This window comes from Ehrlichia ruminantium str. Welgevonden, assembly GCF_000026005.1.
GTDB classification, from domain to species: domain Bacteria; phylum Pseudomonadota; class Alphaproteobacteria; order Rickettsiales; family Anaplasmataceae; genus Ehrlichia; species Ehrlichia ruminantium.
In genome coordinates, this window is the sequence record NC_005295.2 from 634,386 (window position 1) to 692,056 (window position 57,671).

Consider the following 57,671-nt stretch of genomic DNA (forward strand, 5'->3'; position numbering starts at 1 on the left):
TTCCCATAAATAACTGTACTTTTTTCGTATTATCTAAACTTATATCTATATCTGAATTTTTACTTGAAAATAATGTTGTATTATTTTGTTTAATATTTAATATATAGCTGTCTTTGTAACTTGCTTTTTTATACAAAAGGTCAATAATGTTATATCCAGTATCTATTTTGTGTATTTCTTCAGAAGGTATTGGTAAAAATACAACAACTTGTTCGCTTGGTTCTCTCAATGTTATAATATTGTCTTTGCCTATACTTTTCATAGAAATGCCATCGTAATGTATTATAGCACATTTTATTGCACTAAATACAACAGCAGCGCTTGTTATTAAAAGTAAAGCACCAAAAATAATACAGAATGTTGTACTGTTAAATTGTTTTTGTAATGTAAAAAAAAGTGTTAAACTGCAAGCTAATATTATTAGTAATAAAATTAACAATATTTTAGCTTTTAACTTACTCATAAAAGTCCTTAAAAAATTTTAACTAATTTTACCATTATGATATAATTAATACAATTTTTAAATATATTATACTGTATAAAATGGATAATTTTTTACTTAATATTATAATAACTAAATAAAAATATTACTTAATTAACTATAAAATTGTGTTTTTAGTATTACTTTTAGTTAAAAGTAATAACTTTTTTGTAAGATAAAAAAAGATTAATTAGCTGTATTAAGTCATCTTTTTATTAGAAGTAGTAATTAGAAGAATCATATATTTCTTTATTAGTGTAACAGTTCAGTAGAAAAAAATACTGATTATAATGTGTTTATTATACAATTAACTTTATTAAAATAAGAATTTAATATTAGCTTGATAAATAACTTATGTGTCTATGTAGGCAATGTTCTTATTAACACTTAAGAATTTTTGTTACATTTATTTCATAATTAAAGTTTTATTTTACTAGTAATGTGGTATTGTATATTTTCTATATTATTACTAACTTGTGCTGTAGGTTTTAATCGTACCTAAAAAAGATTATGTATAAAAATATTACATACTAGTATGTAATATTGCAATATATAGTTTATCTTATTTGATAATAAAACATATGTAACATTCAAGCTGTTATTGAGTTTATTCATTTATTTTTTTATACTTAATTATTCAAATTTTGATGTATGTTATAAGTAATAATATACAGTTGATTAGTACATTGATGAGTAAATTATTGATTTTATATAATTTATAAAAAGATTTCTTAACTTATTACTATAAATAAAAGTATAAATCTTAAATAGTCTACTTAAAACATATTGTATTAATGAAAAGAATGAATTTGATACATTTTATTGTGATCAAGAGATTAATTTTATTTATAAATTATATTTAAATATTAATTAATAGTTTATTTATGATATTCTGTGAAATATTACTAATAACTATGATAATATATTGTGTTATTAATGATGTGTTATGCAAATTGTTAAAAAATATAATAATGTAGATATTTTTATGTAATTTCTAGGTAAGTAATAAGCAAAGATAGTCCTTGATAATGCTACACTATTATGAATCTATGGAAATTGTAATATGTATGCCTTTTTATGATGGTAGTTAGCAGTTATAATATAACTGTTGTAGTGAATGATTATTTTGGTATCATTACAAATACACTCATCGTTGCTGATATTAGTAGTATGTCAGGAAAATAGTATTTTTAGTATACAATGTGTTTTTGATAATGTTGGATAATGAATATGTTATTTAAAGCTGGTCCTAAAAGTATAGGCTCTGCTGTTGAATCATTAATCTTAAAAAAATGTGAAAATGGGCATATTAGTAGAATTGAGATACGTCTTTTCTTAAATTGGGTTAATATTGTTGGGAGAGAGATATCTCAGGTTGCAGTACCAAGAAAATTGTTGTTTTTAGATAATGATATGAATACAGCGCTATTATATATTACTGTGAAAGGTGGTGGTGCTGCCATTGATATACAGTATAGTATTCCAGTGATTATAGAAAAAATTTCTATGTTTTTTGGTTTTAAAGTAATACATGGAATAAAAATAAAACAAATGTTATAATTATTAATAATTAATGACATATTGTGTATGTTTATAAAGATAATATTTGTCGTTTTTCCATAGTTTTTTTTAACAAATACTAGTTATAAGTACATGTAATATGATTCAATACTAATACAAAGAATAATAGTGTAATATGCAGTTTTTATATGCTATAGTTTTTTCTTGATAGCTATTTTGTGGTTTATCTAAAGTATATATGTAACTTGTAATGCTATATAGTAGTTAGTTTGTTAATTTAGCATTATGTATTTTTGTTAATAAAAAGTGTTGTTTGTTAGGGCTTTATTACTGAAAAATATTCTTTTAGTACAGGATTACTTATAGTCTTTTCTATTTTAGATAAGTATTTTATGTATTTAGTTAGATAAATATTGTTCTATATATGTGAGTATATAATTGGCATTATCAGTATGTTATTGGTTTTGTTTTTACTTAATACTGCTTATTTTTTCTAGGTTGCGATGTATTAAAAATTATATTTTTATAATATATAGCTAATATCTCTATTACTGATAAATACTTCTGATATATGATTGGTATTTTAACGTTATATACATATAATATTTTTTATTAATATATGATTGATATAGTACTTTTTATTAATACATATAATACCATTTTTATTTTTTGGAAAGTAAGTTAACTTTAAACTATTTTAAAATGTAGTTTAGTATTATAAAAAAATCTGTAACTAAGATTTTAATACATTTTTTGTAATAGTTCAGATATAAATTTATAAGATATCGGTTCTTAAGAAAAATCTTGAAAAAATTTAATTAATATTTCTCTTGTATATAAAACATTTTGTGTACAGTGATATTTCAAAATTTTTCAAATCTAAGCTTTGATTTTTTTATGATGGTACAAATTGAATATTTATCTTAGTAGCGAGAGCTAGTTTATAAAATACAATGTTCAACTAGTGTTTTATAGTTAATGGTAGATTTAATTATGATCCATTTAATAGTTAAAATCTGTAGTTTATTGTTATTTTTTATGAATACTATGTTGTATAATAATTATTTAATTAGATATCTTTTCTAGATGATAGTTACTAATACTTTTAATTTTATAATTGTGTAGTGGCTAGTTATGTAATCTAGTGTTTTTGTAATATGTTATGACGTTAGTTATAGAGATGATAGAAGATATAGTATAAGTTATTGGTAAATAATTTTTATTATTTGTGTTTAATATATTGTAAAAAAATTTTGTGTGAATTGAACTTTTAAATACTATTGTTAATTACAACTTTGATTACGTATCATTGTAGTGTCTTACTATATAGTTTAGTATTTCCTTAATCTATGATAGAAATTGTGTAAGATATTATATTAATTTATGTTTCAATTAATGTAACCTATTATATGTTATATATATAAGGTTTATAGTTTTTTATTATTGTTACTAAAAGGCGTATTGCGAAGAAAGCAGCTATAACATTGAACTTTCTGAATGCTAGTTACTTATATATTGATCTTTTATGTATGCTAAAAATATGTAGCAAAATTTTGTATTTATATATTATTTCTATATTTACAAAAACATAATATTTATAATTTCTATTGTTTTTTTACAGTGTTATATATTCTAAGGAAATTATTGGTATATAAAGTTTATTAGTGTCATTTGTTTGCCAATTTTTATTTTATATTTATATTGTGTAATAACCAGATTAGTATTTAATGTGTTGTTGCATTTTGTGTTACCAACAATATAACCTAATAATTTTTTTCTTGCTTTGTAAATAATAAAATCATTTTATTAATGTTGCTGGTAGTTATGTAATTTTTTTTGTTAATGTTGCTATAATAAACGCATCTAAGTCTCCATCTAGTACTGAGTTGACATTACCAGTTTCATATCCTGTACGTATATCTTTTACCATTTGATATGGGTGCATGACATATGACCTAATTTGGTTTCCCCATCCTATATCACATCTTTGGCTATGTTCTTGTGCCATTTTTTTTTCTTTCTCTTGTAATTTTAATTGATACAATCTGCTTCTTAACAAGTTGTATGCTTCACCCAAATTTTGATGTTGAGATCTATTATTTTGACATTGAACTACGATTCCTGATGGAATGTGTGTAATACGAACAGCACTTTCTGTTTTGTTGACGTGTTGTCCACCTGCTCCAGATGCTCTATATGTATCTATACGTAGATCTTTATCGTGAATTTGAATATCAAAATTCTCATTTGTAACTGGAGATACTAATACACTTGCAAATGTAGTATGACGCTTTGCATTTGAATTAAATGGTGATATACGTACTAATCTGTGAATACCACTTTCGGTTTTTGACCATCCATATGCATTGTATCCTATAACTTTAATAATGGCAGATTTTACACCAGTTTCTTCACCGTCTAACTTATACACAACTTGTGTTTTAAAATTATGATATATTTCTGCCCACCTTATGTACATTCGTAAGAGCATATTAGACCAATCATTACTTTCTGTACCACCAGCACCAGATTGAATTTCTATAAAACAATCGTTTTGATCTGCTTCATCAGAAAACAAACATTCAACTTCTTTTTTTTTGACTTTTTCTTTTAATGCTTCTAAGCCTTTAGATAAATCATCAAGTAGGCTATCGCTATCATTACTTATGACAGAAAGTAGTTCATTGTAATACTGATATTCTTCTTCTAATTCTGTAAATAAACCTACGATCTTAGATATTCTAGCACGTTCAGATAAAACATGATGTGCTGTTAAATTATCATTCCATAAAGACGTATCAGCACACTTTGTATTAAGATCAACTAATAAGCTTGTCAGATTATCAATGTCAAAGGTAACCTCGAATTAGTTGTAAAGCTTTATTTAAGTTTACTAATTCTTCGTCAATATAAGATTTAGTTACCATAATGTTAGGAAAAAAGTTAACTACTAGATTTTACTCGATTTATTAAAATGTACAATAAAAATAAACATAATAATAACTTTAACATAAATGCCATAATTAATAACTAATTATAGGATACAAGACCTATGCTAGGAAAGCAAGTTATAAATCATTAATAAAATGTTATCTTTAATATTATAATTTTTATTAAATGGTAAAATTTGTAAAGTAAGAATAATCACGTTAATTATATTGAGTAGCCTATAGCTCTATAAGAAAGTATAATACTTTTACTTAAAAATAAAATATCACTAGGATTTTTGTGTTTGTTGTAAATATGTATTAAAATATATAAGTTGGTTGTAAGATTGATAATTTGCAAATTACAAGTGATAATTCTTTTACGATAATGTAAAAAAAGTAAAGTTTTGTGTATATCATATATTATAAATATTTTGTAATATTTAAACTAAAATTAATATAAAGAGTGTTTTCTAAGTTTGTAGACATTAAGAGGTAGAAAATAAAGAATTTAGAAATTACAAGATTATTTTATAATTTATATAATAGAAGGAACTAATTTATATTATTATAGTATTTATAACATTGAAAAATAAAGTTAATAAAATGTTGTATTAAGGCAACCATAAAAACATATGTCACATTACTATAGAGTATATTAAAGTTATGTTGTTTTGATTAATAAATAGATGATAACTTTATTAATACTACTTATAAAGTATAGTAACTTAGATGTTATAGTAATAATTTTTTGACTGTAATAAAAAAGCAAAGTTGGATTACTAATAAATGATATTGTTATATTTTAGTATTAAAAATAAAATTACTATCTACATGTTGTACATCATCATTATTTTCCAATACATCCATTAAATTTAAAATCCTTTTTTGTAATTCTTCATCATCTATTGTTGTGATATTAATTGGTTTCCAAAATAGTCTAGAGAATTCTGCATCAGAGAATTTTTTAAACAACTGATCTCTTACATTACCAAAATCTTGAATATTACAAGTTACATAATACATTTTTTCTTCATCATAATCATTTTCTTCAACATCTAGTGCTTGTAATTCTATAGCTGTATTAAATAGAGTATCAAAACTATTAATAGATGATGCTTTATATGCTATTAAACCTACATGATTAAAAAGAAAGCTAACACTTCCTGACTCTCCTAATTTACCATTATATTTTGACAAAGCATGTCGTAGCTCAGCTGCAGTTCTATTACGGTTATTAGTAAGAGTTTGAATTATCAAGGCTATATTTCCTGGACCGTATCCTTCATATACTACTTCTTCAAAATTATCGTGCTGATTATTTCCAGATGCAGTTTTTATAGCAGCATCAATCCTATCTTTAGGTAGGTTTTCTTTTTTTGCTGTAATAATTGCAGACCTTAATCTAGAATTAAATTCTGGATCTGGAAGCCCTTGTTTTGTAGCTACAATAATTTCTCGAATTAATTTGGTAAATTTTTGAGCTCTTTTTGCATCTTGAGCTCCCTTACGATGTTTTATATTTGCAAATTGTGAATGACCAGCCATGTTTATATAACCTTTATTTTAAAATATTTCCTGTGTGTTTTTCTATGACACTTGCTATATTTAAAATACCTCCTTCATCATAATAGTTACCTATTATCTGTAAAGAAAGAGGTAACTTGTTTTTTGATAATCCTATTGGTATAGAAATAGCTGGCAATCCAGCTAGACTTGCTGGAACAGTAAATACGTCATTTAAATACATAGTTAATGTATCTAATTGTTCATCCATTGCGAATGCTTCTTTAGGAGCAGTAGGGGTAAGAATGTAATCAACACTCTTAAAGGATTCGACAAAGTCATTTGTTACTAAACGTCTAATACATTGCGCTTTGTTATAATATGCATCGTAATATCCAGATGACAATGCGTATGCTCCTATTAATATTCTTCTTTTTACTTCTGTTCCAAGATTATTTCCTCGTGTTAACTCATACATTTCATTTATGTTATCAGAGTTTACACGTGTTCCGTATTTTATCCCATCATATCTTGCAAGATTAGATGATGCTTCTGCAGAGCAAATAATGTAATATACAGGGAGTGCATAACTTGTGTGTGGCAAACTAATATTTACAATTTCAGCCCCTTCATTTTCTAGGTACTTAATTCCCTTTAACCACATCTCTGAAACTTCTTCGTATTCTTTATACTTATCTGATAACTCATATTCTTTAGGAATTCCAATTCGTTTACCTTTTATGATGTTTGTAATACTATCTAGGAATCTGGGTGTGGTTATGTTAGCAGAAGTGGAATCTTGAGTATCATATCCACAAATTGGTTGTAGCATTAGAGCTGCATCTTTTACTGTGCGTGTTAGTACTCCTGCTTGATCAAGAGAACTTGCAAATGCTATCATTCCTAATCTAGAACACCTTCCATATGTTGGTTTCAATCCTACTATTCCACAGAATGCTGCAGGTTGACGTACTGATCCACCTGTATCACTTCCTAAAGCGCCAGCACATAGAAAACCTGCTACAGCAGCACTTGATCCACCTGATGATCCTCCAGGTACTACTTTTACTCCATCTGCTCTTGTCCAGGGATTTTCTACCGGACCAAAGCAGCTATTAGAATTTGATGAACCCATAGCAAATTCATCCATATTTAGCTTTCCTAGCATTACAGCACCATCATCAATAAGTCGCTTTACTACAGTTGAGTCATATTGTGGAGTAAAATTCCTTAGTATATTAGAACATGCTGTTGTTTTAATATTTTTTGTACAGAATAAGTCTTTTATTCCAACTGGAATTCCAGTTAATGGGGTGATTTTATCTTGTTCATGTATTAAAATGTGATCTGCTTTTCTTGCAGCATCTAATGCAACTTCTGGTGTTTTTGTAATAAAAGCATTTAACTGTTCATTATTTATAGCATCAATATGAGTTTGGGTGAGTTCTACAGCCGAGAACTCTTTTTTTATTAGATTTTCATGCATTTCTGCAATGGATAATTTTAAAATATCTTTCATGTTTGAGTAAAATAGATCAGAGTGGCAGTAAGTTACCATATTATCTATTATAAAACAATTAAATTTTTTGGTAATACTTATAGTGTTAGTTGTATATATCAGAATAATTATCTATGTTGCTACAATATAAAAAGCTCTTTTTGATTGTAACAAATATTTGTTCTGTATTACCGAACGTGCTTGGTTATCAATTGTAACACTTTTCTTGCTATATTTAATCTTAGTATTAATGTTTGACGTATACTCATATTTTCCACTAAAAACAGATTTTTCATTTGTTAAATATACAGATTGTTATTATGTCTTGTTTGAATGATCCCACTTTTACTACATTATCTAAATTATGTACATATGCCTATTCTATAGTGTCAATAATAGGATGAAATAGGATAAGTATTGATATTATATGCATTAGTAATTATTTGATATAATAGGCAGATTAACAATTAATATGATTGTGATTTTCAGTGATTTCTATAAAACATGGGAAATTTTAATATATAATAGTAATATACATACTATACTAGTTGTTCTCATAAGTAATTGAATTAACATTGTTGTTTATGTTCTTAATGATAAGTTTTCTTTATATTAAGTATATAATAACCATCACAAGTCATTTTATTTAAAATATAATCCATTTAGTTGATGAAATTTTCTAGGTATGCATATGGAATGAGTATATATTAATCTAGGGATAAGCTAGGAAAGGTACTCTTGTAAAAAATTTTTAATATGTAATATATAAAGGTCAAGACACTGTTTATAGTAAATTTTATTAGATAAGATTTTGAGATGTAAGGAGAAATTATATGGTATATATGCCTCACTGGCCCAAACCTTTAGGTTTTAGGCCATCTGATATGGTACTTGATAGAATTGTAAAATTACTAAATAACTTAGGGGATCCTCAGAAAAAATTACCTCCGGTGATACATGTTGCTGGAACTAATGGTAAAGGTTCTACTATGGCTTTTTTACGTTATATTTTAAATGCTGCTGGTTTAAAGACACATGTTTATACTTCGCCACACTTGGTCGAATTTAATGAGAGAGTAATAGTTGCTGATAAGAAAATATCTGATAATTATTTATATGAAGCTTTAGAGATTTGTAGAGAAGCGAGTGTAGGTATTCCTGTTACTTTCTTTGAAGGTACAACTGCTGCTGTTTTTCTTGTGTTTTCTCAAGTTGATGCAGATATTGTATTAATAGAAACTGGACTAGGAGGACGTCTTGATGCTACTAATGTATTAGATCCTATCTTAACTATTATTACTTCAATATCACTTGAACATATTGAAGTATTAGGTGATACTGTTGAACTAATAGCAGCAGAAAAAGCTGGGATAATGAAGAAAGATGTAACTTGTGTTATTGCTCCTCAATCACAAGATTCAATAATGAAAGTTTTTGAATATTATGCAATGGAGAATAATGTTCCATTATATCGTGGTGGAATTGATTGGTTTTGTGAAAAACAAGACTCTAATATATTATTTAAAAATAGTGTTGATACCCTATCTTTTCCTTTGCCTTCATTACCTGGAAAACATCAGGTGATAAATGTGGGAAATGCAATTGCTGCTTGTAGTATACTTGCTGGCAAGTTTCATTATGATATAGATTATGATAATATTGCACATGGAATAACACAAGCATATTGGCCTGCTAGGTTAGAAAAAATTACTACTGGTTTTTTGCATAATATGATACCTCAGTGTTGGGAATTATTCTTAGATGGAGCTCATAATCCTGGTGGAGCTAGTGTATTAGCTGACTGGATCAAAGATAGCATCGTAGGTGATTTATATGTTATTGTTGGAATGACTCGAGATAAGGATAGTGTTGAATTTTTAAGTTACTTGAAACCTTATATAAAATTTTTATCTACTGTTTGTGTAAAATCTGAACCAAGGGCACAAACTGCAAATGAATTGTTACAAGTGGCATTATCATTGGGTATGAATGCAATAGCATCTGATACTTTAACAGATGCTATTTCTGGGATATTAGAAGTGGGTGATCATACTAAAAAATCTACAATATTAATTTGTGGATCATTGTTTTTGGCAGGTGATGTTTTATTAGAAAACAATGTATATTAACAGTAAAATACTTATTTGTTGTACTTTTTATATTTGTGTGTAAAGTATGGTATCAGTCTTTATTTTAATGATTTTATTGATTTGTATCTCATAGGTATAGCTTAAAAGACTTATTATTGAGTTTATCTATTGATCCCATAACCTTTATCTGGCAACTAATTTTGTACTTTATAAGTTTAAAGTTTTACATTAGATATTCTTAGTATGCTATTATATGACTTAATATAATGCAATATATAATTGCTTAAATTATATGATTTTATAAATTTTGTGTTGGTTTTTTATTATTGAAATTATTATAGTATGATTACTATATATATTTTTTTAATTTTGTACGTGAATTGCCTATAAACATTACAATATTTGCTATAATTTTCTTATCTACTACTTTAACAATATATTACAGTTTATTTTTTATATTATTGTCTTAGTTATTGTTAATCCAAAGGTTTGCTTGTTTAGGTGTTTAAATCTATTTGTGTGAATTTTACTATTAAATACGATATTTATAAGTTAATTTATAATTTGTATTGTATATTAGAAATTTTATATTGAGTTAAAAATGAATATTAGTTAACTATATTAATGTTGTGAATCTGTAGGTAATATGTCCATTATTTAAATAATCTATAAAGTGTCATAAGTTATTTAACTAGATGTAGCAGTGCTTATTATAAGTTTTTAATATTATACTTTAAATGATACATTATTATTTTGTTTCATGCTTTATATACTTAAGTTATATAGATGTCTATTTCTGAACTTTGCTACGGTAAATAATATAAAATAAAAGTGAAATATTTGTATTATAAACTGAACTGTCACTACTGATTATGGAGATTGCTTACAATAAATAGGCAGGAAGTGACAATGTGACTTTATTGATTTTATGAATTTAATAGATATACAGTATGTTATTAATAGTTCTTGATATTAAATTATATTTGATATTATTGTAATATCTTCAGCATATAAATTGTTTTATTAAGTAATCTCATCTACTTAAAAATAGAATCAGGAAAAATGGATATATTGTCTTATTTTGCTATATAATACTTTTGTATTTTATTTTTGTATCTAACTATTATAGATCTTAGATACAATTTTTTATTAGTTTTTACTTTTCTTATGAAAAATTTTTAAAATGAATAGTATGAATGTATATGTTGGAACACGAGGAAGTATTTTAGCTATTGCACAAGCAATGGAAGTTAAGAAGTTATTGTATAATTATTTTCCTGATATTAATGTTCAGATTGTTCATATTGTAACTTCTGGAGATATTAATGATAAAATTTCTCTGAGTGAGATAGGTGGAAAGGGATTATTTTTAAAAGAGTTAGAAGAAGCATTATTAACTGGTACTATAGATTTAGCTGTGCATTCAATGAAAGATGTACCAGCTTTTTATTGTGATAGTTTAGTTATCCCGTGTATACTGAAACGTAGTAGTCCTTATGATGTATTTATTTCCTCTAAATATCAAAGTTTAAGGTCATTACCTGATAATGCAGTTATAGGTACATCGTCTATTAGAAGAAAAGTACAATTAATGAGATTGCTTTCCAGTGTACAAGTTGTTCCTATTAGAGGTAATGTAGATACTAGGATATTGAAATTGGAAGCAGGGCAATATGATGGAATAATATTGGCTAAAGCTGGTTTAATGCGAATAAATAAAACTCATGTGATAAAAGAAGTATTGGATCCTCAAGTGATGCTAAGTGCAGTAGGACAAGGAGCTATTGGTATTCAATGTCGAGCTAATGATTACAAGATGATAGATATGATAAAAATTTTAAATTGTAAAAAATCCTATATTAGTGTTGCAGCTGAAAGAAGTTTTATGAAGACTGTTAATGGTTCATGTGATACACCATTAGCTGCACTTGCTAAATATGTTAATTCTGATACTTTGTACATGTCATGTATGCTTTCAAATGAAGAAAAGACAGTATTTTCAGATTGTTACTTTAATGAATGTGATGCGGAAATATCAGGTATTAATATGGGAAATGACTTAATGGATCAGTTAAATAACTAATGCATTGTTTTTATAAAAAATTACATGAAGAATTTCATCTAACCATCGAGTTTATCGTGTTTTTTATGAAATGAATCTTAGATTAAGTTAAATAATGTGTTGTAATAGTAAGATAACTCATCTTTAGATATTGCATAATTTACATTATTTACAGTATACATAATTTTTTATAAGAAATTATATGAAGAGTTTTGTATAATTAATGGAATTTATTGTATTTTTTATAAAATGAATCTTAGATTAAGTTAAATTAATGTATTGTAATAGTCCGATAATTCATCTTGAGATATTACATAATTTACATGATTTACAGTATACATGTAAGTACTAATTTGATATTAGTAGAAGTGTTATTTTTTATATTAAAGTATTGTCAAGTTGTTGAATTAGCTTTTCACATAATCTTGATAAATATTTTATGCTTACCTGAAGATGATTTTGTTATTGAAAATTCCAGTTCGTAAATGTGTAGAAAAAAATTATTTACTAATTATAGTAGATACAATACAAGAGCTGTTTTCATATCTATAAATATATTTTTGAATTAAGGTAAGTTGTATTTGTATAATTAAGGGGGGTTTTATAAGATATATTTTGATATAAGTATTTTTATGTTGAACAGTTTTAGTATATATTTATTCAACGTGTAAGACATTTGTTATACTTAGGGTAACTTTTTTAGTTAGCTATTAAAATATCAATAATTATGAAAATCAGTATTTGTTGATTAATTGTTATGTATGTTATAAATTAGTATTAAATTTTATCAAGTTTAGAGATATTATGTCGTCAGAAGGTGATTATCAGTCAATATGTAATTTAGCTATTATTGCCCATGTTGATCATGGAAAAACAACTCTGTTGGATGCTATGTTAAAACAAAGTGGTACTTTTAGAGAGAATCAAGATGTAGCTGAAAGGGTTATGGACAATAATGACTTAGAACGTGAGCGTGGTATTACTATTTTAGCTAAGTGTACATCTATTACCTGGCAAGGTAAGAAGATTAATATAATTGATACTCCAGGACATGCTGATTTTGGTGGAGAAGTAGAACGTGTATTATCAATGGCAGATGGTGTGTTGTTATTAGTTGATGCTTCAGAAGGACCTATGCCTCAAACTAAATTTGTACTGTCAAAGGCGTTAAAAGCTGGATTATTACCTATCGTAATTATAAATAAAGTTGATAGACCAGATAGTAGAATAGATGAAGTACTTGATGAAGTATATGAGTTATTTATGAATCTAGATGCTACTGATGAACAATTGGATTTTCCAATCTTATATGCATCAGGAAGAAGTGGATGGTGTGTTAAAAGTTTATCTGATAATAGAGAAAATTTAGTGCCATTATTTGATGCAGTTATTCAACATGTTAAGCCTATATCTTATGATATTAATGCACCTTTTAGTATGTTATTAACATTATTAGAATCAGATAAATTTTTAGGCAGAGTATTAACGGGAAAAATATATACTGGTACAGCTAAGATTAATGATAGTGTAAAAGTTTTAAATCTTGCTGGTGAAGTTGTTGAATATGGTAAATTAACTAAGTTATTATCTTTTTCAGGACTTAAACGTGTACCAGTTAAAGATGCCAGAGCTGGAGATATTATTGCAGTTGCTGGCCTTGAGAAAGCTTCAGTATCTGACAGTATTGTTGATAGTTCTATTACTCATCCTATTGCATCAACACCAGTTGACCCACCAACTATGGCAGTTACTATTAGTGTAAATGATTCACCTTTTGCTGGGACAGAAGGGGTTAAGCTAACATCAACGGTAATTAAGGCACGCTTGATAGCAGAAGCTGAGACAAATGTGGCAATTACAGTAAAAGAAACAGAGCAGGGTGATGCTTATGAAGTTGGAGGAAGAGGAGAATTACAGCTTGGTGTATTAATAGAGACTATGAGAAGAGAAGGATTTGAGCTTTCAGTATCTCGCCCTCGTGTTTTGCTTAAAAAAGATGATAATGGGCAAGTTTTAGAGCCTATAGAAGAAGTAGTTATTGATGTAGATGAAGTGTATAGTGGCATTATAATGGAAAAACTAAATCTACGTAAAGGTGATATGCAAGACTTGCGTCCATCAGGAAAGAATAGAGTTAGGATGGTATTTTTAGTTCCTTCACGTGGTCTTATAGGTTATCAAGGAGAATTTTTGACTGATTCTCATGGTACAGGTATTATAAATAGGTTGTTCTATAGTTATGCTCCACATAAAGGTAATATTCCTACTAGGAATAATGGTGTACTTATTTCTAACGATAAAGGTGAAGCTGTAGCTTATGCGTTATTTAATTTGCAAGATCGAGGTATGATGTTTATTAAACCTCAAGATAAGGTATATTGTGGGATGATTGTTGGACTTCATAGTCGTGAAAATGATATTGATGTCAATGTTTTAAAAGGTAAGCAGTTGACTAATATAAGAGCTGCTGGTTCAGATGAAGCAGTAAGGTTAGTACCACCAAAATTAATGACTTTGGAAGAAATGATAGCATTTATTAATGATGATGAGTTAGTTGAATGTACTCCTAAATCTATTCGTTTAAGAAAGAAATATTTAGATCCTAATGAGCGTAAGCGTGCTTTTAGAGCTAATAAAATATAATTTAGTAGTTGTTCATAGATGATTTATTCATAGTTTATTATAAATGAATATCTTATCTATCGAAATAGGCATGATGCATTTGATTTACTTTTGATTGGTATTGTTATAGGTTAGTATCTTTTTTTTTTTTTAATACTAATTGTGAGATATTATATAATTGGGAAATTATTCAGTATTCTTTCATACTGATACAGCTTAAATATTTGGTACAATACCAATAGATGTAAACAAAATGAATATAGATTTGCTTAGTATATCAAGAGATAAATATATATCCCAATTGGAATAGGAAGCATTATATGTACATAAGCATCAACCAATAATATGATATATTTATAATATTTGATAATGTAATCAGTATTTTTGCTATTTTTTATTAAAGTTATTGTTTGTAATAATAGATTCTTTATTGAAAAAACATATCTATTTTTATAATTAGTATATTGCTGTGTGCATAAGTTCTTTACATAATAAGTGAGAGATTTTTCTATTTTTACTATACGTTATTTATCATTTAAATTGTTATAGTTTGTTGACCATAAATTATTATGATTGCTTTTGATTTACCTTAAATTTTGTTTATTTGATCAAGTTTTATAGTTGATATAATAAAAATTTTTTTTCTGCTTTAGTTACATATATTCTTATATTAGTTATCTGAAAGGTTTACCTTGAGTTTTTTTATACGATAAAGAATATTGCATTTATATAATAAACATTCTCTTTTATTACCAATATACTAATTATAAAAATACAAATGTGTATTTTTATAATTAACATATTTTTTTTGATTATTTAATCTGCTTATGTTTATGTACCAATAATTCCAATTACTAAGATATATATGCTTATCTTAAATTTTTATTTGAATAGGTGAATTTTGTATTATTGGTATGTTTAATTTTTTCTGTCCTATGTGTTATTATTAACCTATTAGCTAATGGCTAATAGTATATAAATGTATTTTTACAATGTATTTAAATATTACCAATACTACTATAAGTGCGTTTTAATATGTATATTTAGTTTATACAGTATTTTTATTTTATATTGGTACATGTACTTATTAGTTTATAAGTCAATTTTAAATAGTTGATTGACGTATTATTATTGGTGGTGAATATAAATTAATTTATTCTTAATTATAGTTGTAGTTTTTATGTTGATGGAATAAAGAAAGTAGAGATTTTATAAGTAATATTTATAAGATCTGTAGTGTAAATTTCTCTATGGATGAAATAAGTGTTGATATTGAATGAAATTATTGAAATCAAATTGCAAATGATTAATATTTTTAATATACAAATAAAGTATTTACAAAAGTTAGATTTTATAACAGTAAGAGACCTTCAATATATAGAAAAAGAGTTGGCTATTGTGTTAGATTACAGATGTAAACAAATTCAATGTGATATAACTATTATTTCATGTTGTAATAATCAGGATATAGTTGAATTGTTGAAAAGTGTATGTTTGAAATATGAAAAGGCTTTAAAAATGAGAAATAAGTTATTCATTATATATAATTTTAATAATAAAAAACAGAAGTTTAATATCATCTGATCATGATATACATGATATGTAAATGAATTTACGAGTAATTATAAGTATATCTTTTATATACTCAAAATATAGTTGAATCGTTAAAAAATGTGTATTATAAAAATATAATGAAATTTTTCTGTATTATTTAGTAGTAAGAAGTAAAAGCGTACAATTACTAAAGATTAATCAAATAAGTGAACCTACTGTATGCTATTATAGGTTTTAAAAATACCAAGTCTCATATCTAATATATGGTATCAAAGCTACCTATTTTTTAAAAATTGTCAAGTGTGTTTACATAAGCTTTTTTATTGTGTAAATATAATAGCATTTATGATATTTTTTTCTATTATAGAGATATTGAAATATTAACTTTCTGTTGTGTATTTATATATAATAATGAGATGCAATTAATGTGAGATTGTAACTTATGTATTAATTATTATATATATCAGAAAGATAATGTTGATATAATAAAATATTAAAATCGAAAATAAAAAAAGCCTGAATTGTTTTTATATTAATATGAGCTGTGTTATGAAGAAATAACTAACATGTTAGGTTTTATAATATATGAAACTATTAGTATTTATGTATGGTTGATGCTAAAGTTTATTGTGATATACAAAGAAATATATGATGCTATAGTTGGTAAACCTGTATTTAAAGTTTAGTAAGATAAAAAAAACATCTGATAACTTTGATTACCAAAATGACATACATAATTTTGAATATAACAATTTGATAAGAATACAGTAGAAGTAATGAATTATAAGTTAATAAAACTTACTATTTTTCTTGATTCTTAAATCAATAGCTTCTTCCCATATTTGTCCATTATGTAATAGCTTACTTTTATTATACATAAGCTCTTCCCTTGTTTCTGTAGCATACTCAAAATTTGGTCCTTCTACAATAGCATCTACAGGACATGCTTCTTGACAAAATCCGCAGTATATACATTTTGTCATATCTATATCATACCTAACTGTACGTCTACTATTATCAGTATCACGTTCTTGTGCTTCAATTGTAATTGCCTGTGCTGGACATATAGCTTCACATAATTTGCATGCTATACAACGTTCTTCACCATTTTTATATGTTCGTAACGCATGTTCACCTCTAAACCTTGTACTTAATGGGTTCTTTTCTAGTGGATAATTTAACGTAACCTTTGGTTTGAACATATAACGTAATGTTATATACATACCTTTAAAGGTAATGAATAAGCTATACGGTAAATTTATAAAACTTGCCAGTAATGATCTTTTATTAATCATAATATATCTTAATTAATTGCATGCCATACTCTATCTGATCTTAATTTAAATGGCAAAAAACTGCCATCTTTAGATTTTGTGAATGATAATGCTATTACATGAGCTTTTCCTATTATATTTTTAAGAGGAATATACCCAACATCTGTAATAAATCGACTATCCCTTGAATTATCTCGATTATCACCTAGTACAAAAACATGATCTTCTGGTACAGTATATACTGGTGTGTTATCAAGTGGACTATCTTGAATATCATCTAATACCTCATGTGTATTACCATTAGGTAATGTTTCTAAGTAACGACAGATTGCTTTTCCATCATCTTCATCTATAAAATCACTAACCTTTTTATACTGCATTTTATTTCCATTTATATAAAGAAAACCATTAATAATTTGTACTTTATCACCTGGTATACCAATTACTCTTTTTATATAATGAAGTCCTGGATCTTTAGGTGGACGAAATACAACAACATCACCAGGTTTTGGTGTTTTTGGGAAAATGCGACCTTTTATTATTGGAAGATAGAATGGAAAAGAATACCTACTGTAACCATAACTATATTTACTAACAAATATATAATCTCCCACTAATAATGTACTTTTCATTGAACCGGAGGGTATGTGAAATGGCTCAAATAAAAAAACCCTTATTGCTAAAACAGTTAGCGTGGCAAGAATAAATGTTGAGATAAACTCACGAACAGGGAAACTTTTTTTCAAGGTTATACCATGAACTATATAGAAAAACTATTACCGCATCCGCACTTAGATTTTGCACTTGGATTATTGATGACAAATCGAGATCCATTTATATCTTCTATGTAATCTATTACAGAATGTTTTAAGAGATTATTGGATGCACGATCTACTAATAATAAAGGTTTACCTGTTTCTTCGTCGAAAACACTAAACTTTGCTTCACTATCTTCTTCTAGCTCATCATCATCAAGAAAATCATAATCTTCTTCTTCATCAAGAAAATCATCATCATCTTCTTCTTCATCATCTTCTTCACTATCAGCAAGTAAAGTATTAATATTGCCCATATTGAAGTTGTACTTAAATCCTGAACAACCACCACCTGAAACTGACAAACATAATAAAGAATCTGTATCTTTTTCTTGATCTATTAAACATTTAATTTTATTAACAGCATTTTCTGTAAGTGTTAAATCTGCATTTTTTAAGTTTGACATGTGTGCAATACCTAATTAAAAATTAACCCATGAATATATCATAATTTTTATCTGTGTCAAATTATAAACTTATGTTGGATTTAGTAAAATATGCTTGTGACCCTTTAGAAACAAGAGGGAGGGTATTTCCTGAAAGTGAAGATCCATATCGCAGTTGTTACCAAAGAGATCGTGATCGTATAATATATTCTGGTGCATTTCGTAAGTTACAGTATAAAACTCAAGTATTTATTAATTATGAAAATGATTATTATAGAACACGATTAACTCATAGTTTAGAAGTTGCTCAAATTGCTAGGTCATTGAGCAGAAGGTTATGTGTGAATGAGGATCTGACTGAAGCTATATCTTTAGCTCATGATCTGGGTCATCCTCCGTTTGGGCACGCTGGGGAGGAAGCGTTAAATGAAATGACTCAGCATTACTTAGGGTTTGATCATAATGTTCAAGCTTTGAGAATATTAACATTCTTGGAGAAAAGATATCTTAAGTTTGATGGTATTAATCTTACTTGGGAGTCCTTAGAGGGAATTGCTAAACATAATGGACCCATTACTGGAAAGCATTGTGTAAACCCAATTAAAAGAGTTCATAAGTTTATATTAGACTATGATAGGGATTATAAATTGGATCTTGATAATTTTTCTAGTGCTGAAGCTCAAATTGCAGCTATTTCTGATGATATTGCTTATAACATGCATGATATTGATGATGGCATAAGAGCAAAGATTTTAGTAGTAGATGAATTATTAGAGTTACCTTTAATAGGAAGGATTTTAAAAAAGATTATAGATGAAAATACTAATTATGATATATCTGATAATAAGGTTATCCATGAATTTTTAAGAAAGACTGTAGATACTATGATAGAAGATGTAGTATATCAAGTTAAAAGTAATGTAAGAGAGTATAATATATATTCACAAAGTGATATTAGAAACCTGGGAAAGGTATTTGTAACGTTTTCTGCAGAAATGATGCAATATCATGCAAGTATAAAAAATTTTTTGAGATCTAAGCTATATAATTATTATAAAGTAAAAAGGGTGAAAAATAAAGTAAAGCGTATAATTAAGGAATTATTTAAAGCATTTTATGAGGATCCCCAGATATTACCTCCTGATTGGAGTATAAAAGCTATGAATACAGATTTACTTGGTAAATCAATTGTAGTATGTGATTTCATTTCTGGTATGACAGACCGTTTTGCTATTCAAGAGCATAGAAGGATATTTGATACAAAGTATGAGATGCAATTATTCTAGAAACATATGTGGTTAGTTACTGTGGTATATACCATAATTTTAATATATTAATCTAACCTTCAATCTTTTTTTAATTAGATAGTGTTATTCTTATTTATAACTGTAGTTTAGCTAATTTTTGTATGACTTTAGTGGGTTATAGTTATTTATTAACTGTGTTAATAAATTAATATTAGATTTTATATTCTTAATAACTTAATTATCAAAATATTAATAATTTATATTTAAATTTATTGATTAAAATATAACAGGAAACTTTTATGGCAGATCCAAAAAATACTACTCAAGAAGGAGAGAATAAAAATCCTAGTGCTGCAGTAAACCCTATACCTACTGTTTCACAAGAAGTAGAACATGAATTAGAAAATGTAAATGAAGAGTTAGCTCAAGCTCCTGCTGTTGATCCTCAAGCTCAAGCTCCTGTTGTTGGTCCTCAAGCTCAAGCTCCTGCTGTTGATCCTCAAGCTCAAGCTCCTGTTCTTGATCCTCAAGCTCAAGCTCCTGTTGTTGATCCTCAAGCTCAAGCTCCTGCTGTTGGTCCTCAAGTTCAAGCTCCTGCTGTTGATCCTCAAGCTCAAGCTCCTGCTGTTGATCCTCAAGCTCAAGCCCCTACTCCTGATGTAGAGCATATGGAAGCACCTGGTGGAGCTATTTATGCAGTAAGTGAAGGTTATCATCCACACTCTAAAGAAGAAATTGAAGCAGCAATTACAGCAGCAGATGCTGCTCCTGAGATTCCATTAAAGGACGAGTCAATTAGACAAGAGGTAAGAAAATCACAAAGTGCTCCTAATCTTTCATCAATGGAAAAGCCAGTTACAGAAGGAATGAGAAGAGTAAATACTATTCCTAAAGTTTCATCAATGCAAGAAACAATAGATGATGCTCCAGATTATGCTGAAATCGATGAGTCTGATCTAGAGAGCGATCCAGGTCTGGTTTTCAAAATTGATGATCTTTTACCTCGTGATGGGGTGGGTGAAGAAGGTATAGCTCCTCCGTTGCCTAATAGGAGACCTCCTGTTTCTCCAGAAGGGGGTCATTTATATGAATATGTTGATGGATCGCAGCTCAAAGTTGATACTGAAGGTACGCCTCCTCCATTGCCTAATAGGAGACCTCCTGTTTCTCCAGAAGTTGGTCATTTATATGAAGATCCTAATGAGTTTGATGTAAGTCGTGAGAGTTTATATACTCTTGCACAGGCAGAAGGTCAGGTACCTGGTGATGAAGGTACGCCTCCTCCGTTGCCTAGTAGGAGACCTCCTGTTTCTCCAGGGGCTGGTCATTTATATGAAGATCCTGATGGGTTTGATGTGGGTCGTGAGGGTGAATATACTCTTGCACAAGCAGAAGGTCAGATATCTGATGTTGAAGGTACACCTCCTCCGTTGCCTAGTAGGAGACCTCCTGTTTCTCCAGGGGCTGGTCATTTATATGAAGATCCTGATGAGTTTGGTGTAGGTGGTGAGGATGTATATACTCTTGCACAAGCAGAAGGTCAGGTACCTGATGCTGAAGATACACCTCCTCCGTTGCCTGGTAGGAGACCTCCTGTTGCTCCAGGAGAGGATAATTTATATGAAGATCCTGATGAGTTTGATGTAGGTACTGAGGATGTATATACTTTTGCACAAGCAGCAGATCAAGAACTTGGTAGAGTTGATAGTGTAAGTTGGTCATCACTGAGAGATGACTACCTTAACAATAATGAGTTAAATGAAGAGCTATTACTACGTGAAGGACCTGTTCGTGAGATATGTGATATGATAGTTCAATCTCATGGAAATTTATCTCAACGTAGTGTTAACAAAATTGTGGGTATGTTACAAAATGGTGGAGAAGCTATCTCAGAACAAATTAATGAACCATTAAAAGTTACACATCCTGATGGTAATAGAGATTGGCCAGAGCGTGTTATGCCTTTATTGCATGCTGCGTGTTTATATAATGTTAACCCGGAAGTAGTGAAAGCTATAGCAAATGCAGGGGGAAATTTTGGTTTAGGAGATGCTAGTAATAAGCTACCATTACATCATGCTGCAAGATATGGTTCTCCTAGTTTAATAGATCTCTGTTTAAAAAACACAAATCCTAGTCAGATGAATGTTAAAGATATATATGGTGATGCTCCTATAATATGTCTCTCTCATAATCCTAAGTGTTCTAAAGAAAATATAGATGAAGCTATGAGATCTGGTGCAGATTTAGGTACATGTGATGCTGATGGAAGATTGCCTTTTCATCATATAGCACATACTAATACACCTTCTATTATTAATCACGCATTGCGGCGTATGGAAGGTAGTCCTATGCTTCGCAATAGAATTTCTGATCAAGATCTTTCAGGGAATAATGTGGCCCATTTTGCAGCTAGTAACGGCAATATCTCTGAAAAGTTTATTAAGGTATTGAAGAATTTAGGAATTGATATTCATGGTCAAAATATTTCAGGTAGAACTCCACTATCTTATGCTGTATGTACTGGAAGTCAGAAAGTAGTATCAGAACTTCTTTCATCATCTGGCTCTAAGGTAAATACACCTGATGTTGATGGTTGTACTCCTTTACATCATGCTGTAAAGACTAACAGGCTAAAATCTGTAAAACAAATTATGGAACATCCTTCTGTTAATCCTGCAGCTGTTGATAATCGTGGATGTACTGCGGTTCATCATGCTGTTATTCGTGGTTTAGAGTCTGTATTAAAAGAGTTGTCCTCTGATCGTGGAAAATCTAGAGATGTTAGAGAAGGGATTAGAACATCATTGCTATCAAAAGATGCGCTAGGTAATACACCACTCCATATTGCTTGTGCTCCAGAATGTGTTGCTACAATACCTAGATTATTGAAAGCTATTGAAAAGTATTACGGTAAAGATGGTGTTATGCATGCTCTTCAAGAGTCAAATAATGGTAAAGATAGGTTAGATCTAGAAGGTTTAAAATCAGATAGTGTATTGACTAGGCCGCTTGCTAAAATATTATCTACTATTACAAATAGAGATATACCTTTATCTCCATTACATAAGGCTATACAAGAATCTAATATAACTGCTGTTGAGAAAATTATTGCTGCTACGTCACCTGATATATTAAAGCAAAAAACTCCTCAAGGATTAAACAGTGTTCAGCTTGCTGCTATGTATGCTAATCCAGCAATGGTTAAATACATTGCTAAAAGATCATCAGCAGCAGATATTAATGACCCAGGTAATGCAGTTCCTCCATTAAATTTAGCACTTTTATATGGTTCTCCAGAACATGCTAAGGCACTACTTGCTAATAAGTCTGTAGATTGTACTCAACCTATGGGGGATGATCAGAATACTATATTACATGCTGCTGCTTTTCGTGGTGATGTATCTCTTTTGAAAGAAGTACTAAAACATCCAGGTGTTGATGTTAATGCTGTAAATGCTCAAGGTAAAACTGCTTTACATATTGCAGTAGAACGTGGGGATTTAACAGCAGTTGATAAACTATGTAGGGTAAAAAAGTGTAATGTCAATGTTCAAGATGAAAATGGTCATACTCCACTATCTATGGCAATAAGTAGAGATGTTAGTGAAAAACTTGGCATGGCAATAATAAAATTATTGCTGAAGACAGGTGCTGATGTAACTTTAGATGCAGATTATGCGATAGGGGAGGCGGTAGGTACTAGATCTCATGATATTTTAAGTATGTTAATTGATTCTGGAGCAAAGGTATCTTCTACTAATCAAGCACCACTTGAATGTGCTGTAACACGTGGAGACAGAAGTTCTATTGATAAAGTAGTAAGAGGTGGTGGTAATGTTAATCATATAGTAAATAATCCAAATGATGAAGATCATGGCTTAAATTTATTAATGCTTGCTATAAAAAATGAAAAATTAGAATCGGTAAAGTCATTAATCAAAAATAAATGTGATGTTAGCAAATATAATGGTGATAATACCTTTACAGCATTGCATATGCTTCCTTTTGTAGAAAATCAGGAATTTGCTGTTAGTGTAGCTAAGGAAATTTTAACCTCAGGAAGTAAGAAGAACCAAGATATTTTGTCAAAACAAGATGTTAATGGTAATACACCTTTACATTTAATGATTAGCTCAGGTAGATCAGATCTATGTAATACAGTAATGAAGAGGGTAAGTAACCAAGATCTTACTAAAGTATCTGGTATACAAAATAGTGAAGGAAATAATTTATTACATGTTGCTGTTGAGCAAGGTAATGCTGATATATTAAGTGATATATTACAACTTACTAATAAATCAAGTCGTTCCAATGTGGTAAATGCTAAAAATGGAGAAGGAAATACTCCATTGCATGTTGCTGCAAAGGAAAACAAGTATGATATCCTAAAAGTTATGCTTAAGTCTTTACCTAATAAATCATCGGTAAGTAATGCATTTAATGTACAAGATTCCCAAGGACAGAATTTGCTACACATTGCTGCGGAACGTGGTGATAGTAGGCTTTTTGCACGTGGATTACGTAGTATGGATTCGGGAAGTTTAACAAAAGCATTAAATGCTCGTGATAGTAATGGTAATACACCAGTACATCTTGCGTTAGCTGCAGGTATTAAAGAAGTAAAAAGTGTAATAGGTTTATGCAATCAAGAGACGTTGTTAGTTCCTAATAATGAAGGTAAACTTCCATCACAGTGTATAGAGGAAGGTAGCATATTTGCAAGTACTAGGGGATTTGTAACATCAAGAGTTTCAATACAGCAAAAACTAATGAAAGCTGAACAAAAAGCATTCATACGAGGACCAGAGTCTAGTACTCCTTTAGTAAGTGAATCTTCTTCAATATCTTCATCTAGTAGTAGTATTGACTTTCCACAAGAAATGGGGATATCTCAGGAAGTACGTGGAAGGAGATTTAGATTTATTAGTGATTCATCAGATAAAAGTACTACAGAAGTACCTGAACCACCATTAAGGACGCAACCGCAAGAATATAGTATAAATGTATTTGATGACTCTGTGCAAAGAACAAGACAATTCGATACTGATCCAGGGACATTATCTTCTAGTAGTTCAGTAAGGCCTAAATCTCTTTGTTCATCATTTCGTCCAGAATCTTCAGATTTAGAATCTCAGTCAACAAGTTCTTTAGAATTTGATAGAATGTTAAGTGGTGATCCAAATTTACAAGGGGAAATAGCACAAATTGCTGAAGGAATGTCTGATGTTGTACAGTCTCAATCTGATGTGGAAAATGAGAGAGTATCTCCTGCTTCAAGTCAAGGTACTTTACAGAAAAAAAGTTCTTGCATGGAGAAGTAATTTAATATATAAGTTATCTGCGACTTAAATATTTTATATGCGGGGTAGAGCAGTCTGGTAGCTCGTCAGGCTCATAACCTGAAGGTCGCTTGGTTCAAATCCAGTCCCCGCAACTTTCTTTGCTGTATTTTTACTATAGTTTTTTTGTCTATATTGTTAGTAACCTGCATATAATTGCTGTCCTTATGTTAGTATTGATCTTTAATTAAAGTTTATATAAGGCTCTTATTTTTGTTAATGTGTTGTATTACAATATCGCAAAGTACTTTTCTTTTTGTTTATATAATAATTTTTATTTTGTACACACATGGACGAGAAAAAATATCATTTATCACAATCTTTCCAGTGATTAATTTTAGAGAACAATTTTTCTTGTCATTACATATATCACTAAATAACATCTTGTGTGATGTTTCATTTATAACTTTACCTATATAAGTGTACAAAAGTATTTTGTTAATTTTCTTGTAATTTTTGGATAAAATAGTTCATATCCTGTTGTTATTTTATTATTTGTATTTTTACTATTTATGGTAAATACTTTATTTATTACTTGATTGTTCATTGATGATCTAATACATACTAAAAAGTATAGCAATACTTTCTTCATTACTTAAGATGTATATATTTGTTGTTTTATATAAGTTTACGAAAGTATTAGTTTATTTTGTTTTTTTGTATTTATATTAGAGAACATGTTGTGTATGCATGTAATGTTTATATTAGAAGTTTTACAACTATATTAAAAATATAGGTTAGTCTTTTTCTGATTTATGTAATTATTAAAAAAGTATTTGCACAATCTTATAATGACTTACGTTTTCTTTCTATATAAAGCCACTGTTTTTACTAATATATTGAATTTTTTACATTATAGTACTTTTATCACATCTGATTAACCTAGGTTATATCTACATAATTTTTGCAAATTCCATGCATTTGTTCTTAATCAATAATCATACCACTGGTTTACTTAAAGACACTTTCAAGAGTTAAATAATGAATCATTTTCCAGTATACAGATAATAGAATAATAATGTGAAGTAATAACATTAAAATGTTAACTTAAGGGTTTTAGTTATTTATAGTTGTTTACTGATTGAAAAAACCATTTTATATAAGTATTATTTAGATTGTATACTTATAACTTATCAAACTAGAAGTATAATCTAAAAATGTATATAAATACATGAATGAATTATTAGTTCATGCTCTTTCAACTAGAAAAATACTTGTGGTTTTGTATAGATGATAAGTGTGTGATTTTTTTAATCCTATCCAGTACTTTATAATGTTAGTTAAATAATTTTAATGTTTAAAAATGGTATGTTTTATATAAAAATCATAAAGTTTATTACTTGTAAGATTTTGTATATTTCTTATATTTCCTTAAGTGTTATTATTTGATGATGGAGCTTGTTATGGTAAGGCCAAATTTTGTTAATCCTGCTAATAAACGTACTGCTAAGAAGGCAAGTAAGTTGTTTGATAAAAATATGATACATACTGGGCAGACTACTTACTTATTAATGTCAATTTTTTATTTGATATTATTAACTGCTGCTTTTATTCTGATGTTATATGGCGAAAAAAATATTTCTAATATACTCCTTGTAATAATATCATGTATATCTTTTCTTGCACAATTTATTAATATTACGTGTAATGCTCTAAATATAGAGAATATAAGACGTGAGAAACTACAAAGTGGAGGTGTTAAGTACTCAAAAGATGCTAAGGATGGATTAATAATTTCTGCTGGATTTATTGGTGAATCTCTATCATTTTTAGGTATAGCAACTGCGTTATTAATATTAGGGCTTCAGCTATCACATGGTCATGGTGTGTTTCTTGGTCTTCGTATTTCTAGTCTTGTTGCTTCTCTTTTTTCTATTACGTATGGATCTGTTATGTTCAAAAGACATACTGAGCACTACTCTGTACTTAATAACAATACAAAAAAAAATGATGTTTCTTCTTTTAAAAGAACTAAAGAGCATTTTTATGCTGAATGGGCAATATTGAATAGTGCTTTATTTATATCGCTTGGTATCTATAATTTTTTATATGAAACAGTATTATTTGAAGTATTGGATTTTAGTCATGATCATCATACTGCTATCTTTCTAAAAACTTTTGTTTTTGTTGGATATGCATGTGTTTTATCTATGATTTTTCTATCTCAAATTTGTGGAAAATCGCATGCTTCTCATGGTAAGGAGTCTTCATCATCTAGTGAAGAATGTGCACCGCTTATTAATGATGCTTTAGTTGAAGGAGTTGAACAAGACAGGATAAGTATAAGGTCTTCTTCCTCTGCCAGTTTAGATTAAATTATTGATAATTATACATAAGTGGTTTTTTCTTATTCTCATATCTATGTTGTAGGTTAATTTCTAAAAAAAATCATTATTAACAATAAAAATATATTCACTGTATCAAATGTAGAGCTTTTATTACAAGTAATGTGTTGTATTTCTTTTGTTTTATCTTTATTTAGTATATATAGTAGTTATGTATTAGATATTTGAATTTTTAAATTATGTATTTATTGGGTTTTCATATCCATAAATATGTATAATTTTAGTAGTTTATAGCATATTTAAGTATGTTATGCTTTTCTTAAGCTTTAGTTATTTAAGTGTTACGTTTTGCTACTTAATATAATGTTTTTTGTGTATTTAGATGTGTAGTAAAGGATGTAAAAATAGTAGAAATAAATTAAGATTTTTTTAACCTTAAAGAATTAACTTTTATAAATCCTTCTGCGTCTTTGTGATCGTAACCCTGAGATTCACTATCAAAGCTTGCTAAATTATATGAATATAAGCTATTATTAGATTTACGACCTACAACTATAACTGATCCCTTATATAGCTTTATGCGTACAGTTCCATTAACTTTTTCTTGTGATTTATCTATTAATGATTGTAGCATTTTCCTTTCAGTAGTCCACCAATAACCATTATATATTAACTTTGCATATTTTGGCATAATCTCATCTTTAAGATGAGCAGATTCTCTATCTAATGTTATGCTTTCTATAGCACGATGTGCATGTAGAAGAATTGTTCCTCCAGGAGTTTCATATATTCCCCTTGATTTTATTCCTATGTAACGATTTTCTACTATGTCAACAATTCCTATACCATGTTTTCCACCAATCTTATTTAATTGATGTAATAAATTAGCTGGTGAAAGTGATATGTCATTGATTGCTATTGGATCTCCTTGTTCAAAGGTAATTTCTATGTATTCCGGAATACTACTTGCTAGCTCTGGTGTCAATGATCTGGAAAGCATAGTATAATCTGGTTCAACATATGGATCTTCAAGAGACTTTCCTTCGTATGAGATATGTAATAAATTTGCATCTATTGAATATGGTGGTTCATTTACTTTATCTAAAGGAACATTTATGTTATTTTTTCTTGCATATTCTATAAGACTGTGTCTTGATGTTAATTCCCACTGACGCCAAGGAGCAATTACTTTTATGTTTGGATCACAACAATAATATCCAAACTCAAATCTTACTTGGTCGTTTCCTTTTCCAGTTGCACCATGTGCTACAGCATCTGCTCCTGTAAGATGAGCTATTTCAATTTGTCTTTTGGCTATTAATGGTCTTGCTATAGATGTTCCAAGTAGGTAATATCCCTCATATATAGTGTTTGCTCTAAACATAGGGAATACGAAATCTCTAACAAATTCTTCCTTTAAATCTTCTATAAAAATTTCCTTTACATTTAACGCAGCTGCTTTTTTTTGAATAACAGACATGTCGTCTTCTTGTCCTATATCTGCGGTAAATACTACTACTTCACAATTATAATTTTCTTGTAACCATTTTAATATAACAGAAGTATCTAACCCACCAGAATAAGCTAGAACTATTTTTTTCATAAATAAATAAAATAAAAATACACACGTAACATATATTGTATTTTTATTATTATGACAACTTAATTTTATTATTAGCCTGTATCTAACAATTTATTAGGTTTTATATTGTTTTTTTTACTATATTAAGTATAGTGATATACTATATCATACAATGTAGCTAGCTGTACAATGAGAGTTATTTTATACTTACAGATTACGTTTTTATTATTATTTTGTAGTTATTCTGCGTTTGCTAAGAATGTTGAAAAAAGTTCTATAGGTAATTTTTATATTGGAGGTGCCTATGGATATGATAGTAAAATGTTGGAGTTTAAAACTGGACAGGGATATTTTGATTTTGATTTTAATATAAATAATATACGTGGTTATAATTTAGGATTATCGTTAGGGTATATATTTTCAAGTGCGTCTTTAAATAATTTTAGGACAGAGTTAGAGTTTATATACATTACTAAGAAAGAAATTGTTAGTAGTAATTTATTAAATGATAAAAAATCATATTTGGATAGTAATAATTATAAAGTTTTATTTAACTTATATTATGATATTGGCAATTTTTTTAGTATAAAAAATCTTTCAGTATATTTAGGATCTGGTGTTAATGTACAAAATATTGTTGGTCACTTATTGAAAAATACTAGTGAATCTTTAGATAATAATATTTTAATGCAAGCTATGGTTGGCATTAAATATAAGTTACTTTCTAATGTTGCTATGTATACTGGGTATAGATATATTGTGAATTATATTGTATCTAATAAAGAAGATAATCCTGGTTTAGTAGGTTTTCGTATTTTAGGTTCTTCAGTATTAATGTTTGGGTTAGAATTTGTTTTTTAATTCAGTAATATTGAATTATATAATACTTGTAATTTTAATATGACATATAATATTCTGATATAAATACTAAATATGGTACTGTAGTTTTAATATCACATAAATATGATTGGTTTTTTACTATATGCAGTATTAGAAAGTATATAGTGTGTTTACTTAAAGATATTTGTAGTTATAGATTTTACATGTCTGTAATTCAATATATTGATTTAATTATTATGAGTAATATACTGAATTTCTATTTATAGATCTATAGTATTTTGTTATTATTTAAAATCTATTAGATTTTTTTTCGGTATTTAATGAATTTTTATATGTAGTATTATTTATATAATGTAATATATTGAATTTCTAGTATATAATTATTTAATTAAAAATATATCCATTATATTTTTAATCTTACATACATATACTGTATAACTTTTATTGATAAAACATAACAAGAGTATATTAGTACGTTCCTAATGTAGGTGTATTTTATCAATTTTGTTATTAATTAAGTAGTGTTGTTACTGTATTATTTTCAATATTTCATTTTTATATTGACTTGCTGATATGAGTTAATAGTATTTTAATATAAAATTAATATGTTAAATATTTTTATGAAAAAATCAATATATTTTGTTATTAGTATAACATTTATGTTATTCAGTTTTGATGCATCATCTAATTCTGTCTATATAAAAGGAAATTATAATTTAGGTATTAATTATTCTGATAGTTTTAAATCAGAATATGTGAATTATGAAAGATTAAGTCCAGATTTTGCTGTTGCAATTGGATATAAATTACAAAATGGTTTGTTTTGTGATCTTGAAATGAGGTATGCTAATATAAGACCTATGATAAATAAATTATCAAATTTTGAACATATCGATTTACTTAATATTTTGCAGAGGATTACTAATCATAATGTATCTTTATCTAAAGCAGAAAATATACTTACAATTAATGCTATAACAACTCTTATTAATGTTGGATATAGCTATGTTTTTAATGATAAGTTTAGGGGATATTTCACTTATGGAGTTGGTATTGGAGGTTTACTAAATTATCAGGGATTTAAAAGTAGTTTATCAACTTATTATGGTATAAGTATGCAAAGTGAAATAGGAGTGTGTTATATTTATAATAGTAAGATAGATGTATGTATTGGGTATAATTATTTAAAGAATTATTGGAAATATGAAACAGATAGGATTCCTGATGAAGATGGGAATACTGTTATGTATAACTTTCAAGATTTTCAATTGAATTCTCATACGATATTTCTTGGTTTAAATGTGTTATTCTAGTATTTTTTTTATATACATGCTGATAATAGTAATAGTTAACAAAATAACAGAACTTGCTTAAAATATATTTGCTAAACTTTAGAGAGTTATTAATATATAATGATTTATTATAAGTTTTTTCTTTATTTCCAATAAGTTAAACTTATTCTAGTTAGAGTAAGTGTTTTTATATACAGATATTATATAGTTATTGTAAAGTCTTTTTAAAGAGCAGTATAATCTACTTGTACATATAATATCTGTTAATATATGCACATGTTATTAGTTTATTTGAATGACTGTAATGAAATGTCATGACATGGTAACATACAGATAAATTTCTTCTACCTTGTTATAAGTATGTTATCATTAATTTTATAGTGTTTACTAAATAAATAATTAGTATATTAGAAGAGACTCAATTTTTTTACTATTTAGTATATAACAGATATGAAATTTCTTTGAATCCATTATTAAAACTCTATTTGTTACATTAAGTATTACTGTGTTAACAACATTCACTATAATTGATATAAGTTGAGTATTCGTGATATCAATAAATTTTTAATCATCTTATATTTTAGTGAGTAAGTTATTGTAATAATATGTTGTTAAGATCGTATCATTTTTATAATTTTTTTCTGTATAAGAAAATAATGTAAAACTTTATATATCTTGTTTTATATCTTGTAAATAACCATTATATTGTTTAAATAGCTTTGATGGTGCATATTTAATAACTCTTTTTAACTCTGTAAGTTTTTAGATAAAATGTTATAAAATTAGAAATAAAGATACTGATAATAGATATTCATTCTATGAATTATGGGCTTAACTTTATTCATTAAATTAAAGTTATATAAAGTACAGCTTTAAGAGGTATATAATATTGATTATTATGTATTGAATATTAGTTGAAAGTATTATCTTCCTAGAAGATTTATGGTATTATTCCTAAATTTTATAGATAAGATGGAACACATATAGCAATTATAGCTCAATAATTTATCATCTTTATTAACTAAATTAAATCTTTATTTAATTACTCTATTATTCAAAAAGTTTACTAATACTATGGTTAATGTTGTATAAGGATTAGAATATATTATTAGTAAGATTATTATTATGGATTACTAAAAGTGAGATATTATTTTAAATGAGTCAAGTTAAGTAAGTGTGTACTAATTATGTATATTAAATAGTTATTATGTACACATTGTTAGAGTTTTAAATTTTATGAAATATGTAATACTAAAGCGTATAAGGTTGGGCTAAATTATGTTATAGGAAAATTTCTGTTAATGGTGTGTAATAGATATTTGGATAATTCTTTAATATTTTATACTTTTATGGTAAGTTACTTTGTTGTTTTTTTTATTAGTGATCTATTAACTTACTTGTATATAATTAAACTAACTTAATGTCATGTTTTTAGGTATTTTATATAATGCTAGTTTTCAGTATTTATATTATAGATATTATGCATTAATATAACTTTGATTTTAAATTTGTATCTTTGAGAGTAGTAAATTACGGTTGTGTATGGTAATAAAAAGGATATAGCTGCCTGACATAAAAAACGTGATTTTTATAAAAAAAGTTGTATATAAATTTTATTTTTATCTGTGTTATTTTGTTAAATAACTTTCTTGTATTATACGAAATACTTCGTATAACTTAAGAAAATAAGATTCTTTACTATGGTAAGATATGTCTAAAAATTCTTCATATACTTCAAGTGGTTTTTCTATATCTCCTCTTGCTCCTACTAAATTTCCTGTTATGCCTAAAATTAATGGTGTTAATTTATATTCATTTTCTTCTGGTGTTAAATCTTCTGGTAAACTTGATCTTTTGGTTGTCGAAATGCAGGATCAAAGCAGTGTAGCAGGTGTTTTTACAAACTCTTATACAGCTAGTAGTAATGTTGAGCATTGTAGAAATATTATTTCTTATGGTAAAGCAAAAGTTTTGATTGTTAATTCTGGTAATGCTAATGTTGCGGTAGGTGCTAATGGGTATAAGGTAGTGGAAGAAATAACAACATTATGTGCAGAGAAATTTTCTTGCTCTACTAATGAGGTATATTTTTGTTCTACAGGAATTATAGGGGTTCCTTTACCTATTGATAAAATTAAGTCTGTTCTTATTAATGGTATATGGTCTGTTAGTGAGAATTCTTGGCGTGATGCTGCGTTAAGTATTATTACGACTGATACATTTCCAAAAATGGTTACAAAAGAAGTATTTATTGGTGGAGAAAAAGTAACTATCAATGGGATATGTAAAGGTTCTGGGATGATTGCTCCAAATATGGCAACTATGTTAGCATATGTATTTACTGATGCTAATATTACATCAGATGTTTTGCAAAGACTATTAAAAAAATATGTTGATATATCATTTAACAGTATTACTGTTGATGGTGATATGTCAACTAGCGATTCTGTATTGATTTTTGCAACTAATCTAGCTAATCATAAGCAAATATGTTCTGTTGATGATCAATTGATTGATGATTTTAAAATAGCATTAAAAGATGTTTTAGTAGAGATGGCTCATTTGATTGTCAAAGATGGAGAAGGAGCAACTAAATTTGTGACAATTAATGTCAATAAGGTTGTTTCCTTAGAATCTGCAAGAAAATTAGCATTTTCAATAGCGAATTCTCCTCTTGTAAAAACAGCTATAGCAGGTGAAGATGCTAATTGGGGAAGGATAGTAATGGCTATAGGAAAAGCAGGTGAACCTTTAGATAAGAATAGAATATCTATAAAAATAGGAGATAATGTTATAGTAATGAATGGTGAAATTAGTAGTGTATATGATAAAAGTTATGTTGATAGTTATATGAAGGGTAATAACATTCTTATTGATGTTTGTATTAATACTGGTAATTTTAATACAACTGTATGGACATGTGATTTAACCCGTAGATTTATTGATATTAATGCTCACTATTTTACTTAGTTTTTTATTATGTTAAGGATAGCAACATGGAATGTAAATTCTATCAGAAAAAGAATAGATCATTTATGTACTTGGTTAACAGATTATAATATTGATATAGCACTGTTGCAGGAAATAAAATGTACGAATGATCAGTTTCCAGCTCTAGAAATAAAGTCATTGGGATATAATTATTATGTACATGGACAAAAAGCTAGAAATGGAGTAGCTATAATAACAAAATATCCTATAGTTGAAGAAGTTGTGACTAATATTTTTTCATTATATGGGACTTCTAATGTTTGTTGTGAACTAGGATCAGAAGATTTTACTTACAATTGTGAGGAATCTCGTTATTTAGAGTGTGTTATTTTATATAACGGTATTAAAATTCGTGTTGGTAGTATATATGTTCCTAATGGCCAAAGTGTTGAATCTGATGCATTTCAATACAAGCTTGGTTTTTTTGATCAATTAAAAGAGTATATGTCTTTTTTGCTTAAAAAAGAGGAAATTTGTATATTAGGTGGTGACTATAATGTAGCACCATATCCTATAGATATGTACTCATATGAAATTATGAATGGTAAATTATGTTGTCATCAGTTTGAAAGAGAAAAGTTTCGTTCTATTATAAATACGGGGTTTTTTGATGCTTTTCGTCTATTAAACAATGATAAAAAACAGTTTACTTGGTGGAATTATAAATTTGGTTCATGGCAAGAAAATAAAGGATTAAGGATAGATATGTTATTATTATCTCCACAGGCAATGGATAAAGTATCATCTTGTGTTGTACATGATGGATTAAGAGGTTTAAATGTGCCTTCTGATCATGTTCCAGTTGTATGTGATCTTAATTTATAGAAATAAAACTTTAATTTATAAGCTTTATTATGATGAGTTTTAATGTTATTCTTATTAACTAGTTTATATAGTATCAAATAATAAGTAGTAGTTAAAGTTTTTTACAGTTATTAGAAAGCTCATTTTAATGTTTGTGTGTAAAAATTACAACATGTTATATAAGGAAGCTTATGTAAATTTACAGTTGATGTATTTTATCCTTTAATTCTTATGCAGATATTTATAATTTAAATTGGCAGTTAATAATTTATTAATTGATACTTATAGTACTTTTGAAGATTCAATGACACAATCTGCTAAGTAGTAAATAGAATTATAAATGTTCTTTTTACTTAAGTAATGTGTCTAATAATATTTATATAGGATATAATTAAAATTATTAATTATATTAGTAAAATATAAATTAAGAGTATCAAAACATAGTGTTATACGTAATATTTTATATATTACTTTAATTTATAAAATATTATAGGAGTATATTTATTGTGATATTTTTCCTAAATTATTAAAGTTTTTAAACTATTTACATATGAGCATATATAAGATTATCCTGAGTATATTTTTTTATGTAAATTAATGTTTTTAAGTAACTAATAGACTATAGGTTTATATTAATGCTATATGTAAGTACTTTTGTTATAAATTAATTTATTAGTAAGCTCAGGTATTATTTAATTTTGTTGTTTTTATCAAAAGCATTCTGGTGTAAAATGCTGATAGTTTGATTATTTATGTATTTTGTTATTATACGTACTATATTAATAGTATTATAAATCAACTAAATATATAAATTACTTATTTATATTACTATTTTTAACATAATAAATGCCAAGTAAGGTAGTTAGTATAATAATAAATCTATATAACTCATATAGATTTATATTAAAAATCATAACTATTAGTTTTGTAATTCATTACACATAATAGTATATGTGTGTATGTATTTTTTATAAGATGTGCATATCAGTTTGTTAGCCTTTATAAGTGAATATTAATAATTAATAAAATCAACTAGTTAAATAGCATATTTGTACAAACTATATTAAAATACAAGTTAATATTAACTTGAATAACATTGATTATGTTTTTCTTGTAGTTACAAAAGAATTTTTCTTAATATATGCTGCCTAATTTGATTATTTATATTACTAACAGTGATTATGTATTTATTATTTTATTATCATATAATTACATACCATTTTGCTATTCTAAACATACTTCAAGAGCCTACTTGGTAAAATGTAAACATTATTATCGATAAATCAGTAAGTAAAATAATGTGTTTTTATACTTGTGTTAAAGTTGCTAGTGTTAATATAGAGTTAGTAATAATATTGATTGTATTATATCTGTCAAAGTAACTTTTATTATATATAACTATCATTTGTATTTTTTGATTATTGCAGGTGTTAAATAACTGTTTTCTTAAAATTGGTACTGTTATGGTAATTTATTATGAATTAGAAGCGTTATATGTTATTATTAAATAGTATTTTTAAAAATTTACTTTAAATGATTATAAATCTCTCTTTATAGAAACTGAAAGTGGTGTTGTTGAGTTTGCAAGTTGTATATCTTTAATGATGTAATTTTCTTTAGTGTTTGTATTTTTATCTAGTAATTCTGTATTCTTTTGAGAATTTTTCATTATAAGCATTGAACTAATAATTAATACATATGTTGTAAGTAGTATAATTTTAAAAATTTCAGGTGATTTATGTTCTATAAAATAACCTGAAATTATAACACCTATATTTATAATTGATATAGCTAATCCTGTAATCCAATTCCCTATCGACCATATCGTATATTTAGTTGATTGATTTGTTTTTTTTAAATCATTATGTTTTTCTAGGTCTGTACTAAGTGCGATTGTAGCATATCCTATAACGAATATTGAAGATAACATGCTTAATATAGAACTTAATATCATTATTTTTTGGTTATTTGATGATGTTATAGTTAATATAATTGAAATGATATTTAGTCCAAGTAAACTTGCTGATTCTCCTATGAATCCTATATGTGAACATATTGATTTTTTTGAAAATGTTATTTTCTGTTGTAGATGGCTTTTTATTATATTTAAATTATAAAGTATGTATATAGAATACAATAAAATAAAGGAAACTGATAATACTATGCTGCATAGTGGTATAATTTTTTTTGTGTGTTCATAAGTATGTGGTATTAACTTTATTATAGTTAGTATATCAGAAACTGCTAATAATATTACTATGGTTATTAAATGAATTTTTGGATAGTTAAAATGTTTAGGTTTTTTTACTATACGTTGCATGTAGTTTTTTTATATCATGTCAAACATGGTAAATAATATCATAAGGATTATAAGATCAATAAGTTTTTTTGATAAATTAAAAAGACGTTAAAGTAGTATATAGATCTGTATATTTTTATTATTTTGCTATGTATTATAGTTACTGTTTTAATATCACATAATTAATGTTATATATGCAATATTATTGTAATTGTTATCATAAGTTTTTGATTAGAAGAATTTACTGGTATGTTACTAGGTATTTGAGATAACATATATGTGTTATGCTCTTCTTTATATGATTTATTCTTAGTGAATTTTAATAAAAGTAATAGTATTAATAATCATGTATTAAAATATAATAACATATTGTAATATACAATAACGTGTATACTGCTAGTAAAAAATGTTATTGAAATTATACATATATAAATGATAACATATCATATAAGATTTATTAATGTATATAGTATTTAGTGGTATTTGACTTTTCTAAGTATTCATTAAAATTATTAGCATAATGGATATAATGTATTTGAGTTTAATATAAAGTATTTGGTAAAAATTATGTAAAATAGTCAATATTTATATTAAAATAAACAGATTAAATATATAATATATATGCGATTGTATTAAATTTACTAGTTATAATATAAGTATGAATAATGTTTAATTCTTATTAAGATATGACCTATTTTATGTTTTTACTTATGTAGATAATTAGAGGAATTAGTAAAGAGAATATAATCTTCTACTTAATAAAATATTATAAGTTAATATGTGTTCTATTATGAGATACTTATTAACTTAATATATTATGTTATCTATTTATGTTCTTTTTAAAACATTAGGTATTATATTAGTATATATACACATATAAGCTTTTTATGTATTTTCTTGAATGTTAATTATTTAGTATTACTATAACAGTTCTTATAACTCATTGATAAATTAGAAATCTTATATTCATATAATAACATATAAAATAATATTTATATAGAAAATAGATTACGAATAATCTAGGAAAAAGTAGATAGATATACTTTCTATTTGATTAATTTAACATTATAAGTAAAAACTGCTATAGATTATTGAATGCGCTAAAACATTACGTATAATTTATAGTTTTTATATTAATAATATATGTATTGCAATAAATTTAAACCTATGCTATAGGATTATTTACCATTTAATGGCTATGTAGCTCAGTTGGTCAGAGCAGAAGAATCATAATCTTTGTGTCGTGGGTTCGAATCCCTCCTTAGCCACTTTTTTTTCTGTGGTTACATTAGGTATTAGGTGTGCCGCACATTCATTAAGGGTTGAACTTATAAATGATTCAATAGTAAATGTAATTGTTAATATAATGATACTTACTACAATACATAGAATTCTAATCATTGGCCCAAGAGGAAAGTTATCAGGCCCGTTGTTGTTCTTACCTTGTATATTAAACAATGAAAAAGATTGAGTTTGTTCTAATACATTAATTATTTTTCCAACAAATGCTATAAAATTGGTGATAAATATGGCGATAGAAAGATAGAATAAAGTTTTCAATTTACCTTTATGATCATTCATATTAGGGTCTTTCATTCTACGGTAATTGAAATACATTAATAATGGTGCAGATATTAATAATTTTATTAATATGCAGGTAAAATCTACAGCTCCTTTAGTATGAATTACTGATTTATTAGTTGATACTATTTCTACATCACCAAGTATTATATTATTGATTGCAACTGCTTGTATTATTATTGCAACTATTGTACTAATAAGCTCAGCTGTATATGCTACTTTTTTGTATTTTTCTAAAGAATTTTCTTGGATCTTAGAATAAGTAGATTTTAATTCATATAATGCTAATGAGAATAGTGCAATACGTGCTAATAATACCATTAGTACATTAATAAGTAACAGATCTCTAGCGCTAAGTTTAGATGGAATGTTTATTAGTTGTATAAATATTGCAAAAAGAAATACACTAAAATATGTAACATTAGCACATAATGCAATGAAATATTTTATTGAATGTTTTGATTTTAAGCATGACATATTATAGATATTAACACATTAACATCCCTCCATTAACGTGTATGGTTTGGCCTGTAATATATTTACTTGCATCACTAGCTAAAAATAATACAACAGATGCTATTTCTTCTGGTGTTCCCATCCTTTGCATAGGTATATGTTGCATGATATTAGCACGTTGTTCTTCTGATAAAACATCTGTCATTGGAGTTGATATAAAACCTGGTGCTATGCAATTTACAGTGATATTTTTAGTTGCAAATTCTTTTGCTATAGATTTACTCATTGCTATCATTCCAGCTTTAGAAGCAGCATAACTTGCTTGCCCTGGGTTACCAGTTAATGCTACAATTGATGAAATATTAATTATTCTACCATGGCCATTTTTTAACATTGCACGACATGCACTACGATTTAGTTTAAAGGTTGTTGTTAGGTTTGTGTTGATGACTTTATTCCAATCTTCATCAGATGTACGCAATAATAATTTATCTAAAGTTATTCCTGCATTGCATATTATACCATCTATTCCTCCCATTATCTTACAAGAACTATCAATTAGAGTATTAATCTGTTCATTATTTGTAAGATCACATGTTAATGTATGTATATTGCCTGAATATTGAGCTGCTGTTTTTTCTAATATTGATTCTCTTGTCCCTGATATACATAGTACAGCTCCTGCTTCATGTAGTATTTTGGTAATTGCCTGGCCAATACCACCAGATGCTCCAGTGATTAGGAATTTTTTTCCTAAAAGATTAAACATATTTGACCTAAAATCATTATTTAAATATAAAATTACATTATTTATTTATCATGTAAATAGTTAAATTGATTTAATATCAATACTTTAGAATATAACAAAAGATTACATATTTTTTAATGTAAAATATTGTATTACAAGCAATGATGGATCATAATACAACTTTAAGTATACTAATAAAACAGTTGTAAATAATTAATGCGTTGTTACACTATCTATGTTATGTATGTAATTGTATTTATAATATATTAGGTTTAAAATATACTTTACTTGCTTAATAATTTTATAATAGTTACTAAATTTACGTTTGACTTTTATATCGTAATTGCAGATTTGAGTATAGGAAGTTTGTATTATTGTTTTCAGGTATATAAATAAATGTGATTTGAAACTAAAGTAGCAAGTTTGTATATTAAGTTATATACAAGTATACATTTATTATCATTAGGGTAGTATTAGTGCTACTCAATGTTTGGAACATTGCTTGTTGTAATCTATAGATATTAAGATTGTATCATTCTACTAGAAGGTAATGTATATTAATATAAGTATATGCATATGGTGGAGTATTTTATAAGTAATTACTTGATTTTTGTAGAATGTTACTAATATTTATGGTAAACAGAATACTTGATTTTTTATTAATATGTTGAGTTAGTAACTTTTTAGTTAATATTACTTAGGTGTTTTTTTATCACTAGGTAGCAATGTTACTGTTGCAGGTAAATATTATGGGAGATGTAAAAAATGATAAGTGCATTACAGGTGCCTAATGAAATACGTAGACGTATGCAGCTATTGTACCGTACAGAAGAGAATAGTTATGCAAGATATTTGACAGAGAAAACAGAAATATCTCAAGATTCTAAGATTAGGATTTATAGTGTTGCAAAACAGATAATAGAAAAAATAAGAGGAGGAAGAAATTTAGGAATAATAGATGCATTTATGCAAGAATACGGTTTGTCAAATGAAGAAGGCATAGCACTGATGTGTTTGGCAGAGTCTTTACTGAGGGTACCGGATGATTGTACAATTAATGATTTAATCAAAGATAAAATAGCAAATAGTATGTGGAGTAATCATATAGGTAACTCTTCATCGATGTTTGTTAATGCTGCAACCTGGGGGTTATTTATAGGTGGGAGAGTTTTAAAAGATACTAATGATAGTACGCGTTGGTTTAGTACTATAAATAATCTGATAAAAACAATGGGTGAGCCTATTATTAGAAAGGCAGTACAACAGGCTATGTATGTGTTGGGTAAGCATTTTATAAAGGGAAGAGATATAATAGAAGCAATTGGAAATAGGAAGGAAAGTGAATTATACTCCTTTGATATATTAGGAGAAGCATCTAAGACAAAAAAGGATGCAGAAAGGTATTTTACTGAATATATGAAAGCAATAGATAGTATTGGAAAGTCTATAAATAATGTTACAGAAAATTTGGTAGATCATGATGAGATATCAGTAAAAATATCAGCATTACATAATAGATATGAGTTTTCACAGATAAATGAAGTATTGGATGAAATAGTAGATAAATTGTTAAGTATATGTAGATTGGCAAAACAAAACAATATTCGTGTATGTATTGATGCAGAAGAGGCAAGTAGATTAGAAATATCGTTAATGATACTTGAAAAGTTGCGCCTTGATAGTAGTTTAGATGGATGGGAAGGACTTGGGTTGGCTGTACAAGCATATCAGAAAAGAGCATTTTCAGTATTGGATTTTGTAGAAGATATAGCTGTAAGGTCATCTCATAAAATGATGATTAGACTTGTGAAAGGTGCATATTGGGATTATGAGATAAAAAATGCACAAGAATTAGGGTTAAGCAGTTATCCGGTTTTTACCAGAAAAGTGTATACTGATGTATCATATTTAGCATGTGCATATAAGATTTTAACAAAGCAAAATACTTTTTATCCATGTTTTGCTACACATAATGCTTATACATTGGCTACAATATTAGAAATAGCAGACAAGGATCATCCTGGTTTTGAGTTTCAAAGATTACATGGTATGGGTACTAGTCTATATGAATATGTTACACAAGAGATGGCAGCGAATATAAAATGTAGGGTATATGCTCCTGTTGGAAGTTATCAGGACTTACTTCCTTACTTAATTAGAAGGTTATTAGAAAATGGAGCAAATAGCTCATTTATTAATCAAATGAATGACAGTAATATAACTCTAGATCAATTAATAGAGGATCCGTTAGAAAAGGCAAAGTCATTTGAATATATGCCTCATCCTAGTATATCCTTACCAAAGGATATATTTGGTGATGAAAGAATTAACTCTGCGGGTATTGATATTACTGATTCTGTTACATTAGTTAATTTTAATGAAGAAATGAAAGAATATAAAGAACATAAGTTTAAAGCACTATCGATTATTAATGGAGAAGAATTAGGTAGTCAAGCTATTGAAGTATTCTCTCCATCAAATTCTGAAGATGTTGTAGGGGAAGTATCATTTGCAGATGCTACACAAGCAGTTTCAGCTTTGGATATAGCATATGATGCATTTAAAGAATGGAGTAGCATGTCAGTTTATGATCGTGCTGCAATATTAGAAAAAGCAGCGGATCTAATAGAGGAAAATAAAGCAAAGCTAATAGTGTTATTAATCAGAGAAGGCGGTAAAGTTATATCTGATGCTATTGCAGAAGTGCGGGAAGCTGTTGATTTCTTACGTTATTATGTTGCTATGGGAAAGAAGGAATTAGGGGATTCAAAAAAGTTACCTGGTCCTGTTGGAGAAGATAATTATATTTACTTTAGAAGTAGAGGAGTATTTATATGTATATCTCCTTGGAATTTTCCTTTAGCGATATTTATTGGTCCGATAGTTGCAGCTTTGATAACTGGAAATACAGTACTTGCTAAACCTGCTGAACAAACTTCTATAATAGCCTATGAGGCAGTGAAGTTACTATATGATGCTGGTGTTCCAAAAGGAGTATTACATTTATTATTAGGTCATGGAAAAGAGTTAGGAGAAGTATTATTAAAGAATGAGAAAATAGCAGGAGTAGCATTTACTGGTTCTACTGAAACAGCAAGAATTATTAATCAAGCTATTGCAGAAAAAGAAGGTGCCATTATTCCATTTATTGCTGAAACAGGTGGTTTAAATACTATGATAGTTGATAGTTCAGCTCTTATAGAACAAGTTACAAATGATGTAATAGCATCAGCCTTTAAAAGTGCAGGGCAGAGATGTTCAGCATTGAGAGTATTGTTTGTGCAAGAAGAGATAGCAGATAAGCAAATTGAAATGATTTGTGGTGCTATGGAGGATTTAGTAATAGGGGATCCTATGCTTTTAAAAACTGATATAGGTCCAGTTATAGACGATGCATCACGTGAAATGTTATTTGCTCATGCAGATAGAATGTCACGAGAAGGAAAATTATTATGTAAAGTTAATCTTGGTGAAGATTGTGATAAAGGATATTTTTTCCCTCCATGTGCATATGAAATAGAAAGTATATCTCAGTTAAAGAGGGAAGTATTTGGTCCAATATTACATATAATACGTTACAAAAAAGGAGATTTACATAAAATTTTAACAGAAATCAATAATACAGGATATGGTTTAACATTTGCTGTGCAAAGTAGAATACAAAGTAATATTGATAATATTATTGATAATATAAATGTTGGTAATGTTTATGTTAATAGAAATCAAGTAGGTGCAGTGGTGGGTGTACAGCCTTTTGGTGGACAAGGATTATCAGGTACTGGGCCTAAGGCTGGTGGACCATATTATTTGCATAGATTTTTGACAGAGAAAGTTATTAGTATTAATACTACAGCTTTAGGTGGAAATACGACTTTAATGTGTTTAAATGATGAATAAATGTATTTTCATGTTATTCAGAATCTTAATACTTACAATGTATTAGTCAATAATATTTTATGTATTTGATACTATGGCAGAAGTTTATTGATATTTTGAAAGTAAAATGTATTTCTCTATAAAGAATTAGTAGATGAATTTTTTATATTTAAGATCAAAAACATATATATTAATTATGTTATAATTTATATTTTTATATGGGTATTTTGTATCTGATTACATATCTTATTTGTCAGTAGTACATTTCATAACATAATTTATTGCATTTATAATATATATTATATCAAGGGTATTCTATTGTATAATGTTATTAATTATTTCTTGAGTCATGGATATTTTTAATTGGCATTGCATGACTGTTATACATTAATACTTTATATATAGAATACCCCATATATCTAATTAAGATTCTGTAAAAAATGTATAGATATTATTGCAAGTATAATAATACAGAACATAATCAATAAATTTATAATTGATTATTAACTTATTGTATTTTATATACATTGTTATCATAAATTATTTTTGCTGATGATGGTATCCTTTAGGCGTTTTTTCACAGCTATTAATGGTTAAATCAGTTACAGTAGTACTGCCTTCTATTTTATTCTGAAGACTAGTCAGTTCTTTTTGAAGCTCCCTAACACGAAAACGTAACTCACAGTTTTGCTCTGTTTGATTTTTTATATCTTGAATTGCGCTAGAATATACCTGTTGATAGTATCTTACTTCATCTTCCAAATTATTAAAAGTACTAGATGACTGGACAGAATTATTTTTATCTGATGTCTGATTTGCATCATGTACTTTTTTTAAATGATTTAACTCTTGAAGTGTTGTTTTATACAAACCTTTGTAATAATTTATATAATCATTATTATAGTTAATTCTCTCTTGTGAATTTTTTAAAATTTTGTCACATTTTTTTTGTTCTTTAATTGCTAGGCAAAGAGATATTAATATCAATATAGCTAACAAAATAAAAAAAGCAACAATAGTATAAACAAATATGTTACAATACGTATCCATAAACACACCTTACTTAATAATATAGTATAAGTATAGTATATTACTTATTGATACAAAAAAACAAGTGTAATATCTAAGATATTAATACTAGTTATATGATATATAACTACTAAAAATAATTAATTTAGATATTTAACAAGCCATGGTTCTGTATGTTTTTTTTTTTTGATAATTTAGAATTTTATAAATAATTATGATTATCATGAGATTTTTTAATATATTAATATACTTATCTGTATAATTTGATGTCTTATATTTATGAGTAAGGGTAATTATTAATCGAGGGTTTGTATTCCTAAATATTGAGGTGCTATGTTTAAGTGGTTGTGTAATGTGTATTATGTTCAAAAGATTACTATTGTGCGGTTGGTGTTGAGACGTGAATATTTTTGAATACATCAGTGGTTAATGCTTTTTTATAGCTTTGTATTTTTGTAAATTAGGATTGTAGATATTATGTTTTGATATATGTAAAGAAGTACTTAATTTATACACATTATAGAATATTTTATAATGTAGTTGTTTTATATAATATATAAATATTTATTATGTGCTTTATTCTTTATAAAAATATATAGTACTAATAACACTTAATTGTATTATTGTGGAATATAAATATAATATTTGTATTGCCAATAGGGAATATCACATTATGGATGTATGATGAAATATTATATTAAGTCGTGTAGTTCACAATTTATTATATATGTCCAAGTGGTATCTAGATGAACATCTATTAATTGTTTAGAGTACTTCTTTTAATAGTAGTTATTATATTCATTATGTATTGACATATAGGAAAAGATATAGACAAAATATTTAATAATACGTGTATTTATATAGAAGATAAGATATATGTATTTAGTATGTTAAAAAGGTAAGTATATATGAATTTTTATAATGATGTATATTATTATGGTATCTTTAACTTTTTCTATCAGGTAGACAATAATAAATTATAAGCAGGTATTGTTAAATATAAAATAGATATTATTTACCTGTTATTAATCTTCACGATATCAATGTCAATTTTGTTAATATTTAATATATTAAGTTATTATCTAGTATTAATGAGTATAGATGAAAAATTCTGTGATTTTAAGATATAAAGTATAAATATAATATATATAGAAATATAAAAACTATTTATGTGATACTTAAAATAAGTTTTGTGATTATTTATTATGTTATGATAGTCATTGAATAATACGAAAATTGATGTCTTATTTAGTAACATGTATTTATATTTGTATAGTAAATAATCTTACATATGCTGCTGTAAGTTTATGTATAGTTAATTATTAATAATGTAATTATATATTGTGTTTTAGTATCAAATATATTGATTTTATTAATTGGGAAAGTTCATTAGTATTTATAATAAAAGGTGGCATGACATATATTACATTTCCTAATGGGCGTATCCATATATTTGATTCAATGCCTTTTTTAATAATATGGTTTTTATTAATTAAATTATTTTCTAATTCTATTATTCCGGTAGCACCTTTTACCCTGATATCAACAACATAATTTAGTTGCTTAAATATATTTAATTCTGAGTTTAACTGATTTTCAATTATAGCAACTTTTTGTATTACATCTCCCATATCGAAAAGATCAAGAGAAGCATTTGCTGCAGCACAAGCTAATGGATTTCCCATAAAAGTTGGACCATGCATAAAAGCATCGTTTATATTATCTGATAAAAATGCATTATAAACTTCTGGTACAGATAAAGTTGCTGATAAAGTACAAAACCCACCTGTTAAAGCTTTACCAATTACCATAATATCTGGGACTATCCCTACTTCATCACATGCAAACATTCTGCCAGTTCTAGTAAAACCTGTAGCAACTTCATCTGCAATAAATAATATGTTATTATCATGTGCTATATCATAGATTTCTTTCACAATACTTGGTTGATGAAGTAACATTCCACCTGCTGCCTGTAATATTGGTTCTAAAATTATAGCAGCAGTACTATCCTTAATAGAATGGACTATACTTCGAAAATTTTCTATTTCTTTTTTATTTTGTGGTAAGAGCACTCTAAATTGTGAAGGATGATATTTTTTAAACTTATTTCCATGAATATTTTCTGGATCAGATACTGACATACATCCCATAGTATCTCCGTGATATCCATGAATAAAGGAAATAAAGTGACATTTATTAGTATCACCCATATTAGAATAAAATTGTACTGCCATCTTCATTGCCACTTCAACAGCAGTTGATCCAGAATCTGAGAAAAATACTCTTTCCATTTTTTTCTGTGGAGACATATTTGCAAGACGTGATGCTAATGTGTAACTTTGCTCATGTGCTAATCCAGGAAACATAACGTGAGATAGTTGAGCAACTTGATCTTGTATTTTTTTTACTATATGAGGGTGTGAGTATCCATGACATACGCTCCACCAACTAGATATACCATCTAGTAATTTAGTATCATCTTCTAGTATTATATAACATCCACTGGCAGATTTGACTTTCAATGGCAAAGGTGTATTTTTCATTTGAGTATAAGGCATCCAAATATTTTTATAGCCTTTATCAAACCACAAGCAAGAGTGAGTATGCATTTTATAGTTACTTTTTTTGATAAAAAGTTTAATTATAAAGTATTGTATTGTAAGTGATAGAGAAAAAAAAAGATATTTCATATTAATCATATAATGATAAGAATGAAATATCTAACTTTTATAATAAGTATTTTGCTTATACAAAAGATTTTTTTTAGAACAACAGTACAAAAAATTTATAGAGAAAAAAATATTTAAGTCGCTTAATGTATTCTTTCTTATGACTGTAATGCTTAGCAATTGTAGAGAATCAATTAAAATATTTCACAATTTTACTATAAATAAATATTGTAATCATTAATAAAGATGTTTACTCGATTTAATAAAACAAGTAAAAAATAAGATTTATAAGAACAACATGACATAATTACTGATCTATTTCTAGTAAGTATATACTGTTAATAACTATTATAGTTATTTTAATATATGACAAAGAAATTATTAGTGTTTTTTCAGTATGGCATGTACAAATATAAGGTATAAGGGTAGAAAACATGACAATATTTCTGATAAATGTATATTTGGTAAATGTTAAATTATAAGATACCTTGTAGTTGTAGGAATATACTTTAACAATTGATACAAAAGTTTCTAAGTTTAATAATAAAACAAATAAAAAACGAAAATATGATATAATTACTGACTTATTTTCTAATAAGAGTGTATTAATAACTATTGTAGGTATTTTACAATGGCAAAAGCTACTAATATTGTTTACTACAATATGTAAGAACATAAAATTTAGAGATAAAAATATTTTTTAATGAATATATGTTAACAAATTTCACAATACTTAACTGAGTATACTAAAAAGATACTGTATTATAGAAATATAATAATCTTAGTATATACTGAAGTGTGTATGAATTTTATTTTACATTTGAAGATAGCTTTGCTTACATGTATTTAGTAATACTTGTGTAAGTTGAGTAAAGATATTTATTGTGTCATAGATTATCTATTTTTGATAATCAAATGGTATTTTGGTAATCTATAAATGTTTTTTTATTATAATAAATATGATATTTGATAAATGCAGTGTTTATTTGTGATGATTCAACAATATAGCATCATTAATAATAAGTAATTAGCATGTTACTAACTTGTGATAATTTATTGGGTATATTATTAGTAATATGTGGTTTTGTTGTTAAGTTTTTATAGAGAAATACATTTAACTTTCAAAGTATTAAAAAACTTCTTCTATGCTATTAGATTATAAAATATTTAGTTATTAATACATTGTAAGTATTAATATTACAATAATATTGTGTATTTAAGGTGATCATTGCATAGAACGAGAGATTAATGATATTATAATTTAATGTAGTACTGTGAAACATATGGTGTATATATATAAAGATGATGTGTTTAATATGATATTCTAACACTTGACTGTTATAAAGATGGGAAAGAATATAGTTATTTAGTAATTAAAATCAGGAATTCAGTAGTACAAAAAAAGGATTTAGAGGAAAAATTGTATGTATTTAGTGTAATGACTATTGTACTTACACTGTACTGATATTACTAAATATTACTAAAAATATTTTGAAATTATTTATCTATACCTTACCATAATATACGCTGCTAAAATATGTAGATAATTTTTATTGTTGAAATTCAATAACTTAAGGTATGAATTACAAGTATTGTCATATATATTATCTTTAAGATGCATTTGATATGATTTAAGTAAGTTATAATTTATAGCTCTTTTACGGAAATATTGTGTATAATGTTGTGATATATCCACTCAAAATATTGAGTCATACTATCTACTTGATCATCATTTTGTGTATTAGGAAATGATAGTATTTCTTCTTCGAAATCACTAAGCCATGGAGCATCATATGGTAAAAATACTTTTCTGGATTCAAGTATTGGAATAATTTTATAGAATCTAGTTAATTTGCTAGTTGTAGGGACAATTTCTATAATTGGTATTTTACTGATATTCTTTATTTCTTGAATTAGTTGTACTCCACTTCCTTTGTTTTCTATAAGTATAGCACTTGGTTTCCAACGACTTGCCAAATTTATTAATGCTTGTTTTAATGGTTGATACTCTAATTTTTCTTTATATATATCAAGTAAGAAAAAACAGTTATCACTATAAGACCATGTTGTGCATATACTATAATCACTATTATAATTTACAGAAGAAGCTGTATCCCAACTTTGGGTTATATTAGTGTTTTCATGATTGTATAATGTTTGATTATACCTTTGAAACCATATGTATTTAATGATACCACTTGATAAGTTAATAGGATTTTGTTGATATTGAGCTGCAAAAGCATATGATCCTAGCTCTGATTTTAGTTCATTAATATATTTTTTCCCATATTTCCAATATAAGAAATCACCTTCTTTTCTTATATGTAAAATATTTTTTACTTTTTTCTTGTATTTAAATTTCCATGGGTAAGCAATAGAATATATTATATGTTTTTTTTCTGCAATTGCTGGGAGAGATAATACATGCCATTTATTATGTAATTTTTTTGAGAGTAAATATCCAGTCAAATCTTCTGTATGTAATCTATGCATTACAACTACAACAACACTGTGTTTTCTATCATTTAATCTAGTCATGAGTGATTGTTCAAACCAATTACATACACGTTGTCTATATGTTTTACTTAAGGCTTGTAGAGGATTCATTGGATCATCTATAATTAAGAAGTCACCACCTTCTCCTGTTATACTTCCCCCAACTGATGTTGCAAATCGATATCCTCTCTGTAAAGTTTGAAATTTTTGTTTAGTATTTTGGTCTTTTGATAATATTACATGTGGAAATAGTTTTTTGTACCATTCTGATTGTAATATATATCGATTATCTAAAGATAATTTTTCACTTAAAATTTGAGAATAACTTGCAACTATAATTTTTGCTTGAGGATTTAATCCAAATATCCAAGATGGCCAGGCTATACTTACACATAGAGATTTTGCATATCTTGGAGGCATGTTAATTATTAATCGGTTAATTTTGCCATTTAATGCAGCTTCTAATCTATCTGCAATTACTTTAATGTGCCAGTTATTAATAATGTAGTTTGTAGATGAAGCTGTGTTAAAACATAATTTTAAAAAGCTAAGGAAATCATGAGGCATGGAATTATTGAAATATTAATATATTATTTATGGGATAATATGTTTGTCATATGTGAATTTTTATAATGTTTTAAGATATAAAGTTTTTACAATAGAAATAAATTAATAATTGTTGTTATATTAGATTACATGTTAGGTTACTAGATAAGATAATTAATATTATCAGCTGCAATGTTATGATAATATATGTAATTTAGTTAATACTATGTGGAGTTGTGATTTTATATCAAAACGTTATCAGGTTGAAAATTTTATTAAAATATTTGATAACCTTACTATTATAAGATAACTAAAACAGATATAGTATTTATCTAATATATTACTTACTAAATAATTAGAAAAATATATATAATAGACCTATAATTTATTTTGTATTATAGTACTGTGTTAAAAAAAATATAAATTATATAATTTGTAAAAATTATCATTATCTAAAAAATTTAGCAAAATTTGATATGAAAATGGCAATCTTATTTATTTAGTACTATAAATTCTAAATTGTATTTTAGTAAGGATTATCTAAATAAATTTTTAAAAATTATACTTAATTTATAAGAGTATGTATCTACTTTACATGTGGTATCAGTGTTAAATTTGGAATATTAATTACATTGTTATGATTTTTATGTTTTGTTTTTGTTAAGTGGTTTATTGTAACATTGTATATAATTAAATTAACATCTAACAGTAAAGATGGTACTGGTAGTATTAATGTTAATAAAAAATTCAATAATTTTAAAAAACATTTTTTTTTTGAGATTTATAATTAGATTTCTTTTTTGCTTGAGCTCCTCTTCCAAATTTTTTTGCACCTCTAATATTTGAAGTTATAGTTTGTCCAGCACGTTGTATAGGGTCCATTTCATGCGCAATGGTTGACATCAATAAAGTTTTAATTTCTAGTTTTATATCTTTTTTAAGTTTATTCACTGTTGGGTATTTTTTGTGTACTACATATGTTTTTCTATTGATATTTTTTGATATTTTTTTACTTTTATATAAGTTTTTTTTTAATTTTCTTAATTCTGTGTGTATATGTCTTAGTTTTTTTAGATCATAAGATCTATTAATAGAACTGTATATTGTTTTAATCTTTAATTTTGAGGAGAGCAGCATATGTATGTTATGCTAATGTATATAAGGTATTCATAATACTAATATATTAGTGTAAAACTTTTATTAATTTAGATAATAAGTATTTTCTTTAATAGAATTATTAAATATATTAATAATATAGAATAATGTTATTGAAGTGATAAATTATCTACTTCTGGTTTTTTGGCTATTGTTAGATAACATGTTAGATAAATATTGTGGTCTATATTCTGGTTCAGTATTTTTTTTATGCTCAGTACTATCGTGAGTTACTGCTATGCTCAATATTAATGTAATTTGGTTCACAATCATCTTTAGTAATGCTGTTAACATATTTGATGATTTATTTTCTTTTGTTGATCTCCCAAATTTTTTTGCATCTTTGTTATTTGATTTGACAGTTTCTCCTGCTCTTTGTACAGGGTCCATTCTATGAGCAATTATTGATTTTAGCATGTTAAGTTGTAACTTTATGTTATTTTTAATTTTATTTATATCATCTTCATGATGGGGATCATCTATTTGTTGATCTAGTTTTTTTGCACTATGATTAGTAACATCATTGGTATGTGTATTTGTTTTTTCATGTTTTACATCAGAAAGATTTTTTAATAATGATTTGTCTCGTGTTATTTTAACTAATGTAGAAATTTCTTTTTGTATTTTACAAAGCTTTTGATAATCATTGCAGTTGTCTATCATTTTATATATTAATTTCTCTTGTTCGTGTATCATAATAATTAAAATCTATAAAACTAACTTAAAAATATTTAAAATAGTAAATGATTTATATTAATAATTATTAAAAAACACTTTTTCAGAACTTACTAATGTTGTACTAAAATTGTCGAAATTATTCGGTTCATAATACCTTTCATATGTTTCAACAATGCATTTTGTGGATATTATTTCTTTTTCATTAATAATTATTTTAAACTCTGCAATTTCATTATTAAAAGAATACAATTGTAGTAGTTTATCTGCTGGTGAATAATCTATAATTCCTGAAATTCTAAAGATAATATATTTATTTCCTGAATTATATAAAACATTTTTCCATCCTGATAATGAAATGTTTTTTGTATATTCATTTTTATTATGTAAGCTCATTTTTAGATTTTTTATATTATTTAGAGAGATGAAATGATTATTAGAATCTTTAATTTGTAATAGTATTGACATGTATTTTTCTTGCTAGAATGGTGAAAATTAAAAGTGCATGAATGGATTCTTTATGTTCGGTTATAGTGGAGCTATATTCTGGTATAATTTTATATTCGAATGTAGGTAAATTAATTTGATGATTTAGTAATATGTGACTAACAAGATTTGATATTTTATATAATATATTAATGTGGTTACTATAAACATTGCATAGTATCTGTGCCTTAAATATATTATTATCGAATGTGCTTAGTGTTTTAAAATTACTGATATGTACATTTAAATACGGTAATGATACGTTGTTAGGTGTAATGTCAAATATATTAGTTACAATTTTATTAAGTTCTCTATGTGATTTTAATGATTTTAGAACAGAAGTGTAAATGTTTTGTACTAAATCTATCATAAAACTAACTTTAATTCACGGAAAGGGGAGTATATATCTTTGATGAATGTTAAAAGGTTAGTATTTTCTGATTCTCTATTTTTATATGCTACAGCTACATGATGTAATATGCCATGTTTAATTTGTGCAGGTATTAATGAAGTATCTGTATATCCTGCTTCGTAGAGAATTTCTATTCTATTAACATTATTTTGAGTATGCAATAGAATGTGAGATTGTACTATATCTACATGATAGTATCTTTCATCTATTAATTCTTCAATGTCGTTGATATGTATTATCTTGACGTAGTTGACTTTTATTATCGGATTGAATGGTAATTGTATTTTTCTAGGAATGTATCCACTACAGGAAATCTGCCATAGTTGTTTCGTTAACGATTTTTCAATGTACCATTGTGCATATTCAGATGCTATAGAAATTAGATTATTAATTAATTCATCATCTGTATTATTATTTACACGCAAAAATGATTTTACTTCTAATAAAGTTATAGGCAAAGATATAGGATTAGATTTACGTGTAATGCACAACATAGAACTTTCTAGCATATAAAACTCCATTGTTATGATTTGTGTGTTTTTTTAATGGTTAATCTGATTAGAAAATAATGCTTTCTATTATACTTGAGGAAATTTTATTAAATATTTTAATAATTATATCTTTATCATTGTTATTTAGTGTTTGTAAATTATTAGAACTGAGCAATTGATTTATAAGATATTTGTTAAGTTCTTGAAAATTATGTGAGTATATTTTTTTTATTAAAGATACTAATTCTTTTTCTAAAGTGTGTTGAAAATTAGTTAAAAAGCTGGATGTGATATCTTCCATTTTATTTTCAAATTTTGTTTGATATTTTGTGATAATATCATCAAGTGCTCGGCTAAATTCATCTAGGTTTTGTTGTTCTATAAAATCTGGTTTGTTATTAAAAGTATTTGTCATATCGATAAGTGATAAGTGGTGTTTGGTACATTATATATTTCCGATTTAGTATTAAGGAAGCAGTTTATTATTACTGATGTTTATTTATTTTTTTTTTAATTCGAAGATTTATTAAGGATGTTACACAATATCACTAGAATTTTGTTGAAATTTGTTCAACAGATTTTATAATAAACTCTGTGTTTAAAATTTATTATTATATGTTTTAGTCCGTAATGCATTATGTGGAGAGATGGCCGAGAGGCTGAAGGCGACGGTTTGCTAAACCGTTATACGACTTAAATCGTATCGGGGGTTCGAATCCCTCTCTCTCCGCCATGTTTTCAGTTATTATTAAAATATATTTGGTTGATAGGAAAGAAATGAAAGTTATTGGGTCGTTGAAATCTGCAAAAATAAGAGATAAAGATTGTAGAGTTGTACGTAGGAAAGGGCGTATTTATGTTATCAATAAAAAAAATCCTAGATTTAAAGCTAGGCAAGGATACTAATATTACATAAAGCCAATTTATGGTAATAGTCGTTTAATATAGGTTTTGTTTACATTTTGTAAGTTACATTTGTTACTGGAATTGTATATTTAAGTACCTAAAATTGTAGAAGTTGTTCTATAGGATACTATAGGGTTGGTTAATAAAAATATTACATAGCTCAAAATATGTTTTTATTGTTTGTTACTGCTTGTAGGGTATTGTATACAAGTTGTAGTTTTATTATTATACTTATTTATATGTATTTAAATAAGTTTTTTTGATCATAGAAGCATAGATTTATTAAAATAATGATCATCATTTGGTAATATATTAACTAAAGATTGCACAGTGGAAATAAAATTTTCTAAATCTCATTTTATCTAATAATTTAAACATGCCATTTGGTATTCCAATACGATTATTATCTGCCTAATAAAATAGGCGTCTTCTATTTTTATTTGAAAATCGTAAGCTCATATTAATACAATTATTAATAAAAATGAGATAATTCTATCTAAACTGAATGTCAGTATTTGGTATTATATAGGTATTATCGGATTTATCTTATGTTGGTATATTTATTGATTATATTTGTGCCTATGACTAATAGATATATTTATGGTTTTTAAATCTAGAAATGTTTAGTATTGTTCTTAACTTACTTATTTCTGTTTATATAAAGTTAGTATTAGAAGATGTATTTAAATAGAGCAAATACAATTTTTGAGCATTACTCTAACGTATTTTAAATTGATTGTGGTTTATTATGTTACTGATTTTGACTGAATTGTATGAGTTATATTATTGAAGCTTGTAAGGTAAATGTAGTTTATGAACGAATTTTTATACTATTTTGTTAAATTGAAGTTTTATAGTTATTGTATTTTTTATATCTCTATGGACTAAGAGGTAATCTATTACATATGATTTTATAAGACCTTAGTATAAGATACTTTAATGAAGATATGTAAAATAATAAAAAAAGTTTTTGTTTTGATATAAGAAATAAATTTTAATTATATCAAGGTAGTAAACAACTTCTTTATCAACTCATAAATTAGCAATTATTCAAAACATTATTTATATTACTTAAATAATGTTTTATTAAATTATGATAATATAGTACAAGAAATCTAAATAAAAGTACCTAATAATATGTTCTTGATACAATAAGTGAGATAAAAATGAATTTTTTTATATATTATGATGAAATCCAAATTCTTTTCTTTTAGATATAACAAAGTTTTTTACTTTTAAGAAAGCATGTGTTTCTATTTGTCTAATACGTTCTTTTGAGATATTATACTTTTTACTTAGTATTTCTAGAGTATCTGGTTCTTCTATTAGTTTTCTTCTAATAAATATATCACGGTGTCTTTCGTTTAAAGTTGCTAATGCTTGCGTAATTAAAGATTTCTTAATATCCGTTTCTTCATTTAATAAGTATGCATCTTCTTGATTAGGATCTTCGCATTTTATCATATCTTGTAGCTGCACACCATTCTGGCTTCCATTAGAGAATACTACATCATTTAGTGATTTATCTCTATAGGTAAAATACTTATTCATTTGTTCAACTTCTTGTTCAGAGGTTGAACATTCATTTGCTATCATTTTAATATCTTCTTTTGTGATATTGTTATGGTACTTAAGGAGCTTTTTTTTAATTTTTCTTAAACTAAAGAATAACTTTCTTTGTGCTTGTGTTGTTCCAATTTTTATGCATGACCATGACTTTAGTATATAATCTTTTATTGAAGCTTTAATCCACCATATTGCGTATGTAGAGAGTCTAAAACCTAAATTAGGATTAAATTTTTTAACAGCTTGCATTAACCCTATATTTCCTTCCATGATTAGTTCTATAAGTGGTAGCCCATAGTTTTTAAAACTTAAGGCAACTTTTACTACTAATCTTAAATGGCTAGTAACTAATTTATGGGCATCAGCAATAACACCGTGCTCATACCAATTTTTTGCTAATTTTTCTTCTTCTTCTAAGGACAGAACCTGAAACGATTGTACTTCATTAATATAAGACATTAAGTTGTCTTGAGTTAGAGATAATATAGAACTTGTTAACATAATGAAAAATATAACCCTGTATAGCACTATAATTATTACCACTAATATAAATGATGTATAGTAAATTTTCAAGGTTTTGATATATTAATTTAATGTATAATTTTTTAAGATACTCATTATGAATATAGTTATTACAACAAGAGGTTTTGATATTACTGATAATATTAGATCTTATATAGAAAAAGGTATTGATGATCACATAGCAAAATTCTTTTGTGATGATTCAACAGTTACTGTGAAAATGATTTTATCTAAAGATGCAAATTTATTTAACGCTAATATTGCTGTTAGTGATGTTAAAGGAGAATTCATTAGAATTTCCAAAACTGCAGATACAGCATATCATGCAATAGATAATGTAATTAGCTATTTATCTAATAGGTTAAAACAACATAAAAGTGAAAAAATTAATAAATATCGTCATAATAAGCATTCTATCAAATCGCAAATGAAATGTTTTGGATATGTGTTAAACAAGGATGAAATAGAAAAATATGATATAGACAATGATACTCATAATCATACAGGATTAGTTATAGAAGAAGATGTAATTATAAAAACTATGACTATTGGTGATGCAATTATGGAAATGGAATTATTATCTTTACCTGCTCTTTTGTTCATTAATGTAAAGAATAATAGAGTTAATATGATTTA

The 57,671-nt window shown here is 26.6% G+C and carries 35 protein-coding genes and 3 tRNA genes (2 of these 38 cut by a window edge); 18 read left to right on the forward strand and 20 right to left on the reverse strand.

The window, feature by feature from the left end; translation table 11 throughout:
* A protein-coding gene (locus ERUM_RS01980; protein ID WP_011155044.1) for a hypothetical protein crosses the window boundary here: on the reverse strand, positions 1-463 show its start. It extends 1,097 nt beyond the left edge of the window; the window shows 463 of its 1,560 coding nt (coding positions 1-463); its start codon is at positions 461-463; its stop codon lies off the left edge, out of view.
* A gap of 1,242 nt (positions 464-1,705) precedes the next feature.
* On the opposite strand from ERUM_RS01980, the gene ERUM_RS01985 reads away from it, so the two are divergent.
* Complete coding sequence (locus tag ERUM_RS01985) at positions 1,706-2,041, forward strand: DUF721 domain-containing protein (RefSeq protein WP_011155045.1); 336 nt, start codon at positions 1,706-1,708, stop codon at positions 2,039-2,041.
* A gap of 1,783 nt (positions 2,042-3,824) precedes the next feature.
* On the opposite strand, the gene prfB is transcribed toward ERUM_RS01985, so the two are convergent.
* The 3 genes from prfB to gatA form a co-directional block, all read right to left on the reverse strand.
* Positions 3,825-4,929, reverse strand: a protein-coding gene (prfB, locus tag ERUM_RS01990) for a peptide chain release factor 2 (RefSeq protein ID WP_011155046.1) whose coding sequence is annotated in 2 segments (ribosomal slippage) — positions 3,825-4,853 and positions 4,855-4,929 — 1,104 coding nt in all. Because the reading frame shifts where the segments join, the coding sequence is not laid out codon by codon here.
* A gap of 798 nt (positions 4,930-5,727) precedes the next feature.
* On the reverse strand, positions 5,728-6,477 hold the full coding sequence (locus ERUM_RS01995) for a YebC/PmpR family DNA-binding transcriptional regulator (RefSeq protein ID WP_011155047.1): 750 nt from the start codon (positions 6,475-6,477) through the stop codon (positions 5,728-5,730).
* A 13-nt stretch (positions 6,478-6,490) separates the two neighbouring features.
* Positions 6,491-7,954 carry an Asp-tRNA(Asn)/Glu-tRNA(Gln) amidotransferase subunit GatA gene (gene gatA, locus ERUM_RS02000; RefSeq protein ID WP_011155048.1) on the reverse strand — a complete coding sequence of 488 codons (1,464 nt, stop codon included), beginning with the start codon at positions 7,952-7,954 and terminating at the stop codon, positions 6,491-6,493.
* A gap of 812 nt (positions 7,955-8,766) precedes the next feature.
* On the opposite strand from gatA, the gene ERUM_RS02005 reads away from it, so the two are divergent.
* The 3 genes from ERUM_RS02005 (at position 8,767) to typA (ending at position 14,728) form a co-directional block, all read left to right on the forward strand.
* Positions 8,767-10,062 (forward strand): bifunctional folylpolyglutamate synthase/dihydrofolate synthase, encoded by a 1,296-nt coding sequence (locus ERUM_RS02005; protein ID WP_011155049.1) that lies wholly within the window; start codon positions 8,767-8,769, stop codon positions 10,060-10,062.
* Between the two features lie 1,153 nt (positions 10,063-11,215).
* Complete coding sequence (hemC, locus tag ERUM_RS02010; protein WP_044148728.1) at positions 11,216-12,106, forward strand: hydroxymethylbilane synthase; 891 nt, start codon at positions 11,216-11,218, stop codon at positions 12,104-12,106.
* A 783-nt stretch (positions 12,107-12,889) separates the two neighbouring features.
* Positions 12,890-14,728: a translational GTPase TypA gene (gene typA, locus ERUM_RS02015; RefSeq protein ID WP_011155051.1), complete on the forward strand. Its 1,839-nt coding sequence runs from the start codon at positions 12,890-12,892 to the stop codon at positions 14,726-14,728.
* A gap of 2,321 nt (positions 14,729-17,049) precedes the next feature.
* Here typA and nuoI read toward each other — a convergent pair.
* Genes nuoI through ERUM_RS02035 form a run of 3 tightly spaced genes read right to left on the reverse strand, consistent with a single transcriptional unit; the run spans position 17,050 to position 18,757 of the window.
* Positions 17,050-17,556: an NADH-quinone oxidoreductase subunit NuoI gene (nuoI, locus tag ERUM_RS02025; protein WP_011155053.1), complete on the reverse strand. Its 507-nt coding sequence runs from the start codon at positions 17,554-17,556 to the stop codon at positions 17,050-17,052.
* Between the two features lie 8 nt (positions 17,557-17,564).
* Entirely contained in the window at positions 17,565-18,281 is a 717-nt protein-coding gene (gene lepB, locus ERUM_RS02030; RefSeq protein WP_011155054.1) for a signal peptidase I, read from the reverse strand.
* Between the two features lie 14 nt (positions 18,282-18,295).
* Positions 18,296-18,757, reverse strand: a complete 462-nt coding sequence (locus tag ERUM_RS02035; protein ID WP_011155055.1) for a HesB/IscA family protein — start codon at positions 18,755-18,757, stop codon at positions 18,296-18,298.
* A 71-nt stretch (positions 18,758-18,828) separates the two neighbouring features.
* Here ERUM_RS02035 and ERUM_RS02040 point away from each other — a divergent pair, with 71 nt between their 5' ends.
* The 4 genes from ERUM_RS02040 to ERUM_RS02055 all read left to right on the forward strand — a co-directional run bounded on the left by ERUM_RS02040 (position 18,829) and on the right by ERUM_RS02055 (position 27,640).
* On the forward strand, positions 18,829-20,022 hold the full coding sequence (locus ERUM_RS02040) for a deoxyguanosinetriphosphate triphosphohydrolase (protein WP_044148639.1): 1,194 nt from the start codon (positions 18,829-18,831) through the stop codon (positions 20,020-20,022).
* 260 nt (positions 20,023-20,282) lie between these two features.
* Positions 20,283-25,307 carry an ankyrin repeat domain-containing protein gene (locus ERUM_RS02045; RefSeq protein ID WP_011155057.1) on the forward strand — a complete coding sequence of 1,675 codons (5,025 nt, stop codon included), beginning with the start codon at positions 20,283-20,285 and terminating at the stop codon, positions 25,305-25,307.
* 38 nt (positions 25,308-25,345) lie between these two features.
* A tRNA-Met gene (locus ERUM_RS02050) sits at positions 25,346-25,420 on the forward strand.
* A gap of 1,293 nt (positions 25,421-26,713) precedes the next feature.
* Entirely contained in the window at positions 26,714-27,640 is a 927-nt protein-coding gene (locus ERUM_RS02055; RefSeq protein WP_011155058.1) for a hypothetical protein, read from the forward strand.
* 388 nt (positions 27,641-28,028) lie between these two features.
* Here the strand turns inward: ERUM_RS02055 and ERUM_RS02060 are convergent, their stop codons facing one another.
* Complete coding sequence (locus ERUM_RS02060; protein ID WP_011155059.1) at positions 28,029-29,213, reverse strand: argininosuccinate synthase; 1,185 nt, start codon at positions 29,211-29,213, stop codon at positions 28,029-28,031.
* Between the two features lie 168 nt (positions 29,214-29,381).
* Here ERUM_RS02060 and ERUM_RS02065 point away from each other — a divergent pair, with 168 nt between their 5' ends.
* The 4 genes from ERUM_RS02065 (at position 29,382) to xth (ending at position 35,140) form a co-directional block, all read left to right on the forward strand.
* Entirely contained in the window at positions 29,382-30,053 is a 672-nt protein-coding gene (locus ERUM_RS02065) for an outer membrane protein (RefSeq protein WP_011155060.1), read from the forward strand.
* A 638-nt stretch (positions 30,054-30,691) separates the two neighbouring features.
* Positions 30,692-31,345: an outer membrane beta-barrel protein gene (locus ERUM_RS02070; protein ID WP_231837244.1), complete on the forward strand. Its 654-nt coding sequence runs from the start codon at positions 30,692-30,694 to the stop codon at positions 31,343-31,345.
* A gap of 1,689 nt (positions 31,346-33,034) precedes the next feature.
* Positions 33,035-34,294, forward strand: a complete 1,260-nt coding sequence (gene argJ, locus ERUM_RS02075; RefSeq protein ID WP_011155062.1) for a bifunctional glutamate N-acetyltransferase/amino-acid acetyltransferase ArgJ — start codon at positions 33,035-33,037, stop codon at positions 34,292-34,294.
* A 9-nt stretch (positions 34,295-34,303) separates the two neighbouring features.
* Complete coding sequence (gene xth / locus ERUM_RS02080; RefSeq protein WP_011155063.1) at positions 34,304-35,140, forward strand: exodeoxyribonuclease III; 837 nt, start codon at positions 34,304-34,306, stop codon at positions 35,138-35,140.
* Positions 35,141-36,656: 1,516 nt separating this feature from the next.
* Here xth and ERUM_RS02085 read toward each other — a convergent pair.
* Complete coding sequence (locus tag ERUM_RS02085) at positions 36,657-37,439, reverse strand: hypothetical protein (protein WP_011155064.1); 783 nt, start codon at positions 37,437-37,439, stop codon at positions 36,657-36,659.
* A 1,173-nt stretch (positions 37,440-38,612) separates the two neighbouring features.
* Here ERUM_RS02085 and ERUM_RS02090 point away from each other — a divergent pair.
* Both ERUM_RS02090 and ERUM_RS05155 read left to right on the forward strand, forming a co-directional pair.
* Positions 38,613-38,686, forward strand: a tRNA-Met gene (locus tag ERUM_RS02090).
* On the forward strand, positions 38,662-38,889 hold the full coding sequence (locus tag ERUM_RS05155) for a hypothetical protein (protein WP_179850767.1): 228 nt from the start codon (positions 38,662-38,664) through the stop codon (positions 38,887-38,889). Before ERUM_RS02090 ends, ERUM_RS05155 begins: the two co-directional genes overlap by 25 nt.
* 597 nt (positions 38,890-39,486) lie before the next feature.
* Here the strand turns inward: ERUM_RS05155 and fabG are convergent.
* Positions 39,487-40,224 (reverse strand): 3-oxoacyl-[acyl-carrier-protein] reductase, encoded by a 738-nt coding sequence (gene fabG / locus ERUM_RS02100; protein ID WP_011155066.1) that lies wholly within the window; start codon positions 40,222-40,224, stop codon positions 39,487-39,489.
* Between the two features lie 744 nt (positions 40,225-40,968).
* Here fabG and putA point away from each other — a divergent pair.
* On the forward strand, positions 40,969-44,100 hold the full coding sequence (gene putA, locus ERUM_RS02105; protein ID WP_011155067.1) for a bifunctional proline dehydrogenase/L-glutamate gamma-semialdehyde dehydrogenase PutA: 3,132 nt from the start codon (positions 40,969-40,971) through the stop codon (positions 44,098-44,100).
* A gap of 519 nt (positions 44,101-44,619) precedes the next feature.
* On the opposite strand, the gene ERUM_RS02110 is transcribed toward putA, so the two are convergent.
* The 9 genes from ERUM_RS02110 to ERUM_RS02150 form a co-directional block, all read right to left on the reverse strand.
* On the reverse strand, positions 44,620-45,129 hold the full coding sequence (locus tag ERUM_RS02110) for a hypothetical protein (RefSeq protein ID WP_231837245.1): 510 nt from the start codon (positions 45,127-45,129) through the stop codon (positions 44,620-44,622).
* A 1,313-nt stretch (positions 45,130-46,442) separates the two neighbouring features.
* Positions 46,443-47,720: an adenosylmethionine--8-amino-7-oxononanoate transaminase gene (locus ERUM_RS02115; protein ID WP_011155069.1), complete on the reverse strand. Its 1,278-nt coding sequence runs from the start codon at positions 47,718-47,720 to the stop codon at positions 46,443-46,445.
* A 1,707-nt stretch (positions 47,721-49,427) separates the two neighbouring features.
* Positions 49,428-50,843, reverse strand: a complete 1,416-nt coding sequence (gene terL / locus ERUM_RS02120) for a phage terminase large subunit (RefSeq protein ID WP_011155070.1) — start codon at positions 50,841-50,843, stop codon at positions 49,428-49,430.
* Between the two features lie 735 nt (positions 50,844-51,578).
* Complete coding sequence (locus ERUM_RS02125) at positions 51,579-51,959, reverse strand: hypothetical protein (protein ID WP_011155071.1); 381 nt, start codon at positions 51,957-51,959, stop codon at positions 51,579-51,581.
* Between the two features lie 144 nt (positions 51,960-52,103).
* Complete coding sequence (locus ERUM_RS02130; RefSeq protein WP_011155072.1) at positions 52,104-52,673, reverse strand: hypothetical protein; 570 nt, start codon at positions 52,671-52,673, stop codon at positions 52,104-52,106.
* Between the two features lie 57 nt (positions 52,674-52,730).
* The gene (locus ERUM_RS02135; RefSeq protein WP_011155073.1) at positions 52,731-53,120 is read right to left on the reverse strand and encodes a phage tail tube protein; all 390 of its coding nucleotides are present in this window, start codon (positions 53,118-53,120) and stop codon (positions 52,731-52,733) included.
* Complete coding sequence (locus tag ERUM_RS02140; protein ID WP_011155074.1) at positions 53,098-53,508, reverse strand: hypothetical protein; 411 nt, start codon at positions 53,506-53,508, stop codon at positions 53,098-53,100. The genes ERUM_RS02135 and ERUM_RS02140 overlap by 23 nt, the downstream gene beginning before the upstream one ends.
* Complete coding sequence (locus tag ERUM_RS02145; RefSeq protein WP_231837246.1) at positions 53,505-54,059, reverse strand: head-tail connector protein; 555 nt, start codon at positions 54,057-54,059, stop codon at positions 53,505-53,507. Before ERUM_RS02145 ends, ERUM_RS02140 begins: the two co-directional genes overlap by 4 nt.
* 49 nt (positions 54,060-54,108) lie before the next feature.
* Positions 54,109-54,456: an ECH_0659 family protein gene (locus ERUM_RS02150; protein ID WP_011155076.1), complete on the reverse strand. Its 348-nt coding sequence runs from the start codon at positions 54,454-54,456 to the stop codon at positions 54,109-54,111.
* Between the two features lie 226 nt (positions 54,457-54,682).
* Between ERUM_RS02150 and ERUM_RS02155 the strand changes: the two genes are divergently transcribed.
* Both ERUM_RS02155 and ykgO read left to right on the forward strand, forming a co-directional pair.
* Positions 54,683-54,774 (forward strand) — tRNA-Ser (locus tag ERUM_RS02155).
* A gap of 44 nt (positions 54,775-54,818) precedes the next feature.
* Entirely contained in the window at positions 54,819-54,947 is a 129-nt protein-coding gene (gene ykgO, locus ERUM_RS02160) for a type B 50S ribosomal protein L36 (protein WP_011155077.1), read from the forward strand.
* 1,176 nt (positions 54,948-56,123) lie between these two features.
* On the opposite strand, the gene ERUM_RS02165 is transcribed toward ykgO, so the two are convergent.
* Positions 56,124-57,014, reverse strand: a complete 891-nt coding sequence (locus ERUM_RS02165; protein WP_011155078.1) for an RNA polymerase factor sigma-32 — start codon at positions 57,012-57,014, stop codon at positions 56,124-56,126.
* A gap of 118 nt (positions 57,015-57,132) precedes the next feature.
* Between ERUM_RS02165 and hpf the strand changes: the two genes are divergently transcribed.
* Positions 57,133-57,671: the 5' portion of a ribosome hibernation-promoting factor, HPF/YfiA family gene (gene hpf / locus ERUM_RS02170; protein WP_011155079.1), read on the forward strand. Its footprint extends 58 nt past the window's final position; the window shows 539 of its 597 coding nt (coding positions 1-539); the start codon lies at positions 57,133-57,135; the stop codon falls past the right edge of the window.

Bases quoted from the DNA above. Each gene is read 5' to 3' on its own strand.
- ERUM_RS01985 (WP_011155045.1), top strand. From the start codon at position 1,706: ATGAATATGTTATTTAAAGCTGGTCCTAAAAGTATAGGCTCTGCTGTT.
- ERUM_RS01995 (WP_011155047.1), bottom strand. From the start codon at position 6,477: ATGGCTGGTCATTCACAATTTGCAAATATAAAACATCGTAAGGGAGCT.
- gatA (WP_011155048.1), bottom strand. From the start codon at position 7,954: ATGAAAGATATTTTAAAATTATCCATTGCAGAAATGCATGAAAATCTA.
- ERUM_RS02005 (WP_011155049.1), top strand. From the start codon at position 8,767: ATGGTATATATGCCTCACTGGCCCAAACCTTTAGGTTTTAGGCCATCT.
- hemC (WP_044148728.1), top strand. From the start codon at position 11,216: ATGAATGTATATGTTGGAACACGAGGAAGTATTTTAGCTATTGCACAA.
- typA (WP_011155051.1), top strand. From the start codon at position 12,890: ATGTCGTCAGAAGGTGATTATCAGTCAATATGTAATTTAGCTATTATT.
- nuoI (WP_011155053.1), bottom strand. From the start codon at position 17,556: ATGATTAATAAAAGATCATTACTGGCAAGTTTTATAAATTTACCGTAT.
- ERUM_RS02035 (WP_011155055.1), bottom strand. From the start codon at position 18,757: ATGTCAAACTTAAAAAATGCAGATTTAACACTTACAGAAAATGCTGTT.
- ERUM_RS02040 (WP_044148639.1), top strand. From the start codon at position 18,829: ATGTTGGATTTAGTAAAATATGCTTGTGACCCTTTAGAAACAAGAGGG.
- ERUM_RS02045 (WP_011155057.1), top strand. From the start codon at position 20,283: ATGGCAGATCCAAAAAATACTACTCAAGAAGGAGAGAATAAAAATCCT.
- ERUM_RS02055 (WP_011155058.1), top strand. From the start codon at position 26,714: ATGATGGAGCTTGTTATGGTAAGGCCAAATTTTGTTAATCCTGCTAAT.
- ERUM_RS02060 (WP_011155059.1), bottom strand. From the start codon at position 29,213: ATGAAAAAAATAGTTCTAGCTTATTCTGGTGGGTTAGATACTTCTGTT.
- ERUM_RS02065 (WP_011155060.1), top strand. From the start codon at position 29,382: ATGAGAGTTATTTTATACTTACAGATTACGTTTTTATTATTATTTTGT.
- ERUM_RS02070 (WP_231837244.1), top strand. From the start codon at position 30,692: ATGTTATTCAGTTTTGATGCATCATCTAATTCTGTCTATATAAAAGGA.
- argJ (WP_011155062.1), top strand. From the start codon at position 33,035: ATGTCTAAAAATTCTTCATATACTTCAAGTGGTTTTTCTATATCTCCT.
- xth (WP_011155063.1), top strand. From the start codon at position 34,304: ATGTTAAGGATAGCAACATGGAATGTAAATTCTATCAGAAAAAGAATA.
- ERUM_RS02085 (WP_011155064.1), bottom strand. From the start codon at position 37,439: ATGCAACGTATAGTAAAAAAACCTAAACATTTTAACTATCCAAAAATT.
- fabG (WP_011155066.1), bottom strand. From the start codon at position 40,224: ATGTTTAATCTTTTAGGAAAAAAATTCCTAATCACTGGAGCATCTGGT.
- putA (WP_011155067.1), top strand. From the start codon at position 40,969: ATGATAAGTGCATTACAGGTGCCTAATGAAATACGTAGACGTATGCAG.
- ERUM_RS02110 (WP_231837245.1), bottom strand. From the start codon at position 45,129: ATGGATACGTATTGTAACATATTTGTTTATACTATTGTTGCTTTTTTT.
- ERUM_RS02115 (WP_011155069.1), bottom strand. From the start codon at position 47,720: ATGCATACTCACTCTTGCTTGTGGTTTGATAAAGGCTATAAAAATATT.
- terL (WP_011155070.1), bottom strand. From the start codon at position 50,843: ATGCCTCATGATTTCCTTAGCTTTTTAAAATTATGTTTTAACACAGCT.
- ERUM_RS02125 (WP_011155071.1), bottom strand. From the start codon at position 51,959: ATGCTGCTCTCCTCAAAATTAAAGATTAAAACAATATACAGTTCTATT.
- ERUM_RS02130 (WP_011155072.1), bottom strand. From the start codon at position 52,673: ATGATACACGAACAAGAGAAATTAATATATAAAATGATAGACAACTGC.
- ERUM_RS02135 (WP_011155073.1), bottom strand. From the start codon at position 53,120: ATGTCAATACTATTACAAATTAAAGATTCTAATAATCATTTCATCTCT.
- ERUM_RS02140 (WP_011155074.1), bottom strand. From the start codon at position 53,508: ATGATAGATTTAGTACAAAACATTTACACTTCTGTTCTAAAATCATTA.
- ERUM_RS02145 (WP_231837246.1), bottom strand. From the start codon at position 54,059: ATGCTAGAAAGTTCTATGTTGTGCATTACACGTAAATCTAATCCTATA.
- ERUM_RS02150 (WP_011155076.1), bottom strand. From the start codon at position 54,456: ATGACAAATACTTTTAATAACAAACCAGATTTTATAGAACAACAAAAC.
- ykgO (WP_011155077.1), top strand. From the start codon at position 54,819: ATGAAAGTTATTGGGTCGTTGAAATCTGCAAAAATAAGAGATAAAGAT.
- ERUM_RS02165 (WP_011155078.1), bottom strand. From the start codon at position 57,014: ATGTTAACAAGTTCTATATTATCTCTAACTCAAGACAACTTAATGTCT.